This window comes from Streptomyces graminilatus (assembly GCF_001418565.1).
Classification (GTDB): domain Bacteria; phylum Actinomycetota; class Actinomycetes; order Streptomycetales; family Streptomycetaceae; genus Streptomyces; species Streptomyces graminilatus.
Genome location: NZ_LIQQ01000310.1, coordinates 1 through 51,699, shown reverse-complemented (window position 1 = coordinate 51,699; position 51,699 = coordinate 1). Strand labels below are relative to the sequence as shown.

Below are 51,699 nucleotides of genomic sequence, written 5' to 3'. Positions count from 1 at the left end.
GGCACATCGCGTACAGGCCGCGTACCAGGCCCGTGTCGCCGTCACGGCACAGTTGGAGGCCGGTGGCGAGGGTGAGGTTCCCGCCGCCGCTCTCCCCGGCCACGATCACCCGCCCGGGATCGATGCCCAGGGCGGACGCGTTGTCGATCACCCAGCGCAGGCCCGACACACAGTCGTTCAGCCCCGCCGGAAACGGCTCCACCTCCGGCGCCGACGACGCCACCAGACAATTACGGAAGTCGATACTGGCGACCGCCACACCCTGATGGGCGATCAAGCGGCACCACGACTGCGCCACCGGGCCGAAGGCCGACCCGGTCTGCATACCGCCACCGTGGATGTGGACCACGCAGGGCAGCGTCTCGTCCGTGTCGGGGCGGATGAAGTTGATCCGCACCGTGTTCCCGTCGGGGGACGACGTGAACGACAACGTCTCACCGCGCAGACCCGCCGTCGGTACGGCCTCCTCGCCGAACAGGGTCCCGGCGAGGGCCTCCATCGACGCACGCGCCGCCTTCGCCTCCTCGGAATTGGCCTCCGCCAGCAACTCCTCACGGGTGGCGACGTCCGGCAACGGCGGCTGCGCGGGAATCGCCGCGACCGCGCTCGCCTTGATACGCGGGTCGATACGCGGGTCGTCGATGAGCTTGCTCATGGTCGTCGTCCTCCGGCTCCGGTGCGTCTCACGCCACCGGTGGTGCCACGTCCCAGTGGCCGCCGGTGGTGTCCGCATCGTGGCCCGGTCGGTGGCCGGGATCCATGGACAGCCCGACAGCTTCCGCCCGTGACGTTTGTTTCCCGGAACAGTGAAGGGGTCGTACGCTGGGCAAATGGACCTGACCAGCGTCGGAGCGGCGTTGCACGCGAGGCTTCCGGAGCTGGGCGAGCGCATGGCGAAACGGATCCGCGCGGAGGCGCAGTCCTACCAGGACGAGTCGCTCATCCCCTTCGACTCGTTGCGCGAGTACTGCCGGCGAAACGTCGACCTGCTGTTGCGGCACTTCGCCTTCGGAACGCCGCTGGACGTCCAGCCCGCCCGGGAGACCGGCCGTCTGCGTGCCGAGCAGGGAGTCCCGCTGTCGGAGACGCTGCACGCCTACCGCATCGGCTTCGAGTACCTCTGGGCGGAGATGGTCAAGGAGGCCCGCGGCCACCCCGAGGTCACCGACGCGCACCTGGTCGCCGGGGCCTCGGAACTCTGGGCGATGTACGGCTGCTGCACGGAGGCCCTGGCCACCGCTTACCGGGAGGCCAGCGCCGAAGTGGCGGCGCAGCGCGAGGCGCGCCGCTCGGCCCTGGTCGAGGCGCTCCTCACCGGCGCGATCGCCGACGGCACGACCCTGTGGGAGGCGGCCCGGCAGCTCGGCCTGCCCGAGCGTGGTCCGTACGTGGTCGCCGTCGCGCATGTGCCCGATCCCGGCGACGAGCCGCTCCCGGGTATCGAGGCAGCACTGCGCGAGGCACGTGTGCAGTCCGCCTGGCGGCTGCTGCCCCACCAGCAGGTCGGGCTGATCTCCCTCACCTCGGCGGAAGCCGACGCGGTCACCTTTCGGGCTCTGGGGGCCCGCAAGGCCCGCGTCGGTGTCAGCCCGTGCTTCGACTCCCTCCGCGACACCCCGCAGGCGCTGCGCTTCGCCGGACTGGCCCTGGCCGGGCTGCCCACCGCCGAGAGCGGGGTCGCGCGCTTCGACGACAGCCCCCTCGCCATGCTGGTCGCCGCTGCCCCTGCGGAGGCGGCCCGCCTGGCGAGGCTGGTGATGGGCCCCATCCTCGACCTGCCCGCGCCGGAGCGCGGCCGGCTGATGGAGACGCTGAAGCACTGGTTCGACGCGGGCGGTGACGCCACCGGGGCAGCGAGCGGGCTCTACGTCCACCCCAACACCGTGCGCTACCGGCTGCACAAGATCGAGAAACTGACGGGCCGTTCACTCTCCGACCCGGCCGCCCTCGCCGACCTCGGCACCGCCCTCCACGCCTGCCGCATCCAGCACCCGTAGCCGGAAGGCATCACACCGGGCAGGTCCGAACTCCCAGCGTATGGCCCCCTCACTGTGCCGGGGAACAAACGAGGGGCGCGGAAGCTGTCGGGCTGTCCATAGATCCCCGCCACGGGCAGGGCCACGATGCGGACACCACCGGCGGCCACTGGGACGTGGCAACCACCGGTGGCATGAACGCAAGGAGGCTTTCATGTCCAATCTGGCGGAATTTCTGGTGCGGACCGCGCTACGGCAGCCCGAGCGGCCCGCCCTGCGGCTGGGTTCCAAGACCGTCGACTACGCCGAGTTGGACGAGCTGTCCGCACGAGCCGCATCGATGCTGCTGGCCGAAGGTGTCCGCCCCGGCGACCGGGTCGCCCTGACGCTGCCGAACGTGCCCGAGTTCGTCGTGCTGTACTACGGCATCCTGCGCGCCGGCGCCGTCGTCGTACCCATGAACCCGCTGCTCAAGGCCCGGGAGACGGAGTACCACCTGCGTGACTCCGGTGCCGTGCTCCTCTTCGAGTGGCATCTGGCCCCCGGAGAGGGCGCTCAGGGCGCGGAGGCCGCCGGGGTACGGCACCTGTCCGTCGAGCCGGATGCCTTCGGCGCGCTCCTGGCCGGCCACCGGCCGCACTCCGAGGTCGCCGCCGTTGCGGAGGACGACGTGGCGGTCCTGCTGTACACCTCGGGAACCACCGGCCGCCCCAAGGGCGCCGCGCTGACCCACGCCGGCCTGCGCCACAACACCGGGACCACCGTCGTACACGTGGAACAACTGACCCCCGACGACGTCATCGTCGGCTGCCTGCCGCTCTTCCACATCTTCGGCCAGACCTGCGCCATGAACGCCGCCGTGCACGGCGGGGCCACGCTGGTGCTGGTCCCGAGGTTCGATCCGCAGACCGTCCTCGACACCATCGCCCGCGACCGGGCCACCGTCTTCGAGGGCGTGCCCACCATGTACGCGGCGCTGCTCGGGCATCCAGGTGCGGACCGGGCCGACACCTCCAGCCTGCGCATGTGCGTCTCCGGCGGCGCCGCCCTGCCGGTCGAGATCCTGCACTCGTTCGAGCACACCTTCGGCTGCGTGATCCTCGAAGGCTACGGACTGTCCGAGACCAGCCCGGTGGTCTCCTTCAACCACCCCGACCGCCCGCGCAAGGCCGGTTCCATCGGCACGCCCGTGCGTGACGTCGAGGTCCGGCTGCTCGGCGAGAGCGGCAAGGAGGTCGCCCCGGGCGAGGTCGGTGAAATCGTCGTCCGCGGACCCATCCTCATGAAGGGCTACTGGAACCGTCCCGAGGACACCGCCGCGGTCATCCCCGACGGCTGGCTGCGCACGGGCGACCTCGCCCGTCGGGACGACGACGGCTACCTCTACATCGTCGACCGCAAGAAGGACCTCATCATCCGGGGCGGCTACAACGTCTACCCCCGGGAGATCGAGGAGGTCCTCCACGAGCACCCCGCTGTCGCCCTCGCCGCCGTACTCGGCGTGCCCGACGATCATCTCGGCGAGGAGATCGCAGCGGCCATCGTGCTGCGCCCGGGGGCCCTGGCGACCGCCGAGGAGTTGCGCGAGTTCACCAAGCGGCAGGTGGCCGCCTACAAGTACCCCCGACACGTCTGGCTGATGGACGCGTTGCCGATGGGCCCCAGTGGCAAGATCCTCAAGCGCCGGATCACCGCCCCGGCCCACTGACTCCACCCGTCACGGTCACACCGACCGGCCGGGACCGAGCCGGCCCGTCGGCAACGGTCTCCGGCCGCGCTCCCTGGTTCCGCGCGGCGTACGTGGCGGTCTCCGTCGCGACGGGCCTGCGGGAGCACGCACACCGTCGCGCCGCAGGGGCAGTACGCGGCGCCGACGACCAGCTCTGACGCGCGTGAGACGAAGGCGACCCGATCGCACCTTGACGCCAGATATTCACTCATGCGCCTATTGACACTATTTGACACGGTGGGCGGCGACGGCCCACCCACCGAACCCGGAGGACGACGATCATGAGTAAGCTCACCGAGGATCCCCGCATCGACCCGCGTATCAAGGCGAGCCCGCTCGGCGCGGTACCCGATATGCCGCCGTTGCCGGACGTCGCCTCCCGTGAGGAGTTGCTCGCGGAGGCCAACTCGGAGGAGGCGAAAGCGGCCCGGGAGATGATGGCGCCGCTCTTCGGCACGCTGTTCAGCGAGGAGATCGCTGCGACGGCGGGTCTGCGCGGTGAGACGTTGTCGTTCACGTCGTCCCCCGACGGGAACACGGTGCGGATCAACTACATCCGCCCCGACACGGACGAGACGCTGCCCTGCGTCTACTACATCCACGGCGGCGGCATGCAGACCGGGTCGGCCTTCGAGCCGCTGACCCACGCGTGGGGCCGGACCATCGCCCACGAGGGTGTCGCGGTGGCCATGGTGGACTTCCGTAATTGTCTGGTGGCGTCGTCGGCGCCGGAGGTGGAGCCGTTTCCGGCGGGGCTGAACGACTGTGTGTCGGGCCTGCGCTGGGTGATCGACAACGCGTCCGCCCTGGGCATCGATCCCGGGCGGGTGATCGTGGCCGGGGAGAGCGGCGGCGGGAACCTCACCCTCGCCACCGGCCTCCAACTGTGCCGTGACGGCGACACGGGCCTGGTACGCGGCCTGTACGCGATGTGCCCCTGCATCGTCGGCACGATCCCGGACGAACGCTTCCCCTCCACCACCGAGAACGACGGGATCATCCTCACCGCGCACGGCAACCGCACCCTCATGGCCTACGGCATCAAGGAATGGGAGAACGGCAACCCGCTCGCCTGGCCGGTCTTCGCCACCGAGACCGACGTCGCCGACTTCCCCCCGACCGTGATCACGGTCAACGAGTGCGACCCCCTGCGCGACGAGGGCATCGCCTTCTACCGCCTCCTGCTCGCCGCCGGCCGCCCCGCCCGCTGCACCCAGTTGATGGGCACCGTCCACGCCACCGAGGTCTTCTCCATCGCCTGCCCCGACATCAGCCGCGACAGTGCCGCGAGCATCGCCCGCTTCGCCCACGGCCACTGACCACCAACACCACCAGCACCAACCGAACGCGGCACCGGCACAACAAGAGACATGACAGGGAAAGACCGCGGCATGAGCATCGACGAGACGATCTTCGCCGACGAGACACAGTTGGCGTCCTGGTGCGAGCGGATCGGCTCGGCGGGACTCCGCGGTACGGCGACCCCGGCGCACGAGCGCATCATCTCCTGGGTCGAGGAGGAGCTGCGGGCCGTGCCCGGGATGGTGGTGAGCACGGACTCGTACTCCACCCTGCGCTGGGCGCCCTCCCCGACAGGGGACCTGGCCAGGGCGGGCGCGCTTCACGTCGCCGACGACCGGATCGAGATCGCCGGCGCCGTGCCCTACAGCAAGCCCGGCAGCCGCAGTGGTGAACTCGTGTACGTGGAGCGGGCGCGGGACATCGGACCGGCCTGCGCCGGAAGGATCGTCCTGCGGGACTTCCCGGACCTGGCCCTGCCCTATGACCAACTGCTGCGCCCCGCCCTGGACTTCAGCCCGGACATGGAGTCGCTGAGACAACAGGTGTGGGATCGCCCGGCGCTGGCTGACGGGATCCTGCACAACGACCTGCTGGCCGCCGGGGAGGCGGGTGCCGCCGGTGTCGTGTTCGCGTTCGATGTGCCCCGAGAGCAGGTCTCCGGCTACTTCGAGCCGCACAAGGGGACGCATTACCGCATACCCGCGGCGTTCGTCGGGGTGGAGGAGCGCGACCGGCTGCTCCCCCTGACCGGCGCGACGGCCCGGCTCACGGTGACGGCGGACGTGGAACCTGCGCAGACCCGCAACGTGTTCGGCACGCTGCCGGGACGCAGCGCGGAACGGATCGTCCTGGTCACGCACACGGACGGGAACACCTGGCTCCAGGAGAACGGCATCGCGGCTCTCCTCGCGCTGGCACGATACTTCGCCGAGCGCCCACTGGAGCGCACGCTCGAACTGGCTTTCACCTCGGCTCATCTGCACATCTCGCGCGAGGGGGCGCTCCGGTACGCCAAGCGCCTGGACGCCGAGTACGACGAGGGCGACATCGCCTTCGCCTTCCCGATCGAGCATCTGGGTGCGCGCGAACTGGTCCCGGTGGCGGCCTCGGACGGCACGCGTGGACGGGAACTCGCCTTCACCGGTCACGCCGAGCCGGTCCTGTGGGCGGCCGGGCCGAGTGCGCCGATCCGCGCCGCGGTCTCGAAGGCGGTGGCCGACCGTGGGCTGGAGCGCGTCATCGTGACGCCCGGTCTGGGAGAGCCGGTGCCGGGACGGGTGCCGGCCATGCTGTCGTTCGGCGGCTTGGGCACGCACTTCAACCAGCAGTTGATTCCCACGACTTCCGTCATCAGCGGACCCTGGTCGCTGTGGGCGCCGTACTTCGGCCGAAGCGCCGTGGACATCGCGCTCCTGCGCAGGCAGAGCCTCGCTTGCGGCGATGTCGTGGCGGCTCTGGACCAGGTGCCCCGGGCAGAACTGGCCGGCGGCTACCTCGCCGACCGGGCGTCCCGGGCGGCCGGCGCGCCGGTGGGCGCCGACATGGTGCCTCCGGAAGTCGCCTGACGGGCTGCGGCACGGAATGCTTCGGTACCCTGTCTGGCTGGGTGCCCCGGCCCGGCCCGGTGGGCGGCCGGCTCGACGACTGAACGGGCCGTCCCGCCCTGCACACGGTCGGCGACATCGGGCATCACCGGGCCGCTCAAGGTCCCTCCATCCTGGACGCCCTGCGGCACGCCCGCCGACCCGGTGCCCCTCCGGGTCCCCGACAGCGGTGGGTGTGCCTGTGACCACAGCCGCTAGTAGTGCCTGGTCAGGTCTGTTTGTTGGTGGCGTGTCCGGTGGAGGGGCCGTGTCGTTGACCGGTGTGTGACACCTGGGGAGTTGGATGAGGTCCGGTGCCGTCTGGAGGACTTCGCGGCGGATGTGTTCGAGCCGTTCGCGCGCGCGGATCAGCTACCGCGTGCCGTACGAGAGCAGTGCGGGAAGCCTGACGCACCCCGCTCCGAGGTCGTACGCACAGGCCGTACGAGGGTAGACTTGATCTTGAGCCAGTCGCCGCAACTCGAGGCGACCGGTGATGCGTTGGTGGTCCAAGGAAAGACGCCCCGCTTCCGGCGGGGAAATGCAGGTGCAAGGCCTGCCCTGCGCTCGATCATGGGGCCCGTCCGCGTGCGTACAGCGGACGGGCCCCATCCGTTGCCCGGCGCAAGAATCCGGGCAACTGTGATTTCCCTGTTCCGGCGTGCTGTCGACGGTCTCGTGCGCGACCGCTCACACGCGCGATGCGCTCTGGGGTGTGGCAGCGTGGCGGGTCATCACCCCGCGCGGCGGCACGGCGGCCAACGGGCTGGAACTGATGACGACGCTGCACCCGCCAACCCGCGCCGTGCGCGATGAGGAGACCGGCAACGGGACCTCGGGCCACAACCCGGGTTCACTCGGGACGGAACCGATGGACCCGGCACCGCCGGAGGCCCGGCCAGAACACTCCGTCGCGCAGGGCTGGAAGGGCGGGTTCCTGAAGGAAGAGGCGTACGAATGGGTGCGGCCGGTGGACCTGCTGACCGGTGATGAGGCCGCGCTGCCGTACGCGGTCGGCCTGGACCTGAACACCGCGTTCCTCGCCGCCGCCGCGAGGCTCACCGTGGGCCTGTCCGCGCCCCGGACCATTTCCACGCCCCCCGAGGGTGCGTGACCGACGAGGTCCCCGGGCTGCTGGTGGAGATGTCCGACGTCTCAGCCAAGCAGCCCAGGGGTCCGTCCCGACGCGCGATGGTGGCGGTGGTAACTCAGTTCCAGGGGTTCGCGGGCTGGTCGTTGATGGTCGCCCAGAAGCGCGTGCTCCCAGGGAGGTAGCCGTGGGCCCAGAACGACCAACCGCCACTCGACTCCAGGTTGCTGCCGTAGCGGCCGTCATGGAACTCGGCCATGCGCCAGCCGGTTCCGTAGTACTGGACGCAGAGGCTGTTCGCGACGGAGAGGCTGGTCAGCGCTTTGCCCTGGACCGGGGGCGTGGCGGCGACGGTGCCGCGAGCCCAGCCCGCGTAGAAGTCCGGGGTGATCCCGCTGGGTACGCCGCTGCCGGTGACTCTCAGGCACAGCAGCGGCAGCGTGGCGGTGGCCGGGGTGTCGCCGTTGTACGGATCGGTCGCGGAGTCCGCCCCCACCCTGACGGTGCCGTTCGCGGCTCCCCCGGCGAGTACGGTCCAGGTCATCCCTGACGCGATGGCGGACGGGGCAGCATGGGCGGGGGTGACGGCTATCGGCAGCAGGGCGAGCGAGGCGGCGACGGAGAGGCCGACGATGCCCTGGCGCAGGAACTTCCTCATGGTGCTCCTTCTGGCAGGCGCGACGAATGAGTGTGCCGGTCGGTGGTGCGGGGCCCGGGCCGGAGCCCGAATCAGCATCCGACACACACACGAATCCGTCACGAATCCTTCACATTCATGGCGGCATGCAGCCGCAGATCGGCTTGAATGGCCTCCCTCGTCTCATCGATGACACGGCCCGTGGCCACCCCGCGCCGGGACAGCCGGGCTCACACAGGTTCGAGGCCATGACGAACCTACGGATCAGTGTGATGTACGACCGCGACTGCGCCCCGGAAGGGCTGCCCGCGTTCGCGCGGCAGGCCGAGGCACTCGGCGTCGACGACCTGCGGGTGGTCGAGGACCTCGGCTGGAACGGCGGCGTGTCGGCGGCCGCCGTGGCGCTGGGCGCGACGGAGCGGCTGCGGGTTGGCATCGGGACAACCCCGGCACCGTTGCGCAGCCCAACGCTGCCGGCAATGGAACTGGCCACGCTGGCCCGGGTGTTGAACAGGTAGCGGCCCAGGATCTCCCTGCGGGCGATTCGAACTGGACATGAACTCCCGTGTCGACCTCGGCTCAGCACCTACCGTGTCCGGGCAGCGCACGGCTCAGGAGGGAACCGGTGGCGGATGGCTGACCGATCGGCAACGTCATGCCGAGGGCGGCCCCGGCCGGACTGGCTGAGACCGCCTCTCGGATCGTCGGGGAGCATCGTCATCCGCGGCGATGTTCCGTGCCGGCCGCGCAGGCGATCGGATGACTCGTCCGATCACGCAGTCCCCATGGTCACTTGAACGCGCTGGCCTTGAGCCGAGGGGCTCCCGGGGCGGCCGGCCTGTCAGCCACGACGCTGACCTCTGCAAGTCCCGCTAGAGGTCGGCTGCTTCCTGGGCCGCGGCGATGCTCTCTTCCAACCGGCCCATCTTCTCCAGCCATTCGGAGAGGTAGTTCAAGGACCGGGCGAGGCTGGGTAGGTGATCGGGGTTCGCCTGCGCCAGCCCCCGGTAGAGGCCCACAGTTTCCTGCGCCGTGGTCAGGGCCTCTTCCCACCGGCCCTCCCAGACACTGAGGGGGAGGTTGTGCAGGGCCTCGGCGAGGTCGGGCAGATGGGCGTCGGGGTTCGCCTGCGCCAGCCCCCGACGGATGCGCACGGCCTCGTGGAGTGCCGCCAAAGCCTCCGGGGACTCGGCGGGAACGACGGACTTGGGGAGGAACGCATCCTCCGGCCACGCCACCTGCCACGCCTCCTGCCACGCCATCTCTTCAAAACGGTGGAAGAGGTTGTGCAGGGCACCGGCGAGGCCAGGCAGATGGGCGTCGGGGTTCGTCCGCGCCAGCTCCCGGTAGAGGGCGACTGCTTCCTGGGCTGCGGTCAGGGCCTCGTACCGCTCGTCATTCTGGTCCAACCGTTCGGACAGGTGGTTCACGGACAGGGCGAGCTCGGGCAGGTGGGCGTCGGGGTTCGCCTGCGCCAGCCCCCGACGGATGTGCACGGCCTCGTGGAGTGCGGCCAAAGCCTCTGCCCAGGTCGCGACCCACTCCAGCTGCGCCAACTGGTCCGAGAGGTTGTAGAGGGCGCTCGCGAGGTCGGGCAGGTGGGCGTCCGGGGTCTCCTGCGTCAGCACCCGGTAGCAGTTGGGGCTGTCCTGGTCCGCGGCCGGAGCCTCTTCCCGCTGTTCGACCGCCCCGGGCGCGACGGAGGGGTTGATCAGAGGGTCGGCGAGGCCGGGCAGGCGGTCATCCGGGGCCGGCTCCGTCGGCGCCCGGCGGAGGTCTCGCGCTTCCTGGTCCGCGGCCCGAGCCTCCTCCTCCCGGCCCACCGAACTCAACTGCTCGGCGAGGCTTTTCAAGGAGGAGGCGAGTTCAAATTTGTAGGCTGGGTTCGCCTGAGCCAGACCCCGGTACAGGCCGACCACTTCCTGGCCCGCGACCAGAGCCTCCTCCCGCCGCTTCAGCTCGTCCAACCGTCGGGAGAGGTCGCGCAGGGCATAGGCGAGGCCGGACAGGTGGGCATCCGGATCGGCCTGAGCCAGACCCCGGTACAGGCCGACCGCTTCCTGGACCGCGACCAGAGCCTCCTCCCGCCGCTTCAGCTCCTTCAACTGTGTGGAGAGGCGGCGCAGTGCACGGGCGAGGCCGGACAGGTGGGCATCCGGATCGGTCTGAGCCAGACCCCGGTACAGGCCGACCGCTTCCTGGGCCGCAACCAGAGCCTCCTCGTGCTGATCCACCCACCAGTGCTCAAGGGAGAGGTTGTTCAGGGCACGGGCGAGGCCGGACAGGTGGGCATCCGGATCGGCCTGAGCCAGACCCCGGTACAGGCCGACCGCTTCCTGGGCCGCAACCAGAGCCTCCCAGTGCCGATCCACCTCGTCCAACCGTTCGGAGAGGTGGTGCAGGGCACCGGCGAGGTCAGACAGGTGGGCATCGGGGTTCGCCCGCGCCAGCCCCCGGTACAGGCCCACTGACACCTGGGCCGCGGCCAGGGCCTCCGGCCACCGGCCTTCCTCCTCCAACCGTTCGGAGAGGTTGCGCAGGGCACCGGCGAGGTCAGACAGGTGGGCATCGGGGTTCCTCTGCGCCGGCCCCCGGCGGAGGCCTGCCGCTGCCTGGGCCGCGGCGGGACCCTCCTCGGGCATACCGATCGGTATCTCGTCCACGTACTATCCCTTTCGTATCGAATCAACGCAGGACGGGCAGAACACTCTGTCCGTCTGACTTCTCAAGCCCGACCCCCGACGGACCGCCTCCGGGCACCGAGCACCGCCCAGGTCAGCTCTGGTCGGCGTCGGCGGCTCTGGCCGCGCTCCGCCCGCGACGCAGCGCGAGCGCCGCCTCGCGGGCGGCAGTTTCGGAGACGATCGAGCCCAGTGCTCTCCTCCTCCGACCAGCGGGCACGCTGCAGCGCGGCGTCCGGGTCAGGGTGTCAGGGCCCTGCCGTGCCAGTCGCGAGTCCGGGTAACCCTTGCGGTACTGCGCGGTGACCCGCTGGACGCAGGCGTCTGCCTCGGCCTGAGCGGCCCGGAATGAAACCTCAGACGTCACGGTCGCAGCTTAGAACCTGGGTACGACACGGGTCCCAGCCGCATCTTCTGAGCGACGTGGGTCTTCAACCAGAGCAGCGACGGCGACACCGGCGCCCTCGGCCCGCCCGAGACGTTCGACTGGCCCATGATCGAGTCCGAGCGCAGCGACCAGGCCCGTACACGGCTCGTGGCTCACGGCATTCGGTGGGACCCGGACACAGGAGAGGTCACCTGCCCCGCCGGCATGCACGCCGATCAGGCAACAGCCATCTGGGACCAGGTCAGGACCGATATGGACACACTGGTGCTCGACCTCATCGACGACGTACGCCAGGGCAAGCCCGCCGCACACAACGCCGAACGCACCGACGGCCACACCTGGGTCCGTCCCCTCCAGCCCCAGGCACAGCACGGGCCCGCACTTCAGAGTGCGGGCCCTTCGATCCGAAGGTACGGGTGACCAGCAGAGCAGCGAAGGCCTGCGCCGTCTCCCAGGTCAGAAGCCCCTTGGGTTGAAGGCACCAAGCCTGTAGCCAGAAGCCCCGCCGCTACTTTGCACCGTGGGTCAGAGATAGGAGGCCGCGTGAAACACAAGGATGGTGAGCGATCCGAAGGGCCTCGGCGGTGACGTTGGCCTGGGTGTCCTCGGTCATCACGACCGCCCGCCGAACTGCCAGTTGTGCACCTCAATGTCGGCGTACCGGTCCGGGGTCAGGATGGCGCGTGCCGTGTCCGGGTCCGGCCCCCGGACCAACGCCGCCGTCCCCAGCCAGGTGGCGCCGTTGTCGGACAGCAGCGGCCCGTAGGCGATCAGTTCGTCCCGGTCGGGCGGCACCGCGAGGTCGGCGGCCTGCCCCGTGCCGAGGCCGAGCGACGCTCGATCCCTGATGTGGCTCCTTGCATGCCTGGGGTGCTGTCGTCGTCGAGTGGTTCGAGACCGTGGGCAGGATCGCCCTCCTCACCGATGCCGCAGTCGTCGTACAGCCAGACAGATGCAGGCACCTGGCGTTCCGGGAACCTGTCGGCGACGATGGTCCGATGGACCCCGAGCGGGATGCGCTGTGGACCGCCAGAGACCGCAGGCGCTATTCGCTGCGCCGGTGGCTCACCCTGTTCGGGGTCGTGCTGGTCGGGGTTTGCGGATGGCCGATGACCAAGGCGTCGGCCGACCCGGATCGTGGTCTGATCGACATGGGATGGATTCTTGTCGTCGGCGTTGCCGTGGCGGTCCCGGCTGGCATCGCACTCTGGATCTGGGACCGGCGCCGCCTCCTCGACGTCCACGCTGACGACGAACTTCACCTCGGCCTGGTCAACGGACGCGTCGTCCACCTCGACCCGGCCGCAGTCCGGCAGATCCGGATGACCTGGCGGTTGTCGTCCTGTGGCAGCTTCGGCCACGCGAAACTGCTCTTGGCCACTGACCAACTGCTTGGCTACCACGGACGCTACGACCTGATCGACACCGGAAGGCTGCAACCCCTGATCGCCCGCTGGGAACAGCGATGTCCGGGCATCGAGGTGACCTGAAAACGCTCACTCCCCACTCCGTCCGCGAATCCACCGAATGAACGGACAGGACGGGTTTTCCGAGATCTTGTCGCCGGAGGCCGCCGTCCACGATTGCGTACCTTCGTCGCCGGCGCCACCGGCGCTGTCGGCAGTCCGCTCGTCCCGATGCTGGTTGCGCCTGGGCACGAGGTCACCGGGACTTCACGGACCCTGGCCGGGATCGAACGGATCAGAAGCCTCGGAGCGACGTGATCCACCAGCTCACCGACCTCTCCGGCGCGGACGGGGCCGCCAACGGCCGAATACGCCGCGAGGGCACCCGGAACCTGGTGGAGGCCGCGAAAGCGGCTGGGATCGGCCGGATCGTCGCACAGTCGATTTCCTGGGCATACGCGCCGGGCGAAGGCCCGGCCGAGGAGGTCGTATCGCTCGACAGCACGGCCGCTCAACCCCGAGCCCGGATGGTGGCCGCCGTCAGGGCCTTGGAGGAGACGGCAACCGAGTTGGAGACAGCGGTCTGGCTGCGCTACGGCCTGCTGTACGGGCTCGGCACCTGGTACGCACCTGGTACGCACCGGGCGGCGCCTTCGCAGCGGCCCTGGCGGGCGACCCGTCGGCGCGCTTCCTGGGGAGCACCATGGTGAACGACGCGGTGAGCTTCTTCGTCCACGAGTGGCTTCCGGCCCTGGCCAAAGCCCTCGGCGTGCCCGCACCCAGCGCGGTGGCGGGCCGGCAGGAGTGGGAGCGCGGCGCTCTCAACGCGCTTGCCCGAAGCCGGGGTTGGCAGCCCGAGTGGCCGACCTGGCGGACCAGTTTCGCCGCCCAGTGCGACATCCTGTGAGTTCTCCAGAACCCTGCTGAGGTCCTTCACCACCACCAGCACCGTCAGCATGAGCCTCCTCGACTTCGACCAGCCCGCAAAATGGTCGGACGAAACGAGGACTCTTCAGGAATTCCGAAGTTACGTCACAAGCTGGCGCGGTCGGCGGCCGCGGCCTGGCTCGCCGGCCACGGCGAGCAGGCGAGCTTCGAGTACACCGGCTCGGCCGGGGCGCCGCTCGGCTCCGTCGTCGACATCCGCTGGCCGCGCGGCGCGCTGCGGGTGCACCTGGACCAGGCGGTGGCGCCGGTGTGGGACGACGGCCTGGAGCCGGTACTCGGCCTGGGCGTCCCGGTCGACCGGGACACGCTGATCCGGCGTTGGTACGTGCACCGGATCCGCCTGGACAGCGAAGGCACGAGCAGGCGGGTGCGGATCGGTACCGAGGCCTTCGCACGGCCCACCGAGTGGTTCGCCCTGGAGGAATGCGAGGTGACGGAGCGTGGGCTGTCGACGCCGGCGATCCAGCGGATCATCCAGGCCCGCAGCGCGGCGGCGCCCACGAAGTGGACGCCGGGGCAGAACACGGACACGGCACAGGACACCCAGGCGCGGGAACTGCTGCGCAAGCTGCTCTACGCCCGCCGGACCGAGTCCATCGCCCTGGCTGATTCGGTGTGCCGCGAGATGCCGGAACTCGCCGGCGTGAGCCCGCGGCTGCAGGAGCAACTGGATGCCGCCCTGCGCTCCGGCCTCCTCTGGCTCGAGAAGGAAGTCAGGGCCCGCAGGGGGCTGTTCGCCAGCCTGGAACAGGCGGTGGCTGAGAAGCGGGCCGGGAAGGTCAAGAAGCTGTTGCGGCATGCCAAGACGGCAGCCAAAGACGCCTGTTCCGAGGAGGAGAGCCGCGTGATCGACGCGGCTGACGGCTGCCTCACCGTCATCGCGGCGGCCAGGAGCAGGTACGTCACACCGCAGGCCCGCTCCAGCCCGGACGAGGGAAGCAGCTTCCGCAGCTCCATCGGCAAGTTACCCGGAAGAGGTGGCTGGAGAGGCACTGCCCGCGTTGCGGGGCGACCACCTTGTGGCGCCACCGCTGGGAGCCGGCCGACGAGCAGCACCGCCAGGCGTACGGCTACCGGCCCCGGACCGTCGAGCACCGCCAGCGGGTCAGCCTGCGACCGGAGCTCGGCGACGGCCTGCTGTTCACCCCGGCCAACTTCCACGCGGTCGAACCCTGCCCCGGGCAGCGGCGGATCGCCTTCGCCCTCTTCCTGGCACTCACCACCACCGGCCAGCTCATCGCCTGGTCCTGACCATCTCTCAGCAGGAGCAACAACGTGCACCAGCTCACGTACGGCGACATCAAGGCCGCCACCGACCGGATCGCCGGAAGCGTCCGCCCCGTCACCCTCGCCCCCGTCGACCCCGGCGCGATCCGCACCGCACACCGCGACCCCCTCGACGACCGCGAACCGCAGGACTGCGAGGTATGGCTCGCACTGGAATACATGCAGCACACCGGCAGCTTCAAGGCCCGCGGCGCCCAGAACTTCATCCAGGCCCACCGCGACACCAGCACCCTCCCCGACGCCGGAGTGACCATCGCGTCGGGCGGCAACGCCGGGCTCGCGTGCGCGTGGGCCGCCCGGCAGCAGGGCGTCACCGCCACGGTGTTCCTGCCGACCACTGCCCCGGCGGTGAAGGTCGCCAAGCTCCGCGGGCTCGGCGCCGATGTGCGGCTGGTCGGCGCGGAGTACGCCGAGGCCCTCGCCGCGTGCGAGGACTTCGCCGCGGCCACCGGCGCACTCGCCTCGCACGCCTACGACCACCCGCTGATCGCCGCCGGGGCGGGCACCCTGCTGGAGGAGATCCGCCGGCAGATCCCTGGCCTGGACACCGTGGTGGTCGCCGTCGGCGGCGGCGGCCTGTTCGCCGGCGTGGCCACCGCCGCCCGGCACCACGGCATTCGCACCGTGGCGGTCGAGCCGGAGAACTGCCGCGCGCTGAACGCGGCCGTCGAGGCCGGCCACCTGGTCGACGTCACCGTGGACTCCATCGCCGCCGACTCCCTCGGCGCCCGCCGCACCTCAGCGATGGCCCTGCACGCCGCCCAACAGGACGGCGTGCACTCCGTGCTGGTCCAGGACACCGAGATCGTCCGCGCCCGCCAGGCACTGTGGGACCACCGCCGGGTGGCTGTGGAGCACGGGGCGGCGACAGCACTGGCCGCACTGACGGCTCCGCCGCACCACGTACCCGACCGGGACCTGCCGACCCGGCCCACCGCACCGAGCCACAACTACCGGCCGGGCAACGGCGAGAAGGTCGCCGTGGTGCTCTGCGGGGCGAACACCGACCCCAGCAGCCTGGTACAGCCGACGATCTGAAGACCGCCGGTTCGGGCACGGCTCTGGTCAACTGCCCGTACGGATGCCCTTGAAGCCGGGACCCAGCCCGCGCCGTCCCGCAGGAGGTAGCCGATCGGCTGACAGAGCCCCGCTTCCCTCGCCCTGAACTGGTGCGCCGGACGGGGAACCGACTGGAGGACTGCGCCCTTGGGCGAGCTCGCCCGGTACAAGTTCGACGTCGAGCCGCGAGGAGAGTGCTCAGCAGGAGGCGGTCGCGCGCTGTCCGTGCGGCGTCGACGATTTGCCGCGACTGCTCGTCGGTCAGTGTGACCGGTGGCCCGCGCCCGCTGACCTCGCCCCCAGCATCTGCTGCGGCGGCCATCTTTTCCGTCTCCGGGGCCTTGAGTATGCGGGCCCGGATCGTCTCGTGCTCACGTCGACCGGCACGGCAATCCTCACGGCCACAGCGACGCCCTGGCCTACGAGGGCCAGACCGTCGCGTCCCCTACGGCGGCTGCTGCGAACCCAGCAACGTCAAGGCCAGCGGGCAGCACTGCCGTATCGGGCCGCAGCGGGCGAAGGAGCTGATGTTCTTCGGCGACGCCGTCCCGGCGGCGATGGGTCTGGTCAATCGGGTCGTCCCGGCGGAGGACTGGCCAAGACCATCCGCGAGTGGGCCGAGCGCCTCGCCCAGGGTCCCACCCGCGCCCTCGCTCTCACCAAGCAGCTGATCAACGCTTCCCTGGACACCGACCGCGCCACCGCTTTCGCGGCGGAGGCGGCGGCGCAGGACCTGTGTATGACGACGCGGGACGCGCGGGAGGGCGTGGCGGTGTTGCGCAGCGGCGGACGCCGACGTACGAGGGGCGTAGACGAACTCCGCTTGCGGGCGCTGCCGGGCGCGGCATCCTGGAAGAGGGGCAGGAGGCGCCCATGAGTTCCCGCTCAAGGATTCGGTACGGCCTTTCCGCAGCTCTGCTCGCTCTGGTGGGCGTGTTGGTACAACCGTCCGCCGCTGCGTCGACCGAGCCACCCCCTTCGCCCCGCCCTTACGTCCACGTCTACGGCCGCCCGTACGGCGTCGCGATATCTCCGGACGGCGGCCACGCGTATGTCACCAGCGGGTGGTTCTCCTCGCTGGCGGTGATCGATACGCACACTCGGCAGCGAACCGCCCGCATCCAGGTCGGTGAGTCGCAGGACGTCGCGATCAGCCCCGACGGGCGCCGGGCCTACGTCACCAATCTCTCGACGGTCTTTCCCTCGGTGAGTGTGATCGACACGGCCACGAACACGGAGATTGACCGCGTCCCCGTCGGCGACGGTCCCTCCGGCCTGGCGGTCACCCCCAACGGCCGCCGCGTCTACGTCGCCAACGCCTACTCCGACTCCCTGTCCGTGATTGACACGGCGAGCGACAAGGTCGTCGACGAGATCAAGGTCGGCAGCGACCCGGTCGACGTGGTGATCTCCCCCGACGGCCGCCGGGTGTACGTCGCCAACTCCGGCTACGGGACCCCCACCTCCCTGTCCGTGATCGACACGGCCACGGACAAGGTCGCCGGCTGGCCCGGCAGACTCGGCAACTTTACGTACGGCCTCGCGGTGACACCCGACGGACGCCGGCTCTACGTCACGGACCTGACAGGCACCGTGTCCGTCGTCGACACGGCGACCGGCAAGGTGACCGGCGGCCCCATCCCCGTCGGCCGGCACCCGAAGGACGTCGTGGTGAGCCCCGACGGCCACCGCGCCTACGTCACCAACCAAGGCTCGGACAGCCTGTCCGTGATCGACACGAGCACGAACAAGGTGACCGACACCATCCGCATCGGCGGGCCGACCCGTATAGCGCTGACACCGGACGGCCGCCACGCCTGGATCACACAGAACTCCTCCGGGTCGGTGTGGGTGATCGACTTCTGAGAGGGCGGTTCGTAGGACGGGGCTGCTGGTCACGGTGCTCGGCCGGCTACTGCTTCCTGGTGAAGCTGCCGGTGTCGGCTTCGGTGAGGATGTCGAGCTTGACCAGGCGTTTCAGTTTGGCGCGGGTGCCCAGGGGTCAGGTCAGCGAGCGAGGGTGACCTTGATCGGGATGTTCGGGCATTCGTCGACGACCCTGGTGAGCGTGGCCTGTTCGGCCGGGTCGACGGCCAGGTCCCAGCGGGTTTTGACCGCGATCCAGTCGGTGGCGTACGTGCAGCGGTAGGCATCGGCCGGCGGCTGCCAGGTGGTCGGATCGTGATCGGCCTTGGACGGGTTGGAAGCGCGTGAGTTCGCGGAATCCTGGAGCTGAGCCGCCAAGAACCCGCACGTTGGCTCCGTTTCTGAGGAGGCCGACGTCCGGGTTCCCTCGAACTCGCGAACGGCACCTACAAGATCCACGCCAGAGCGCCCGCTGCCGCTGGTGTACGCCCAGGGGCAACCTCGGACGCGGCGCCGGCGGAGAACTCGCGGCCCGGAAGGCGGCAACTACCCGCTCCTGAAGCGGGCCGACCTCGCGGCGGGGTCCAGGTAAACGGCAATTTTCAGTTCTCGTGGCAAGGTGCCAGCTGTCATGTCACCACTTCGCCGCCATCGCGATCCCGTTGGTTCTCGGTGCCAACCATCCTCGGTATGTGACAACTGGCGTCGGTGGTCATAGTGCCCCTACCGCCGCACCCTCGGCATCCCCAGCCCGATCCACGAGATGATCTCCCGCTGGATCTCGTTGTTGCCGCCGCCGAAGGTGAAGATCACCGCCGCGCGGTAGCCGCGTTCCAGTTCGCCGTGGAGTATCTCGCCGGCCGAGCCCTCCTTCAGCGCGCCCGGGGCGGCCACGATCTCCAACAGCCAGGCGTAGGCCTCGCGGCGGGCCTCGGAGCCGTACACCTTGACTGCGGAGGCGTCCTGGGGGGTGAGGGTGCCTTCCTGGACGGCGTTCACCATCTGCCAGTTGAGGAGTTTCATCGCGTCGAGCCTGGTGTGGATCTGGGCCAGGCGCCGGCGTACCCACGGCAGGTCGACGACGCGGCGGCCGTCGGCGAGCTTGGTCTCCATCGCCCAGCGCTGGACGTCGTGCAGGGACCGGATGGCCATCGTGCCGTGGGCGGCGAGGGTGACCCGCTCGTGGTTGAGCTGGTTGGTGATCAGCCGCCAGCCCTGGTTCTCCTCGCCGACCCGGTTGGCGACGGGGACGCGGACGTTCTCGTAGTAGCTGGCGGTGGTGTCGTGCGAGGCGAGGGTGCGGATGAGGGTGCAGGAGTAGCCGGGGTCGGTCGTCGGCATGAGGAGCATGGTGATGCCCTTGTGCGGCGGGGCGTCCGGGTCCGTGCGTACCGCCAGCCACACCCAGTCCGCCGTGTCGCCGTTCGTCGTCCAGATCTTCTGGCCGTTGACCACATACTCGTCGCCTTCGCGCACTGCCCGGGTCTTCAGTGCGGCCAGGTCCGTGCCCGCCTCCGGCTCGCTGTAGCCGATCGCGAAGTCGATCTCGCCCGCGAGGATCTTCGGCAGGAAGTACGCCTTCTGCTCGTCACTGCCGTACCGCATGATCGTCGGGCCGACCGTGTTGAGCGCCATCAGCGGCAGCGGTACGCCCGCCTGGGCCGCCTCGTCGAAGAAGATGAACTGTTCCATCGGGCTCAGCCCGCGCCCCCCGTACTCCTGCGGCCAGCCGACGCCGAGCCAGCCGTCGGCGCCGAGGCGGCGGATGGTCTGCCGGTAGTAGCGCTTCTGCGCGACATGGTCACTGAATCGCGAGTACGCGCGGTCCGGCACCAACTCGGCGAAGTAGGCGCGCAGTTCGGTACGCAGTAGCTGCTGCTCGGGCGTGTATTCGAGATGCACGGCGCCTCCTGCTGGCTCCCCAAGGCCGGACCTGTCGGCGCACACGGTAGAACGTGTTCCAGTAATTGGGAATGGCGGTGCGCGCCCGGGTAAAGGGAGTCCCCATACGCCTGAGGGGGTCCCGGAGACGTCCGGGACCCCCTCAGGTCAGTACGGCGAATCGCTCAGTGGCAGGGGAAGCCGAGCAGGTGACGGGCGTCGTGCACCCACTCGTGCACGCCCTCGCCGGAGACCACGGAGGTGGCGCCCTGTTCGGCGCCGACGAAGTAGAGCAGTACCAGCATCAGTACGCCGAAGAAGACCGCCCAGGGGGCGACGGCGCCGATCGGCAGCTTCTCGGGTACGGCTGTGGGAACGGCGGTCGGCTGGACTGCGGACTGTGCCATGACAGGGCCTCCTGGGGGAACTCGCGTCCCGTATCGGTGGTGCGGAGGACGACCGTCACGGGTCTGACTTGCCCCCGGACCACACCGGGCGGGTGCGTACGGGGCTTACAGTGGCGCGACCGTGCCGGATTCCCACCGGCTTCCGTAGAACCGTCGTCAATATCCACGCGACGGTACCGCGAAGCGGTGACCCGGCCAAGGGCGCGTGGGACGGCGTACGGCGCTCCGGTGCGCCGTACGCTGCCTCAAGTGCCGTACACGACAAGGGCATTGGGGCAGGATGAGCGCGGGAGCGACCGGATGACGAGCCGAGTGATGTTGATCTCACCGGCGATCAGCGCGGCCCTGCGGGAGGCCCGTTTCGACGACGACTGTCCCCTGGACGCCTCGGGGTTGGGGCTCGCCCTTGCGGCTGCGGGGACCCTTCCGCCGGTCTCCCGGGTCTGGGTCTCCCCCACCGCGCGGTGTCAGGAGACGGCTCGGGCGCTGGGCCTCGACGCGGATCCGGTGCCGGGTCCGGCCGGCCTGGACGCGGGGCGCTGGCGTGGCGCGACCCTGGCCGAGGTGACGGAGAGGGAACCGGAGGCGCTGGCCCAGTGGCTGACGGACCCTCAATCGGCCCCGCACGGCGGCGAGTCGGTGCGCGCGCTCTGCGACCGGGTCGCGCACTGGCTGGACGACACCGCGGCGCAGGTCACGGGCCGGTCGATCGCGGTCGTCGAGCCGGAGGTCGTGCGCGCGGTGACGGTACGGGCACTGGGGGCGCCCGAGTCAGCGTTCTGGCGGATCGACGTACGGCCGCTCACCGCGACGGAGTTGAGCGGCCGGGCGGGACGCTGGAACCTGCGGGTGGGCGCGCGGCTCGGGGCGTCGCACGACGAGTAGACAGCGGCGGGGACGTGAATCCACCCCTTCACGGCATCCGGTTCTCACCCGTCGTCGCGCGCGGAGCCCGGCGTCCGGAGCGTTCACGCGAAGTCCGCGCACGCCTGTGCGCACACCCGTGCGAACGCCCTGCATGCCTTCGTCGTGTCCTCGCCACCTGGGTGGTCGTCGAAGACCCGGGCGCTTTCCAGACAGACCCGTGGCGCACCACTCCGACCCGTGGCGCACCACTCCGACCGGAGGCGGAGAGCTGCCTTCGGGTCAGCTGTCGTAGTCGACCGTCAGCGTCTCCGAGACCGGGAACGACTGGCAGGTCAGGACGTACCCTGCGGCGACCTCCGCGGGTTCGAGGGCGTAGTTGCGGCGCATGTCCACCTCGCCCGAGGTGACCAGCGCCCGGCAGGTGCCGCAGACGCCGCCCTTGCAGGCGAACGGCAGGTCAGGGCGGGTGCGCGCGGCGCCGTCCAGGACGGTCGAGTCCCGGGCCAGCGCGGTCGTGGTGGAGCGGCCGTCGAGGGTGATCGTGACCCGGCTGACCGGGCCTTCCGCCACCGCGTCCAGGTGCTGTACCTCGCGCAACGGCTGGTCGTCGGCGTAGAAGAGTTCCTGGTGGATCCGGGCCGGCGGCACGCCCAGTCGCGCCAGCAGTGCCTGGGCGTCGCGGACCATGCCGTGCGGTCCGCACAGCCACCAGTGGTCGGTGCCCGGGACGTCGACGAGGCCCGCGAGCAGCGCGGTCAGCCGTTCGGCGTCCAGCCGTCCCGACAGCAGTTCGGCCTCGCGCGGCTCGCGCGACAGGACGTGTCCGAGCTGGAAGCGCGTACGGTACAGGTCCTTCAGGTCCGCCAGTTCGTCGGCGAACATCACGGTGTCCGTGCGCCGGTTGCCGTACAGGAGGGTGACCTGGGAGCGGTCGTCGGCGGCCAGGACCGACTCGGCGATGGACATCATCGGGGTGATTCCGGAGCCCGCGGCGATCAGGACATGGCGGCGGCCGGGCTCGGTCAGGTCGGGGGTGAAGGCGCCGGTCGGGGTCATCACGTCCAGCACGTCCCCCGGGCACACCCCGTCGACCAGCCAGGACGAGAACACTCCGCCGGGCACCACCCGTACGCCGATACGGGGCTGTTCGCCGGCCGGGGCGCAGATCGAGTAGGACCGCCGTTCCTCGCGTCCCTCGAACTCCCGGCGCAGGGTGAGCGACTGTCCCGGTGCGAAGGCGTACTCGGCGGCCAGGTCCTCCGGCACCTCGAAGGCGACGGCGACGGCGTCCGAGCACAGCCGCCGTACGTCGGTGACCTTCAGGGCGTGGAAGACCGGGCGGCGGCGCACCGGGGCGGGAGTGGCCGCCGGGGCCGTGGTCGGGGCGGTGGGCGCGGCCATCAGATCTCCTTGACGTACTCGAACGGCTCGCGGCAGGCGTGGCAGCGCCACAGGGCCTTGCAGGACGTGGCGGAGAAGCGGGAGGTCTCCTCGGTGTCCGCCGAGCCGCAGCGGGGGCAGGGCACCGTGCGCCGGGTGGGCAGCAGCGAGAGGGCGACCGGGCCGCGCGGCGCCGCGCCGGGCGGGGCGATGCCGTTCTCGGTGAGCTTGCGGCGGCCGGACTCGGTGATCCAGTCGCTGGTCCAGGGGGGATCGAGGACCGTACGGATCCGCACGCGCGCGTACCCCGCCGCCCGCAGCCGGGCGGCGACGGCGGCACGCATCTCGGCCATGGCGGGGCAGCCGGAGTAGGTCGGGGTCAGGCTCGCCACCACCGTGCCGTCGCCGGTCAACTCCACGTCGCGCAGGACGCCGAGGTCGGCCAGGGTCAGCATGGGCAGTTCGGGGTCGGGCACCCGCTCGGCGATGCTCCGGGCGCGCCGGACGTCCTCGATGCCGGACACGGTCGCTTTCGTGGTCACCATGTCGCCTCCGGGTGGGCGCGGGCCACGCTCTGCAACTCGGCGAGCAGCGGGGCGAGATGCCCGGTGTGCTGCCCGTCGCGCCCGGCGCCTCGCGCCGGCTCGAAGCGCGGCATGCTCAGTCCGGCGGCCTCGGTGACCTGCCGCAACACCGCGACGACTTCGCCCCGGACGTCGTACGCCGTGAACAACTCGTCGATGTACGGGGCGACTTGGTCCAGGGCCGTGCGCATGCGGCGGTGCGACTCGTCGGTGCCGTCGCCGAGGCGGACGGCCCATTCGGCCGCGTACTGCCGGTGGTACGTCAGCTCCTTGACGCCCTTCGCGGCGATCGCGGCGAGCACCGGATCGCGATGGGCGGCGAGCCGTTCGAAGTGGGCGAGCCGCCAACTGGACAGCACCAGCAGCCGTACGACCGAGAACGCGAAGTCCCCGTTGGGCAGTTCGGCCAGGGTCACGTTGCGAAAGTCGCCGGCGTCCCGGAGGTAGGCGTACGCGTCCTCGTCGCGCCCGGTGCCGTCGACCTGGCCGGCGCGCGCGTAGAGCAGACGGGCCTGGCCGAGCAGGTCGAGGCCGATGTTGGCGAGCGCGACCTCCTCCTCCAGCTCGGGGGCGCGGGTGCACCACTGGGCCAGTCGCTGGGCCGACACCAGGGCGTCGTCGGCGAGTTCGACGCAGGTCGCGGCCAGCTCGCCGGCGTCGACACCGGCGGGCACGGTGGTGTCGACGCCGTACAGCGGGTCCTCGAAGCCGGTGCCGAAGGCCCAGCGGGCGTCGCCGCCGTCGTCGTGTCCCTCGGCGAGGGAGAGATAGACGTGGTCGTCGTCATGGGTGCTGTCGTTGCCGCTGTCGCTCATGTCCGCTGCTCCTTCCTCGGGTTCCTCGGGCTAGATGTGGGGGACGTCTTCGGGGATGTCGTAGAAGGTCGGATGGCGGTAGACCTTGTCGGCGCTCGGTGCGAAGAACGGGTCCTTCTCGTCGCGCGAGGAGGCGGCGATGTGCTCGGAGCGCACCACCCAGATGCTCACGCCTTCGTTGCGCCGTGTGTAGAGGTCACGCGCGTGGGTGAGGGCCATCCGGTCGTCGGCCGCGTGCAGCGAGCCGACGTGTACGTGGTTCAGTCCGCGCTTGCCTCGTACGAACACCTCGTACAGCGGCCACTCGCCGGACACCTGGTCGGACATCTGGTCGGCCGTCCCGTCGCTCATGCCACTGCCTCCTTCGCGGCCCGTGCGCGCTGTTTGGCGGCGTGCGCGGTCGCTGCCTCGCGCACCCAGGCGCCCTCTTCGTGTGCGGTCCTGCGCCGGGCGACCCGTTCGGTGTTGCAGGGGCCGCCGCCCTTGATGACGCGCGTCAGCTCGTCCCAGTCCGGGGTGCCGAAGTCGTGGTGGCCGCGCTCCTCGTTCCAGCGCAGTTCCGGGTCGGGCAGGGTCACGCCGAGTTTGGCGGCCTGCGGGACGGTCATGTCGACGAAGCGCTGTCGCAGTTCGTCGTTGGTGTGCCGCTTGATCTTCCAGGCCATGGACTGCGCGGAGTTGGGTGAGGCGTCGTCGGGCGGGCCGAACATCATCAGGGAGGGCCACCACCAGCGGTCGACGGCGTCCTGGACCATGGCGCGCTGCTGCGGCGTACCGCGCATCATCGTCATCAGCAGTTCGTAGCCCTGCCGCTGGTGGAAGGACTCCTCCTTGCAGACGCGCACCATCGCGCGCGCGTACGGCCCGTACGAGCTGCGGCACAGGGGGACCTGGTTGCAGATCGCCGCGCCGTCCACGAACCAGCCGATCACGCCGACGTCCGCGAAGGTCGGCGTCGGGTAGTTGAAGATCGACGAGTACTTCTGGCGGCCCTCGATGAGCCGTTCGGTGAGGTCCGCGCGGTCGGCGCCCAGCGTCTCGGCGGCGGAGTACAGATACAGCCCGTGACCGGCCTCGTCCTGGACCTTCGCGAAGAGGATGGCCTTGCGGCGCAGTGACGGCGCGCGCGTGATCCACTCGCCCTCCGGCTGCATGCCGATGATCTCCGAGTGCGCGTGCTGGGCGATCTGCCGGACCAGCGTCTTCCGGTAGCCCTCGGGCATCCAGTCGCGCGGCTCGATCCGGTGGTCCCGCGCGATCGTCGCCTCGAAGTGGTCCCGCAGCCGCCCTTCGGCGTCCTGCCCGGCACCGCCCGTGTCCGAGGCGGCGGAGTGTGTCGTCGTCATCGATACCCGCTCCCCAACCGACCATTCGTTCGGTATCAGTGTGACGACTTTTCCCCGCCCGCACAAGCCGTTGCCGGGACACTCCCCGGAGGGGCGGTACGGTCGTCCGCCCCTCCGGGGTTTGTGTCAGTGCGACTCGCGGCTCACCTCGGATCCGCTGGAGCCGATGAGGAAGTCCAGGTCGGCGCCCGTGTCGGCCTGGAGGACGTGGTCGACGTACAGACGTTCCCAGCCGCGCCGGGGGTTGGCGTAGCCGTTGACGGTGGCCTCGCTGGGGGTGCGGCGGGCGAGTTCCTCGTCGGGTACGTCGACGTCGAGGCGCCGGGCCGCCACGTCCAGGACGATCACGTCACCGGTGCGGACGAGGGCGAGCGGGCCGCCGGCCGCCGCCTCCGGGGCCACATGGAGGACGACGGTGCCGTAGGCGGTGCCGCTCATCCGGCCGTCGCAGACCCGGACCATGTCACGGACGCCCTGCTCCAGCAGCTTCTTCGGCAGGGGCATGTTGGACACCTCGGGCATGCCCGGGTAGCCCCTGGGGCCGCAGCCGCGCAGGACGAGGACGGAGTCGGCGTCCACGTCGAGGTCCGGGTCGTCGATGCGGGCGTGGAAGTCCTCGATCGAGTCGAAGACGACCGCGCGGCCCCGGTGGCTCAGCAGGTGCGGGGAGGCCGCCGCCGGCTTGACGAGCGCTCCGTCGGGGGCGAGGTTGCCGCGCAGTACGGCGATTCCGCCCTCGGCGACCAGCGGCTTCGCGCGCGTGCGGATGACTTCCGCGTCCCAGATCGGCGCGTCGTCGAGATGGTTCACCAGCGGCTCTCCGGTGACCGTGAGCGCGTCGGGGTCGAGCAGGTCGCGCACCTCGCGCAGGACGGCGGACAGGCCTCCGGCTCGGTGGAAGTCCTCCATGAGGAAGCGGCCGGCGGGCTGGAGGTCCACCAGGACCGGGACGCGGGAGCCGATCCGGTCGAAGTCGTCGAGCGTCAGGGGGATGCCCAGGCGTCCGGCGATGGCCAGCAGGTGCACGACGGCGTTGGTCGACCCGCCGATGGCGGCCAGGGCGACGATCGCGTTGTGGAAGGAGGCCCTGGTCAGGAAGGTGCCCGGCCGGCGGTCGGCGGCGACCATGGCGACCGCCAGCCTCCCGGTGCCGTGGGCGGCCTCCAGCAGCCGGCTGTCGGGCGCGGGGATACCGGCCACCCCCGGCACGATCGTGCCCAGGGCCTCGGCCACCAGGGCCATCGTCGAGGCGGTGCCCATGGTGTTGCAGTGCCCTCGGCTGCGGATCATCGCCGACTCGGAGCGGGTGAACTGCTCCTCGGAGAGCGTGCCGGCCCGCACCTCCTCCGACAGCCGCCACACATCGGTGCCACAGCCCAGCGGCGTACCCCGGAACGTCCCGGTCAGCATCGGCCCGCCGGGCACCACGACCGCGGGGAGGTCCACCGAGGCGGCGGCCATGAGCAGCGAGGGGATCGTCTTGTCGCAGCCGCCCAGCAGCACGACACCGTCGATCGGATTGGCCCGCAGCATCTCCTCCGTGGCCATTGCCGCCATGTTCCGCCAGAGCATGGCGGTGGGCCGTACCTGTGTCTCGCCCAGCGAGACCACCGGCAGGTCCAGGGGAATACCGCCGGCCTCGTACACCCCGTTGCGGACCGAGGCCGCCACCTCGTTCAGATGGGTGTTGCAGGGGCTCAGGTCCGAGGCGGTGTTGGCGATGGCGATCTGCGGCCGGCCGGTGAAGGCGTCGTCCGGCGCGCCTCTGCGCATCCAGGCCCGGTGGATATAGGCGTTGCGCCCCTGTCCCTCGTACCACTGCGCGCTGCGAAGTCTCACCATCAGCCTTTCAACTTTCCGATAATCGACATAGTGGTCTACTGTTCGGAACCTCATGGAGCATAGACAAATGGACGTGGGCGCGTTAGCCCCCACCAGCGTGGATGTCGCCGGAGGCGACGGCGGGGCCACCCGTCTCGTGGGGTCCGACCGGGTGCTCGCGGTCCTCAAGGAACTGGCCCGGTATCCCGACGGCGTGAGCCTCGAGGAGCTGACCCGGGCCATCGGCAGCCCCAAGCCGACCGTGCACCGGGCCCTGGGTGCCCTGCGCCGGGCCGGACTGGCCGACCAGGGCGCCCGTGGGCGCTATGTCCTCGGTGACGAGTTCCTACGGATGGCCTTCGCCCACCACGAGGACCGCCCCGAGCACGTCCGGGTGCGTCCCGTACTGGAGGCGCTGGCCGACCGGTTCGGCGAGACGGCGCACTACGCGGTCCTCGACGGCCGCGAGGTCGTCTACCGCGCCAAGGTCGACCCGGCCACCGGGGCCGTACGGCTCACATCGACGGTGGGCGGCCGGAACCCCGCCCACGCCACCGGCGTCGGAAAGGTGCTGCTCGCCCACCGACTGGACACCGTGGCGGCGGTCGAGGCGTGGTTCGGCGAGGTTCCCCTGGAACGCCGCACACCCCGGACCCTGTGCACGGCCGCCGACCTGTACGGCGATCTGCGGGACACTCTCGAACGGGGCTACGCCGTGGACGACCAGGAGAACGAGTCCGGTGTCAACTGCCTCTCCCTGCCCGTGTACGCGACCTCACCGACGGCCCCCTCCGGCGCCCTGAGCGTCAGCGCGCTCACCTACCGCACCCCGCTGCACACCCTGATCGACGCGGTCGACGAGATCCGGGAGCTGCTCGGGCCCCTGGGCCGCAATCGACAATGACCTGGCGACGAGCCCCGCAGAACCTCTGACCACTCCACACTCGCCCCTGCTCCCCTCCCCCGCCCCCGCTCGAACTGGAGAATGACCCCGTGTTCCTCATGCGCATCGGTGCCGTCGGCGCCGAAAAGCCCGTCGCCCGCGTCGACGACGAGACCTATGTCGACCTGTCCGACGTCGTCACGGACTTCGACGAGGCCTTCTTCGGGTCGGGCGGCCTCGACCGTGTCCGCCCTGTCGTGGCCGAGCGGACGGCGGCCGGCCAGGTGTCCCGCTTCGCCGGGGAGCGGATCGGCGCACCGGTCGCCCGCCCGCACCAGATCCTGTGCATCGGCCTCAACTACCGTGACCACGCGGCCGAGAGCGGCATGGCCGTGCCCGACGAGCCGATCCTGTTCACCAAGTCGCCCAACACCCTCGTCGGCCCGAACGACGACGTACGCATCCCGCGCGGTTCCGCGAAGACCGACTGGGAGGTGGAGCTCGGCATCGTGATCGGCCGCCGCACCAGCTACCTCGACTCGGTCGAGGAGGCCCGCGACGCCATCGCCGGCTATGTGGTCGTCAACGATGTGAGCGAGCGTTCCTTCCAGTTGGAGCGCGGCGGGCAGTGGTCGAAGGGCAAGTCCGCCGAGACCTTCAACCCGGCGGGCCCCTGGCTGGCCACCACCGACGAGATCGACGACGTCCTCGCGCTCGGCATGTGGCTCGACGTCAACGGGGTGCGCCGCCAGAACGGCAACACCAAGACGATGATCTTCGACCCGTACTTCATCGTGCACTACCTGAGCCAGTTCCTCGTCCTGGAACCCGGGGACCTGATCAACACCGGTACCCCGCCCGGCGTCGGCATGGGCTTCACCCCGCCCGTGTGGCTCCAGCCCGGCGATGTGGTGGAGCTGGGCATCAGCCGCCTCGGCAGCCAGCGCCAGCACGTGCTCGGCCCACGGTGACCGCCCGCCACCTCATGCGCGCGTTCGTCCTGACGGCTCCCGGGGAGTACGAGGTCCAGGAGGTCCCCGCCCCGGTGGCCGCCCCCGGCGAGGTCGTCGTCGACGTCGAGCGGGTCGGCGTGTGCGGCACCGACATGGAGTTCCACTCCGGCGCGATGGCCTATCTCCACCAGGGCCACTCCGCTTATCCGATGCGGCTGGGCCACGAGTGGTCGGGGCGCGTGGCGGCCGTCGGTTCCGGTGTCGACCCCGGCTGGACCGGCCGCCGGGTCATGGGCGACACCATGCTCGGCTGCGGTTCCTGCCGTCGCTGCCTACGCGGTCAGCAGCACGTGTGCGAGAAACGGCAGGAGGTCGGTATCCGCGGCGGGCGGGCCGGTGCGCTGGCCGAGCAACTCGCGGTACCGGTCTCCTCGTTGCACGTCCTGCCCGACTCCGTCGACGCGGTGCTGGGCGCGCTCGTCGAGCCCGGCGGCAACGCCCTGCGCGCGGCTCAGGCGGCCGAACTGCGTTCCGGGGACCGCGTACTGGTCCTCGGGCCGGGGACGATCGGCCTTCTGGTCGCGATGTTCGCGCGGGCCGCCGGTGCGGAGGTCCATCTGATGGGCGCCACCGACGGCTCGCTCGCCTTCGCCCGCGAGCTGGGCTTCGAGCACGCCTGGCGGGAGGACACGGTCCCGGAACTGCCGTACGACGCCGTCGTGGACGCCTCCAATGCCGCCCATCTCCCCGATCTGGCCCTGCGGTTGGTCGAACCGGCGGGCCATGTCGTCTACATCGGCCTGGCCGGCGTACCGAGCAGCATCGACACCCGCACCCTCGTCCTCAAGGACGTCACCGCGGTCGGAGTCCTGTCCGCCTCCCCCGGTCTCGACGCCACCATCCGGGCGTACGCCGAGGGTTCGGTCGATCCGCGACCGCTCGTCGCCGCGACGGTGGGCCTGGACCAGGTCGGAGCCGTGCTCGCGGGTGAGCGCCCGGCGGGCGCTGGTCCCGGGCCGAAGTTCCATGTCGACCCGCGCCTGGGCCGAGGCGGTGGCTGACGGGTGACGCCGTCCGGCACCGCCCTCCGGTGGTGCCGTCGGATGATGGGGATCAAGCCGGTTCCATACCAGTTTGAGACGTCACGATTCGTATGAGTTTCGGACACGATGGGTAGTCCGTCGCTACCGTGCTTGCGTTGCCGTGCGTGCGCTCAGGGGGGCTCATGGAACTGGTTGTGCGATTTTTGATCGCGATCATCGGGGGGCTCCTCTGCCTCTTCATGACGTGCCTGCTCGCCGCGAGCGGCTTTCTGTTCGCGGTGGTCTGCATCGTGTTCGCGTGCACGTTCGGGGTCCTCGCCGGCGTGCTCGGCGGCAAGGGAGGACGGGAGTTCGCCATGGACACCGCCGGGACCCCGATAAAGGCGCTGCGAGCGACCGGCCGAGGCGTCTCGGAGATCTGGGAATTCTGGTCGAGCATGGTCTCCAGCGAGGAATGAGTTTTATTCGGTTGCCGAGCCCGGTGCCCGCCCTTCAGCATGGGCGGCACACCGGGAACCGCCCGGTGCTCCACGAGAGGAGGCGCGACGTGATCACGACTGTCATTCGCCTGCCCGCAGACCGCTTCCCTCTCGCCTCATGGAGCACCTCCAGCGATGTCTCACGACAATCTCCCGCAGCACCCACAGCACGTTCAGAACCTTCAACACCCGGCGTTTCCTGACGGCTTCGGCACCGGCGCCCACGGCCACGTCCCGCAGCCGTACGGCCCGGACGATCCGAGTGATCTGAGCGATCTGGCCGACATCGACGACCGGTTCGTCTTCGACTTCCGTGCGTACGACGACCTTGAGGACGGCCAGCGCTGGTCGACCTGGCTCAGCGTCGAGCCTCTCAGCCGTGGCCCCGAGCCGCTTCCCGACTGGGTGGTGACCTCGCAGGGCGCGGTCGACACCGAACTCGGCGTCCTCAAGACCGGCAAGGAGGCCGACGTCCACCTCGTCGAGCGCGCCGATCCGCTCGACCCCGGCGCCGGCGTGGTCATGGCGGCCAAGCGGTACCGCTCCCCCGAGCACCGGAGCTTCCACCGCGCCGCGTCCTACACCGAGGGCCGCTCGATGAAACGCTCACGTGACGAGCGGGCGGTGAAAAAGAAGAGCACCTTCGGCCGGCAGGTCGCGGCCGGTGAGTGGGCGGTGTCCGAGTGGGGTGCCCTGGTGCGGTTCTGGAACCTGGGGCTGCCGGTTCCCTACCCGGTGCAGATCGACGGCACCGAGATCCTGATGGAGTGGATCACCGTCGTCGACGAGGACGGGACCGTCCGGACCGCGCCCCGGCTCGCCCAGACCCGGCCCTCGCCCGAGCTGCTGGCGGCGTACTTCGAGCAGCTCACCGGGGCCCTCGCGACGATGGTGCAGAACGGTGTCGTGCACGGCGACCTCTCGGCGTACAACATCCTGGCGGCGGGAGAACGGCTGGTCATCATCGACCTGCCGCAGATCGTCGACCTGGTCGGCAACCTCAACGCGATGAGCTTCCTCCAGCGTGACTGCGCCAACGTCTGTGCCTGGTTCCGCTCACGCGGCCTCGACGTCGACGAGCACGCGCTGTTCGCGGAGCTGATGGCACACGCCTTCTGAACCGGGCGGCCGAAGCTGCCCGGTCGCGGCTCCGCGGCTCCGTGGCGCCGACGGGACGGCCGGCGCCACGGACGGAAAAACTTTTCGAATGACGGCAACCTTCGTGCGGGTGGCGACAACTGAGGGGCACCCGGGGCCGAGGCCAGGGCCCACTGCGCCAGAAGGACAAACCGTTGTCAGATCAGAACCGCTCTCATCGCCGCCGTCCGGCGACCCGCCGCGTGCTCGCCGCCGCCGTGGTGCTCGCCGCCGTCGGCGCCGCCGTGCCGCTGGTCGCCATGGCCGCGCGTACGCCGCAGGCCGCCCCACCGACCGTGGTCGTCAAGGCGGCGGCGGACCGTGGCCGTTACTTCGGCACGGCGGTGGCCACGGGCAGGCTCGGCGACTCGACGTACTCCGCCATTCTCGACCGGGAATTCAACATGATCACCCCGGAGAACGAGATGAAGTGGGACTACATCGAGCCGTCCCGCGGGTCGTTCAACTTCGCTCCCGCCGACACGATCGTCAGCCACGCCTCCGCGCATCACCAGAGGATGCGCGGGCACACCCTGGTCTGGCACTCCCAACTGCCCGGCTGGGTCAAGTCCATCACCGACGCCAACACCCTGCGCAGTGTGATGGACAACCACATCACCAAGGAGATGACCCACTACAAGGGCAAGATCTACGCCTGGGACGTGGTCAACGAGGCGTTCGAGGACGGCGGCAGCGGCCAGCAGCGCAGCTCGGTGTTCCATGACGTGCTGGGCAACGGCTTCATCGAGGAGGCGTTCCGCACCGCTCGGGCCGCCGACAGCTCGGCCAAGCTCTGCTACAACGACTACAACATCGAGAACTGGACGGACGCCAAGACCCAGGGCGTCTACCGGATGGTCAAGGACTTCAAGTCCCGCGGTGTGCCCATCGACTGCGTCGGCTTCCAGAGCCACTTCGGCGCCGGGGGCCCGCCGGCGTCCTTCGGGACCACCCTGTCCAAGTTCGCCGCGCTCGGCGTGGACGTCCAGCTCACCGAACTCGACATCGCCCAGGCGGCCCCCGGCGCGTACGCCGACGCCGTCAACGCCTGCCTCGGCGTCGCCCGCTGCACGGGCATCACGTTGTGGGGCATCCGCGACAGCGACTCGTGGCGCGGCGGTGAGAATCCGCTGTTGTTCGACAACAACGGCAACAGGAAGCCCGCCTACAGCGCGGTGCTCACCGCCCTGAACAGTGGCAGCGGTACGCCCGTCGGGGGCACGCCGGGCGGCAGCAAGCCGGGCGGGGGCATCGCTTCCGGCACTGTCTACACGCTCTCCGACATGGCCGCCGGCCGCGTTCTCGACAAGCCCGCCGGATACAACGCCAACGGCACCCCGCTCCAGGTGTGGGACGCCAGCGGTGCCACCAACCAGCGGTGGCGAGCGGGCCGCAACAGCGACGGCTCATACACCCTGACCAACGTCGCCAGTGGCCGGGTGCTGGAGGAGCCGGGCGACCGTACGGCCAACGGCACGAGGACGCAGGTCTGGGACTCCACCGGCGCCGCCAACCAGCACTGGAAGGCACGCCGGAACAGCGACGGCTCGTACACCCTGACCAACGTCGCCAGTGGCCGGGTGCTGGGCATCCCCGGTGGCCGGACCGCCAACGGCACCGCCGTTCAGATCCAGGACTCCAAGGGCGGCGCCAACCAGCACTGGAACTTCAAGGCGTCCGCGCCGACGGGCGCCAAGTGCGCGCTTCCGTCCTCCTACCGGTGGAAGTCGACGGGCCCGCTGGCGCAGCCCGCGAACGGCTGGACGTCGCTGAAGGACTTCACCAATGTCGTCTACAAGGGCAAGCACCTGGTGTACGCGTCGAACGTGGGGGGTTCGTCGTACGGCTCGATGAGCTTCAAGCCGTTCACCAACTGGTCGGACATGGCATCGGCCGGCCAGACCGGCATGAACCAGGCCGCGGTGGCGCCCACGCTGTTCTACTTCGCGCCCAAGAACGTCTGGGTGCTGGCCTACCAGTGGGGCCAGTGGCCCTTCATCTACCGGACGTCGAGCGACCCGACCAACCCCAACGGCTGGTCCGCGCCGCAGCCGCTGTTCACCGGCAGCATCTCCGGCTCCGGGACCGGCCCGATCGACCAGACCCTGATCGCGGACGGCCAGAACATGTACCTGTTCTTCGCCGGTGACAACGGCAAGATCTACCGCGCGAGCATGCCGATCGGGAACTTCCCCGGCAGCTTCGGCTCCTCCTACACCACGATCATGAGCGACACCCAGGCCAACCTGTTCGAGGCCCCGCAGGTCTACAAGGTCAAGGACAAGAAGCAGTACCTCATGCTCGTCGAGGCCATGGGGGCGAACGGGCGCTACTTCCGCTCGTTCACGGCCTCAAGCCTGAGCGGTACGTGGACCCCGCAGGCCGGCACCGAGAGCAAGCCCTTCGCGGGCAAGGCCAACAGTGGCGCCACCTGGACCAACGACATCAGCCACGGCGACCTGGTCCGTAACAACCCCGACCAGAGCATGACCATCGACCCCTGCAACCTGCAGTTGCTCTACCAGGGCAAGTCCCCCTCCGCGGGCGGCCCCTACGACCAACTGCCGTACCGGCCGGGCGTCCTCACCCTCCAGCGCTGACCGGCGGTCCGGTCCACCATCACCACCACCACGACAAGGGAACCCCAGCCGTACGACGGCTGGGGTTCCCCCATTCATGGAGGTCTCGGCCGGTCAGTCCGCTGTGGGGGTCCGCGGGTCTTCCGCTCGCGTGAACCCGGTGCTCCGTTCCACTTTCGCCACGTGCAGCGTGTAGCGCTCGTACCACTGGGCTCGCCCGCGCTTTCGCGCCACGCCGTGCTCGGCGTCGGTCCGCCACTGTGCGAGGGCGTCGGCGTCGCGGAAGTAGCCGACGGTGATGCCCAGCCCGCCAGGAGTCTGCGCGTGGTCCATCCCCAGGTATCCGGGGACGTCCTTCACCAGGTCTTCCAAGTGGGCACTGGTCTCGCTGTAGCCGTCCTGGTCCTGGGTCCGCACCGTGGTGAACACGGCCGCGTAGTAGGGGGGTTCGTGGGCCGCGACGGGCAGGACCGGGGCTTTTGAGCGAGTGCTCGTGCCGCCACCGCGATGCGGGGGGACGCGCCGCCGCGCGGACACCTCTGTCTCAATCTTCATCCGTGGGTCGGAGAGACCGCACATGAGCATCGTGGCGGCGGGCTGAACGTCGCCGAAGCAGCGCCGAAGGACCGGCCAGCAGGGTTCGAAGTCCTCGCGGTCGGGCAGCAGGTAGCGCACGCGTACTACGTCGGCGAAGGTGCAGTCCGCCTCGGCCAGTGCCGCCTCGATGTTGCGCAGGCACTGCTCGGCCTGCTGCACCACGTCGTCGGAGATCGTCATGGTGGCGTAGTCGAACCCGGTCGTGCCGGACACATGCACCCAGTCCCCGTCGACCACCGCACGGGCGTAACCGATCTGCTCCTCGAAGGCCGAGCCGCTGAGGATCGCGCGTCGCTCTGTCATGCGCCGAACGCTAGAAGACCGGCACCGATACGTCTAATACGCCCACATGCATGGTCTGATATCTCTGGGCGTATGGATCGCCCCGAACTCCCCCTACCGCAACTGCACGCCTTCGTCGTGCTCGCGGAGGAACTCCACTTCGGCCACGCGGCCACCCGCCTGGGCATCGCCCAGCCGCCACTGAGCCAGCAGATCCGCCGTCTGGAGGACAAGGTCGGCCACGAGTTGTTCACCCGCGCCCCAGGGCATGTCGCCCTGACCCCGGCCGGCCGCGAACTGCTGCCCGCCGCCCGGCGGGCACTCACGGACCTCGCGGACGGTCTGGCCGCAGCGCGGGCCGTCGGCAGTGGCCGGGCCGGCCGCCTGCGGATCGGCTTCGCCGCGTCCCTCGCCCTGACGGTCCTGCCCGGCCTGCTGCGCACCTTCCGTGACCAGTCTCCTGGCGTCCATCTGGACATCCACGAGATGACCACCGCTCCGCAGATCGCCGCCCTGCACGACAAGTCCATCGACATCGGTCTGCTGCGTGAACCCCCCACCGACGAGACAGAGCTCGGCTTCAGGACGGTACTCAGCGAGCCTTTCGTGGCCGTGCTGCCGTCCGCCCATCCTCTGGCCGCCCAACGGACCGTACGGCTCGCACAGTTGGCGGACTCGCCCTTCGTGCTGCTGCCCCGCACCGCCGGCCCGACCCTGCACGACCAGATCGTCGGCCTGTGCACCGCAGCGGGGTTCACGCCACGGATGGTCCAGCACGCGGTGGAGTGGCAGACCGTGTGCGCCCTCGTGGAAACCGGTCTGGGCGTCTCCGTGGCCCCGGCAAGCATCCGCCGGATCCGCCTCAAAGGCGTCGCCTTCCGCAGGATCGAACCCGGCACCGCCCGCACACGGGTTGCCGTCGCGTGGCGCGCGAACGACAGCAATCCCCTGGTCAACCGCCTGCTGGCGGCTATCAGCCAGGATCCGCCGAACAGGCCCCGGTGAACACCCGGCAAAGGACCGCTAGGTCATTTGACGGAGCACCAGCCGCAGCGGATCACCTATGGACAGGCGTCGCGACGGACCGTCAGGTGACTGATCCGCACGGGTGGGTTCACCCGCCATGCTCGTCACGGGCCGCCGGTCACCGCCGGCCGGCCAGTCCGATGATCATGGAGATAGGTGAAGATGAAGAACTTCTTAGGGCGAGGTCGTACCGGCGAAACCGCGGGCTCCGCGCGCACCCGGCACCGGAGCGCCACACTCGTCGGCGGGAGCGCCCTGCTGCTCGCCCTCCCCGGCACGGCCGCCCAGGCGGACTCGCTGCAGAACCTGCCCCAGAAGGCGGGCGGTTACGAGGCGTCGTTCTCGCCCGCCTACGACTACGACACCGACGGCTGCTACGCGGTCTCCGCCATCGCCCCGGACGGCACCCTCAACCCGGGTCTGAAGCTGGGCGGTGACGTCAACGGGAACTGCCGCGACAAGTCGGACCTGGACCGCTCGCAGACCTACGCCCGTTCCAAGTGCAACAACGGCTGGTGCGCCATCGTGTACGCCAGCTACTTCGAGAAGGACCAGACGCAGAACGGCGGCGCGGGCGGCCACCGGCACGACTTCGAGCACGTCATCTCCTGGGTCAAGCAGTCGTCCAACCAGGTGGAGTTCCTGACCGTCACCCAGCACAACGGGCAGCACACCTACCCCCGTTCGTCCGTGCGGTTCGACGGCAGCCACCCCAAGGTCGTCTACCACAAGGAAGGCGGCACCGGCGGCCCTGGCAGCCACCTCTTCCGGCTGGCCAACGGCAATGACGAGCCGCCGGAGAACCACTACCACAACTGGCGCCAGCCCCCCATCGTCGACTGGAACGGCTGGCCCAGCACCTGGCTGCGCGACCGGCTCAACAACGCCGACTTCGGCTCGGCGACCATCAAGACCACCGACAAGGACGACCGCTTCCGCAACCTCCTCAACGCCTCGAAGCCCGACATCCCCTTCAACCCCTGGGCCTGACACCACGAACACCGCCCGGGCCCCGGTGCCCGTCGCCTTCCGTCCGGCTCCGGAGATCGGGACTCCCGTTCTCCGGACCGGGCAAAAGCTCCCGCAGGCATCCGGCCTGCGGGAGCTCTCCGCTTCACCGCCTGTCGTCCCGCACCGCCGGGCACGTGCGGGCTCCGGTCGACACGGTGGCGTCGGCCCCTCGGTGACCTGAAGGCCGTGCGCGCGAGACGGCGTCGAGCATCTCGTCGTGGGCGCCAGGGAGACCCGTATCGCTGGTACCCGAGCCGGAGCGTGAGCCGGTGGCGCGCTGTCGCCGTGCGGGCCGGGTTCCAGCCGGTCGACGTCGGCCTGCCGGAGAACCCGTGGCCGGGCAGCGTCGGCCGGACGAGGTGGAAGGTGTCCGGCGCGACCGCCGTGCGCCGTCAGCGGACGGCGTCCGCGACCGCCTCGGCCAGCCGGTCGGGCATCGAGAGGAAGGGCGCGTGCGCGGACTCCAGCGTGATCACGTGGGGCCTGTTCTGCGGGAAGGCGTCGTCGGCCTGGGCGATGAACAGGCGCTGAAGGGGCTCGGGGACGGGTTCTGTCCTCGGCGCACACCAGATAGGTACGGGGGGATCGATCCCCAGCCTCCGCGCCGTCAGCGTGGTGGGCCGGGTGGGCCATGGCGGTCGGCGCCTCGGGGCCGAGCAGGGCGATCGCTGCCGCGGTGTTCTCGTCGGCTCCGCCGTGGTCCGCGAACACCGCATAGGTGACCTTGATAATCCTGGGCGGGTCGAGCATCCGCAGTGTGGGGACGTCACCGATCAGCGGGCCGTAGCAGACCAGGGTCCCGACCCGGCGCAGGACCTCGGTCGAGGGCCAGAACGCCTGGCGCCGCCGCCGTCGAAGACCGCGTGCACTCCCTCTCCGCCGGTCAGGGACCGGGACGACATGGTCGGCGGGGACGGCGCACACCCTCGTTCGTCGAGTCGTCTGTCAGTACGTACGTCTGCCGGAGGTCCGACGGACGCCAAATGAGCGGCGTCCCGTCCTGCCCCTCGCCGCCCTGTCAGGCCGAGCGGGACAGGCCGTTCCCCTCGCCCGGCACGGTGTCTACAGGCCCAGATCGAGGGCGAGACACGAGTAGAACTGCCACTGGCCTTCGGGGTTGTACGACGCCTTCACCGCACCGGCGGGTGAGGCCTCGACCTGTTCGGCCATGTCCTCGAAGCGGATGCGCTCGGGAAGCCTGCCGAATCGCGCGCGCCGGACCGCCGCCTCGGCGGCTTCCCTGGTGAGCCCCTGGTTCATGACCGTGCTCCACTTCTTCGATCGTGGATGGTGTCCTGCCTGTCGCCTCGGACAACCATCAGACTGCCCCTCCCTGCGTCACCTGTCAAGTCGGTGACGCACGGAGAGGGATGGGCCCCACCGTGCTTGATTTCCCTGATTCTCTGGCCGACCAGCCACCGACACCTCAGTCGAATGACTGACACATGCGCCGCGTCGCACGACCGATGTCTTCTCCGTGACCGACCGTCACATGACTGATGTGTCCGGTTTCCTCGCCGACGAGAGTAGGTACCGCCGGCTCGGGCCGGTCACCCAAGACGCACGACGGAGGGCTTCACGTGATCAACAGGCGTTCCTTCAGCAAGGCCGTCGGCCTGGGCACCGGCGCCACCGCGGTCTCTCTGTCCGGCCTGCCGACCAACGCGGCCGACGCATCGGCCGCCGTACGGCAGGCAAGCGGCGCCCCCGTTCCCGCGGTGCCGGTCGTCACCCCCGGCACCCACACCGCGTTCAGCACGCTCAAGCACGTCAAGGCCGGTGTCCTGGACATCGGTTACGCCGAGGCCGGTCCCGCCCACGGCCCGGTCGTCGTGCTCCTGCACGGCTGGCCGTACGACATCCACAGCTTCGTCGATGTCGCCCCGCTCCTCGCGGACCTGGGCTATCGGGTCCTCGTCCCCTATCTGCGCGGCCACGGCAGCACCCGCTTCCTGTCCCGCCGCACCCCTCGCACCGCCGAGCAGTCGGCCGTCGCGCTGGACGTCATCGCGTTCATGGACGCCCTGAAGATCGAGAGGGCCGTCCTCGCCGGCTTCGACTGGGGCTCGCGCACCGCCGACATCATCGCCGCGCTGTGGCCCGAGCGCGCCAAGGCCCTTGTCTCCACCAGCGGTTACGTCATCACCAACCGCAAGTCGCAGCTCGAGCCCGCGCTCCCGGCCGTCGAGCACAACTGGTGGTACCAGTGGTACTTCGCCACCGAGCGCGGCAAGAAGGCCATGGAGAACGTCGACGAGCGCATCGCGCTGTGCCGGTACGTGTGGACTCTCGTCTCCCCCAACTGGAGCTTCGACGAAGCCACTTACCAGCGCACGGCCCAGGCCTTCCGCAACCCCGACTACGCGGCCGTCGTCCTCTACAACTACCGGTGGCGCATCGGCCTCGTCGAGGGTGAACACCGCTTCGACCGCTACGAGAAGCTGCTCGCGCTCCAGCCGTCCATCGGCGTTCCCACGGTCACCCTCGACCCGGCCCTCGACCCCTTCACCGCACCGGGCGACGGCGCCGGCTACCGCAACCACTTCACCGGACCGTACGAGCACCGCACGATCGCGAACGTCGGGCACAACCTGCCGCAGGAAGCGCCCACGGTCTTCGCGCAGGCCGTGATCGACGCCGATCACCTCTGACCACCGCAGATACACCGTACATACCGAGAGAAATTTCCTGAGAGGGGTTTGTCATGATGAGCGTCATTGGTGGACGCAGGCGGCTGATGACCGGGTCGTTGGCGACGGCCGCGGCGGGGCTCGCGCTCGGCGCCGTCGCACTGAGCGGCACGGCCAGCGGCGCGACCGAGACCGCGAAGGCAGCCGCCGGCACCGGTGGACACACCAGGCCGACCGTCATCCTGGAACACGGCGCCTTCGCCGACGGATCCAGCTGGAACGGCGTCGTCTCACGGCTGCGCGCCGACGGCTACCCGGTGATCGCCGCCGCCAACCCGCTGCGCGGACCGGCCTCCGACGCCGCCGCCCTGCGTACGGTCCTGGACCACGTCAAGGGCCCGAAGGTCGTCGTCGGCCACTCCTACGGCGGCAACGTCATCAGCCGGGCCGCGACCGACGACCCCGACGTCAAGGCCCTGGTCTACGTCGCCGCCTTCCTGCCCGCCCCCGGCGAGAGCGCCCTGGAACTGACCGGCAAGTACCCCGGTTCCACCCTCCCCGGCGCCCTCGACCCGGTCACCTACAAGTTGGCGGACGGCTCCACCGCCACGGATCTGTACATCCGACAGGACAAATTCCACCACCAGTTCGCCGCCGACGTGCCGGCGGGTCAGGCCGCGCTGATGGCCGCCGAGCAGCGTCCGATCGCCCAGGCCGCGCTGGAGGAGAAGGCCACCACGGCGGCCTGGAAGACCAAGCCGAGCTGGGACATCGTCACCACCAGGGACCTCAACATCCCCGCCGCCGTCCAGCGCTTCATGGCCAAGCGCGCCCACGCGCACACCGTCGAGGTCGCCGCGTCCCACTCGGTGGCCGTCTCCCACCCCCGCCTGGTGGCCGACGTGATCGAGCGTGCCGCCCGCGCCACCGTCCGCTGACACCCGTCGAGGGGCGGCGGGACTCCAGGTCCCGCCGCCCCTCGACGCGTTCCCCAGCACCTCATACGTGTGCTGACAGCGGGAAGACCCACGTCAATTGACTCAGGCCATCGCCCGTGCGACCCACCGGGCTGATCCCGGAGCCGCCGTTCGGCTGCCTCCGGCTCAGCCCGGTCCCGCACGGGCGACTTGGTTTGACCGTCAAGTGACCGATGTACGGGACCTGTTCCCGGCGAAGAGTGGCGGCAGCAGACTTCGTCCCACGGAGGGAATCCCCGTCATGCACGGTGATCCGTCACCCCTGAAGGCGCGTTCGGCGTCCGAGTCGGTGCCTTAGCTGTTCCTTGACCTCGACCGGTTAAGGAAGGGCCGGGCCTCGCCCGGCGCATCGGCCGCGAGCTGCCGCACCGCGGGCTGACGACGATGAGCGGTCGCGAGGACGTACGGATGTGGCCCGCGCTGCCCCGGAGCGGCCCTCGTCCTGGCTGCTGCTCGAATCGCCGGGGGCCGAGGCCCTGTTCGAGGTCCCCGCGGCGCCGCCGGCGGAGTGGCTGGACTCGACCTACCGGGTCATCTCGGCCGAGGCGGAGATGGACGGTCTCAACTGGGACGGCTTTCTCAGGCACCTGCTCGACGGCCCGGCGGCACCCCCGGAGTGACCGCCATCGCGGGCACACATGGGTGACCTGCCCCGGACCCTCTGTCCGACGACCGTGACGACCCTGACGACCCCGACGGCGAACGTCCCGGCCCGCGCCGTCATGGCGCGGGCCGGGAGGAATCGCGGGAGTACGGCCGCCGTCAGCCGGTCCGGGTGCGCGCCTGGCGGGACTTCCAGCCCAGCAGCAGGGCCTGCAGGATGAACCACACCCCGCCGCCCGTGGCGTACACCGACAGCACGTCGAGCGAGGGATCGCCGCCCGTGGCCTGGATGTTGTACGTGATGCCGACGAGGACGGACAGACCGCCCGAGATCAGGGTCGGCCACTGCTTGCCGAACTCGGGGCCGCGCCGCCGTATGCCCACGGCCACCTGCGCGGCACCGGAGACGAAGGCCCAGACGCCGAACACGTGCAGCGTCGCCGCCTCGCCGCCGGCTCCGGCCAGGCAGAGCGCGAGGGCGGCCAGCGTGCTGAGCACCCCGTTGAACGCGATGACCTGGCGTTCGGAGCCGTTCGGGGTGGCCCGGTGGTCGATCACCGACGACACGGCGTCGATCAGCGGGTAGACGGCCAGCAGGGTGACGGCCGCCGCGTCGAGGTTCTTGTGGACGCCGGCGAAGGCCAGGGCCCACGCCACGGCCAGCACACCGCGGCCCAGGTAGAGCCTCAGAAGGGAGGACCGTTCGTCCGTGGCCGCCGAAGGAGCCGGCGTCGAGGTCTGCGTGCTCATGTGGGTTCGGCCTTTCTCAGGTCAGGGAGTCGTCGCCGGAGCGGTCAGTGCCGGGGAGGGGAGACGCAGCGGAAGCTGGAGGCGGCGGCCGGGTCCCCGTGGCCCTTGTAGCGGGAGACCCGCGGGTAGGCGCACAGGTCACGGGTGACGGGCTGCCTGTCGGCGTTGATCAGGGTGGCGGGCAGTGTCCTGGGGGCCTTGCCGTGCTCGACCCAGGAGATCAGCGCGGCGAGGCCGTCGGCCGATCCGCCGGCGCCGTTGAGGCCGCAGTGGTCGGTGCCCGGGGCGAGGAAGAGACGGTAGAAGTCGTCGACCTTCCTGGCGCCGCCCAGCTCACGCTCGACCTGCTCGCGGTACCGCACGGTGCCCTGGGTGGGGATGTACTGGTCGGCCAGGCCGTGCCAGGTCAGCAGCTTGCCGCCGGACTCGCGGAACGCCGACAGGTCCGGGTCGTCGGTGCCGATGACCTTGTCGTACTCGGCCTGGGACTGCTTGAAGAGCTGTGTGAACCGGCTGTAGGTGATCTTCGAGATGTCGAGGGACGGGTCCTTCGCCACCCAGAGTTTGAGCCAGGCGGCGGGCACCGGGAACGGCGAGCCCGTGACGTTTCCGTCGGCGTCGGGGTCGCTGTGCCCGGCCAGCGCCCAAAGGTCGGCCCCGATCGGGGTGCCGTACCAGAGCTTCCGGCCGGAGACGGTGCGCGGGCCGTCCCAGATCCTGCGTACGACGGTCGCGTCGGCCGCCGTGACGGTCAGCTCCCTGCCCTCGCACACGACCTTGGTGCCGATCAGCCGACCGGGGTCGAAGTCGCACCGGGCCGGGTCGCCGACCAGGCCGTCCTTGACACCGTCGAGAGAGTCGCAGGCCTTGACGGCGGCGTTGGTGAAGGCCTCGAACTCGCACTTGGACGGGTAGGTCTTCTCGTTGTTCATGACGACCTGCGGCCAGAGCGTGGCGACCTCGAACTCGTCCCAGTTGACGGCAGGCGCGTCGGCGAGGATGCCGTCATAGTCGTCGGGGTGGCGCTGGGCCTCCATGTAACCCTGGCGTCCGCCGGTGGAGCAGCCGGTGAAGTAGGAGTACGCGGGACGCTTGCCGTAGATCGCGCCGACGACCTCCTTGCCGACGATCGAGGCCTCGTGCTGGGAGCGGGAGGCGAAGTTCTTCAGCGGCGCGGTGTTGACCCGGCCCTCGCTGTCCAGCGCCCAACTGGTGTCGAGTGCGTCCCCGACACCGGCGTCCGTGGAGACGGCGGCGTAGCCGTTCTTGACCGCCGTGCCCAGGCCGACCCCGTTGTCACCGGCCAGATAGGCGGCGCCGCCGAGCCCCTGGAAGCGGCCGTTCCAACCGCTGACGGGCAGCCAGGTCCGCACCCTCGCATGGTCGTTCGCGCCCGGGTGCGTGAGCGTGACGGTCACCTCGCAGAAGGCCGGTACGCCGGAGACCGTCCCCTGGAGGACGCCGGTGCCGATGATGGTGCCGCCCTTCTGGGAGGTCGCCGTCACGGACTCCACCTTGGTGCCGGCCGGGGCCTTCACGGAGGGCGCCGCGCAGGTGAACGCGGTGGCCGTGGAGCCGGTCCGCGTCTCTGCGGAGGCGGTCGGCAGGTACACCGCCGCGGCGAGCGGCACACCGGCCGCGAGAACAGTCAGAAGTCGTCTCATCGCTTTTCCGTCCAAGGGAGTAAAGGTGTGTTGAACCCGAGGGTGTGTCCGAGCCCGAGGGTGTGTCCGAGCCCGAAGATGTGTCCGCTCCGTGCTCGGCGACACATGTTCATGGACCACTCTGGCCGTGGGCGGTACAGCCGGGCGACAGTCAGTTGACTGACATTCGCGGGCGACCTGTGACCGGGATGCGTGAGTGGCGTGTTAGGTCATTCGACTGGCGGAGGCGGAGCCGGGAGCACCACCGGGAACGGCGACGCTTCTTGCGTCCGAGCAGCGTCACCTGTCAAAATGGTGATGTGAATCTCGATCATGTCTTCGTGTGCGGGCATCCGGCCCTTGACTTCGCGGCCACCCTCCGGGCCCGGCGCTCGGCCCGGTTCGAGATGTTCGTGACGCCGGACCGGCTGAACGCCTGGTACGTCGAGTCCGGCCTCGTCGACACGATCACTCCGGGCCAGGAGGACGACGTCCGCGAGGCCACGGCCGTACGCGAAGCCGTCTACCAGCTCGTGACCGACCGCCGCCTCGGCCAGGAGCTCGACCAGGAGGCGCTCGACCTGGTCAACGCCGCCGCCCGCAAGACCCCCGCGACGCCCCAGCTCACCGCGACCGGGCGACTCACCGAGGCGACGCCGGAGCAGGCTCTGGCGACGGTCGCCCGACAGGCGGTGGAGCTGCTCAGCGGTCCTGACGTGCCCCTGCTCAAGGAGTGCGGCAACCCCGAGTGCACCCGCGTCTACATCGACCGCTCCCGGGGCATGCGGCGCCAGTGGTGCGGCATGGAGTCCTGCGGCAACCGGATCAAGGCCGCCGCGTACCGCGCCCGGAAGAAGTCCACGCCCGCCGCGACCGCGCACTGACACCCTCACCCGTGGCCCTCGCGGCCCCGCCCGTCCACACGCGCTCGGAGACCGCTGCCGCCCGACACGTATTCACACCGAGTCGGAGTCCCCACTTCCCACGTGCGCAGGCACCTCAGCGCCTATCGTGAGGAGTGTGTGCCGGACAGACCCGTCCGGCGCTGACACCTGTCCGCACGGCACCCTCGGCGTGGGTATCATGCGCAGCGTCATTCATATCGAGGAAGTGAACGGTTGTGACCAGCCAATCAGCCGCCACACTCCGATCGCGGTACGTAGCCCAAGCCGCGTCGGACCTGGAGGAGAACCGCCGGAAACAGCAGGAACTGGCGCAGAGGCTCACCGTGTTGAAGCAGGAGGAGGCGCTCCTGCTGGACATCCTCGACCTTGCCGAGCGGTACGAGGGTTTCGCGGACGCGTCCCGTCTGCCCGAGCAGTCCCAGGACGAGCTCGTCGTCGCAAGGGCCCAGCCCGCGCCCGCTTCCGCCGGCGCGGAGGAGAAGTCGCGACGGCCTCTGCTCGGTGACCTCCTGGCAGAACTGCTCGGCGGGTACGAGGAGCCGCGCCTGGCGAAGGAGTTGAGGGACGAACTCCTCGCGAAGCACCCGGACCGCGAGCCCACACCTCAAGTGGTGCGCAACACCCTCGAATCCCTGGTCGCCAAGGGACGTATCCAGCGCCACAAACAGCAGCGTTCCGTCATGTACACCTTGGTGGACCGGCCGTCGAACACCAGCTGACATCGGCTGACATCGACTGACACCTCGACGCGTCCACACAAACGTGTCTACCCCCGCCATATGTTGTCGAACGCCGCGTTCTCGACGTCCCGCCGCAGCCGTACGGCCTCCAGCTCCGTCACCGCGTCGCCGACCGCGTCCAGTACGGTCGTGACCGCTTCGTCGACCGCTTCGTCGACCGCGTCGCCGACCGCGTCCAGTACGGTCGTGACCGCTTCGTCGACCGCTTCGTCGACCGCTTCGCCGACCGGGTCCTCGTGGGGCTCCGGCGGTTCCTCCCCTGTCCCCACGGCTGCCAGCAGAGCGGTGAGAACGCGCTCGCCGGAGTCCCTGCGTTCCTCCGCGTCGCGGCGGGCCGGCGAGTCGGCCAGGACGATCCGGGTGGAGCGCAGTCCGAAGTGGCGTGGGTGGGTGACAAGTCCGGCCCGCTCCAGAGCGTGGGCGTAGGCCGCGGAGAGTCCGCCACCGCGGCGCCACAGCCACGCGTCGACCGTCTCGTACGGCTCCTGTCTGGTGAGCGAGGCAGCCGCCTGGTCCAGCAGAGGATCTCCGGTCGCCATCAGAAGACCGGGCAGGATGCGGTCGCCGTCCAGGCTCAGCGCCTCCTTGGCCAGCAGATCGATCGCCTCGGCCCCCGCGAGCGCGAGGGACAGGTGGCCCCGCTCCACCGGCTGTTCGGCCGGCAGCTCCAGGGCGATGAGCATGAGGTCCTGTGCGGTGGTCATGTGTCTCTCCTCGTCTCCAGCAGGCGCAGCCACACCTCACTGATGGTAGGGAAGGCCGGTACGGCGTGCCACAGGCGTTCGACCGGCACCTCCCCGGTGATCGCGACGGTGGCCGAGTACAGCAGCTCGGCGACACCAGGTCCGGCGAAGGTGGCACCGACGACGACCTGACGGTCCCGGTCGATGAGGATCCGGGCCCGCCCCCGGTAGTCGGGGCGGTACTGGACGGCCCCCGCGAGGTGCCCGATCTCGTGGTCGACGACCTCGACGTCCCGGCCGGTGCGCTCGGCCTCGCGGGCGGTCAGGCCGACGGAGGCGATCTCGGGGTCGGTGAAGACGACGCCGGGGACGGCCTCGATGTCAGCCGTGGTGCTGTGCGGGGCCCACCGGCCGGTGTCCAGCCGCTCTCCCCGGGCGCGAGCGGCGATCACGGCCCCGGCGACGCGCGCCTGGTACTTGCCCTGGTGGGTGAAGAGTGCCCGGCGGTTGACGTCGCCGACGGCGTACAGCCAGTCCCCGGGGACGGCGGTGACGGTCAGGCTGTCGTCGGTGGCCGGCCAGTCCCCCGGCTCCAGTCCGACGGTGTCCAGGCCGATGTCCGCCGTTCGCGGGGCACGACCGGTGGCGAAGAGGATCTCGTCGGCCGTGATCTCGTGGCCGTCCGACAGACGGACCCGGACCTGGCCCGTACCGTCGCCCACCCGTTCCGCGCCGACGACGGAGGCGTTGAACCGTACGTCCGCACCGGCCTCCCGCAGCCGCTCGGTGACCAGCTCGCCCGCGAAGGGCTCCAGCCGTGGCAGCAGCCCATCACCCCGGGCGAGCAGCGTCACCCGGCTGCCCAGCGCCTGCCAGGCGGTGGCCATCTCGACGCCCACCACACCGGCACCGACGATCACGAGACGTCCCGGTGCCCGTCGGGCGCTGGTCGCCTCGCGGCTGGTCCACGGCCGCAGGTCGGCGATGCCGGGCAGCGGGGGCAGGGCCGCGCGGCTGCCGGTGCACACGGCGACGGCGTGCCGGGCGCGCAGGCGGACGGTGTCGCCCTCGGGGGTCACCACGGACACCTCCCGCTCCCCCGCAAGCCGTCCGTGACCACGCACCAGGTCGATGCCGGCCGACTTGATCCACTCGGCCTGGCCGTCGTCCTTCCAGTCGGCGGACATACGGTCACGGTGCGCCAGAACGGCCTCGACGTCCAGCGGTCCCTTGACGGCGGGGTCCAGACCGGGGACCCGCACGGCGTCGGCGCGGAGCAGGACGGGGCGCAGCAGAGCCTTGCTCGGCTCGCAGGCCCAGTAGGAGCACTCGCCGCCGGCCAGTTCGCTCTCCACGATCACGGTGCTCAGACCGGCGGCGGTCGTACGGTCCGCGACGTTCTCGCCGACCGGTCCCGCGCCGATCACGATGACGTCGTACGTGCGGATGCTCTCGGTCGTCATCAGTCCTCCGGTGACGGACGCCATTGGTTCTCGACAGCTCTCTCAGCGGCTCTCGTCGAGCTCTCGTCGGTTCTCAGCGGCCGGGGGCGCGTTCGGTGATCTCCTGGAGGAACCACTCGTTGCCGTCGGGGTCCTTGAAGGCGGCGAAGGTCCCGTAGCTGGCCCGGTCGGGGTGCGTGCCGGGCACGCGGTGGGTGTCACCGGCGTGGTGGAAGGCACCGGTCGCGTCGCGGAACGGGCCGGAGACCTCCACGCCGTACGAGCTCAGTTCCTCCTGCGCCTTGAGGATGTCGGTGACCGTCAGCTGAAGGCCGTGGAGCGTGCCCGGTTCCTGCCGGGTCAGGCCCTCGCCGAAGATGATCGAGCACTCGGAGCCAGGCGGGGTCACCTGCACGATCCGGTAGCCGTCGTCGATCGGGAAATCGGCGTCCAGGCGCCACCCGAGCCGCTCCACGTAGAACCCCTTGGCCTGGTCCACGTCGGATACGGGCAGGACGACGACTTCGAGCTTCATGTCCATGGCTGTGCTCTCGCTTTCGATGACGAGGGGACGAGGGATGAGGTCGGATACGCCGTCGGGCGGCGTGCGCTCAGTGTCGGCCGCGCCCGACCTGCGCGGCTTCAGTCAACTGACGGTGTGTTTCGGCCGGCTCCGGCGACGAGGAATGACTCAACGGTCGCGCCGGCCGGAGGAAGGCCGGCAAGGGCGGTGTGGCTGACGGCCATGGCTGATGCCCCCCTCACTTCACCGTCACCCGTTTAGGCGGTGACGCCATCATGGCAGCAGCTATCGTCACCGGTCAAGCCGGTGACGTGCGCTCTGGTGGCCCTCCCCTTCGAGACCCCACCGCCGACGCCCAAGGCCACCTGGACCAGGCGTTGTTGTCCGAACCGGGCTCTACCGGGAAGGCCATGGGTGTCCTTTAGACTCCAGTGATCGCACCGGCCGCACGGAGCCGGGTGCGGCGCAGCCAGGCCGGCGGACGGCACCGGGCCTCCGGACGCAAGCCGTTGGAGGCAGCTCGATGAATGACCTGGGCCCGAGCCCCGACCCGGCCTCGAAACGGCTGGTCGGACGCCACAGGGACCTGGAGTTCATCCGTTCGTTCCTCGGCAATGCCGAGGTCCACGGGGCAGCCCTGCTGCTCTCGGGTGAGGCGGGCGTGGGCAAGACCGCCGTACTCGACGCGGTGACGTCCGGCGCCGCGCACAACGGCGTCCGGGTGCTGCGGGCGGCCGGTGTGCAGTTCGAGGCCGACATCAGCTACGCCGGTCTCAACCAGCTCCTGGTACCGCTCTTCGACGACTTCGACATCCTGGACACCGTCCACCGCGACGCCCTGCGGGTCGCGGTCGGCATCGGCGGCGGGCCCGCGCCCGACCGTCTGCCGACCTCCACCGCGGTTCTGCTGCTGCTCCGGCTGATATCCAACCGGACACCGCTCCTGCTCGTCGTCGACGACCTGCCGTGGCTGGACCGGGCGACCAACGCAGTCCTCGGCTTCGTGGCCCGGCGGCTCGTCGGCAGCCGTGTCGGCTTCCTCGCCGCTTCCCGTACGGACTCCGACAGCTCCGACAGCTCCGACAGCTTCTTCGAGGCCGGCGGCCTGGCCGAACACCGGCTGGAGCCCCTGGACGACGTCTCCTCGGCAGAACTGCTGACCCTCGCCCACCCCGGCGTCTCCCCCACCGTCCCACCACCGGCTCGGTTGGTCGGCCGTCGGCGCCGGTGTGCAGTTGTGCCAGGCCTGGCTGCTCACCCCGGTCACGAAGGGCACGCATGCGGTGACCGAGATCGCGGTCCGCGGTGTCGCCGCCCATTCCCTCACCGTGTTGTCCCCGTTGTGGGCGAAGCGCCTGAACTCGTTGTGGGTCGACCAGCTCGGAAGGCTCTCGGAAACGGCCCCGGAGGACGGCGAGCCGTAACCCGCGTCCGCCGCCTTCGACCGGCCGACACCCGCACCGGGTGCCGGTCGGCGCCGTCGCCCCGCACCGCTACGTCGAGAGCCCGAGCTGAGCCCCGGCCAGGCCGCCGACGTGGTCGTCGACACCCTGCTGAACGGCCTCGGGACCTCCTGACACACCCGAGGGCGGACGGACACAGCGCATAAGATACGTGTGAGCAGTACTCACATACGGCGACATCCGGTGCGCCGACGAGTACACACCCAGTGGCACAGTGGAACGCCGGACACGAGACCGTTCGGATCGGGTACCAGGGGGCTGCGGTGAAGGGAGTGGGGGGCGTGGAGTCGAGCGTCAGGACCATGGTCGGCCGCGAGAGCGAGCAGGAGGTGCTGTCGGCGTTCGTGGCGGCCCCCGGAGGCCGGGCTCTCGTCCTGCGCGGCGACGCGGGAGTGGGCAAGAGCGCCCTGCTGGACCATGTCGTCGAGCTCGCCGAGGCCGGGAAACACCGGGTGATCAGAGCGGCCGGCGTCGAGGCCGAGTCGGAACTGCCGCTCGCCGGTCTGCATCAGTTCCTGTATCCGCTGCTCACCTCCATCGACCGGCTGGACGACACACACCGGGAGGTCTTCGACGGTGTCTTCGGCAGGGGCGAGGGCACTCCCCCGTCGGTCATGACGCTCGGGATCGCCGTCCTCGACCTGCTCTCCCTGGCGGCCTCGCAGCAGCCTCTCCTCTTGGTGCTCGACGACGGCCAGTGGTTCGACACGTCCAGCACCGAGGTGTGCGGTTTCGTGGGGCGCCGGCTGACCGGCAGCTCGGTGAAGCTCGTCGTCGGCCTGCGCTCCCAGGTGCCCTCGGGTTTCGACACGGCCGCGCTGCCCGAACTGGCGGTGACAGCGCTGCCGGAGAAGGTCTCCGAGGAACTCCTGGACGAGTACCACCCCGGGCTCGATCCCCAGCTCCGCCGTCTGGTGCTGGCCGAGGCCCAGGGCAACCCGCTGGCGCTGCTGGAGCTGCCGCCCTACGCGCGCGGCGGCCGGGCGGGACGCAGTCCCGAGGAACTGCTCGGGTACACCGGCATCCCGCTGCCCGTGCGGCTGCAGCAGGTGTACGGCGCGCGTATCACGTCCCTCGGCGAGCCGGTGCGCGCCGAGCTGCTGCGCGGTGCCCTGGACGGCGTAGGGGCCGGCACGGCGGCCGACCGCACCCGGAGCACGCGCTATCGCATGCGTGAAGCCGAAGAGGCCGCTGCTCGCGGTCTGTTGGACATCGATCCGCTCAGCGGTGACTTCGTGTTCCGGCATCCTCTGGTGCGTTCGACGGTGGTCCAGATGGCCACCCCCAATGAGCGGCGGACCGCGCACGCGGCTCTCGCCCGGGTGCATCGGGGCGATGTCGAGCGGCGGGCCACGCATCTGGCGGCGGCGACGGTCGACCCGGACGAGGAGGTGGCGGCGGCGCTGGAGGCGGCGGCCGGGTCCGCTTCGCGGCGCGGTGGCGCGGCGGCCGCCGTGGCCTGGCTGACCCGTGCCGCGGAACTCAGCGAGAACCGCGAGGAACGGTCCCGGCGCCTGGGCAACGCCGCCTTCGTCGCCACGGACGCCGCCAAGCTGGACCAGGCCCTGCGGCTGGTCCGCTCGGATTCCGGGTCCGGCGACGACGATTCCCCGGCCTCGGTCGCCATGTCGGGCTATCTCGCCTCCCTCGCCGCCGCGCGGGAGGACGGTGATGTCCGGTCGGCACAGCGCCAGGTCTTCGCGGCGATCGAGCGCCTGCGCGCCACCGGGGTACGGGAGCCGAGCGAGACGCTCAGCCGCCTGGTCGATCTGCTGCTGGCCGTCGACATGTACGCGGGTGACGAGGACGCGTGGCAGCGGACCCATGAGCTGCTGGACTCACTGGGCGATCTGGTGCCCTCGCGTTCGCGCGTCTACCAGGACGCCTGGGGCGACGTGGTGATTCGCGGCGCCGGGGCGGGGGAACGGGTGGAACGCGCCTTCTCCGGTCCCGGCGACCTGGGGACAGCGGATGCCTCCAAACTGGCCGTCGCCGCCTACCACATGGACACCCTCAGCCGGTTCCGGCCGCAGTTGCAGCGCATCGTCGACCGTGAGGCGGCGACCGGGGTCCTGACCAACGTGATGTCCATCATGCAGACGATCATGCTGGACCAGATCACGGTCGGTGAGTGGGACGAGGCCGAGCGGACCGGACAGCGCTGTCTGGAACTGGCGACGGCACACCGGCACACCCTGTTCGTCTTCCAGACCCAGGCACAGCTCGGCCAACTCGCCGCACTCCGGGGACAGTTCGAACGCGCCCGCGAACTACAGGCCGCCGTCGACGCCTGGGCC

At 70.3% G+C, this 51,699-nt stretch carries 50 protein-coding genes, 4 pseudogenes and 1 riboswitch; of the genes and pseudogenes, 31 read left to right on the top strand and 23 right to left on the bottom strand.

Annotated features, from left to right (window positions below; translation table 11 throughout):
- The coding region (locus AOK08_RS25710) for an alpha/beta hydrolase (RefSeq protein WP_241827090.1) at window positions 1-655 on the bottom strand (655 nt) is incomplete at its 3' end.
- A 175-nt stretch (window positions 656-830) separates the two neighbouring features.
- Here AOK08_RS25710 and AOK08_RS25705 point away from each other — a divergent pair.
- From AOK08_RS25705 to AOK08_RS25685, 5 genes are all read left to right on the top strand, one after another.
- Window positions 831-1,997 (top strand): PucR family transcriptional regulator, encoded by a 1,167-nt coding sequence (locus AOK08_RS25705; RefSeq protein WP_055530318.1) that lies wholly within the window; start codon window positions 831-833, stop codon window positions 1,995-1,997.
- Between the two features lie 193 nt (window positions 1,998-2,190).
- Window positions 2,191-3,684, top strand: a complete 1,494-nt coding sequence (locus tag AOK08_RS25700) for a long-chain-fatty-acid--CoA ligase (RefSeq protein WP_055530317.1) — start codon at window positions 2,191-2,193, stop codon at window positions 3,682-3,684.
- Window positions 3,685-3,986: 302 nt separating this feature from the next.
- Window positions 3,987-5,024: an alpha/beta hydrolase gene (locus AOK08_RS25695; protein WP_055530315.1), complete on the top strand. Its 1,038-nt coding sequence runs from the start codon at window positions 3,987-3,989 to the stop codon at window positions 5,022-5,024.
- Window positions 5,025-5,075: 51 nt separating this feature from the next.
- Complete coding sequence (locus AOK08_RS25690; protein ID WP_157876791.1) at window positions 5,076-6,572, top strand: hypothetical protein; 1,497 nt, start codon at window positions 5,076-5,078, stop codon at window positions 6,570-6,572.
- Between the two features lie 733 nt (window positions 6,573-7,305).
- Window positions 7,306-7,704, top strand: a complete 399-nt coding sequence (locus AOK08_RS25685) for a hypothetical protein (protein WP_198539399.1) — start codon at window positions 7,306-7,308, stop codon at window positions 7,702-7,704.
- Between the two features lie 94 nt (window positions 7,705-7,798).
- Here AOK08_RS25685 and AOK08_RS25680 read toward each other — a convergent pair whose 3' ends face one another.
- Entirely contained in the window at window positions 7,799-8,338 is a 540-nt protein-coding gene (locus tag AOK08_RS25680) for a hypothetical protein (RefSeq protein WP_055530306.1), read from the bottom strand.
- 227 nt (window positions 8,339-8,565) lie between these two features.
- Here AOK08_RS25680 and AOK08_RS25675 point away from each other — a divergent pair.
- A pseudogene (locus tag AOK08_RS25675) lies at window positions 8,566-8,823 on the top strand (LLM class flavin-dependent oxidoreductase); the annotation flags it as partial.
- Between the two features lie 366 nt (window positions 8,824-9,189).
- Here the strand turns inward: AOK08_RS25675 and AOK08_RS25670 are convergent.
- Both AOK08_RS25670 and AOK08_RS45950 read right to left on the bottom strand, forming a co-directional pair.
- The gene (locus AOK08_RS25670) at window positions 9,190-10,980 is read right to left on the bottom strand and encodes a tetratricopeptide repeat protein (protein ID WP_055530302.1); all 1,791 of its coding nucleotides are present in this window, start codon (window positions 10,978-10,980) and stop codon (window positions 9,190-9,192) included.
- Window positions 10,981-11,092: 112 nt separating this feature from the next.
- Window positions 11,093-11,365, bottom strand: coding sequence for a hypothetical protein (locus AOK08_RS45950; protein WP_157876790.1), 273 nt, complete (start codon window positions 11,363-11,365; stop codon window positions 11,093-11,095).
- 126 nt (window positions 11,366-11,491) lie between these two features.
- On the opposite strand from AOK08_RS45950, the gene AOK08_RS25665 reads away from it, so the two are divergent.
- Window positions 11,492-11,806: a hypothetical protein gene (locus tag AOK08_RS25665; protein WP_055530300.1), complete on the top strand. Its 315-nt coding sequence runs from the start codon at window positions 11,492-11,494 to the stop codon at window positions 11,804-11,806.
- Window positions 11,807-11,998: 192 nt separating this feature from the next.
- Here AOK08_RS25665 and AOK08_RS25660 read toward each other — a convergent pair.
- Window positions 11,999-12,217 (bottom strand): annotated as a pseudogene (locus tag AOK08_RS25660) (YciI family protein); the annotation flags it as partial.
- Window positions 12,218-12,384: 167 nt separating this feature from the next.
- Between AOK08_RS25660 and AOK08_RS25655 the strand changes: the two are divergent.
- From AOK08_RS25655 to AOK08_RS47580, 3 genes are all read left to right on the top strand, one after another.
- Window positions 12,385-12,876: a hypothetical protein gene (locus tag AOK08_RS25655; protein WP_157876789.1), complete on the top strand. Its 492-nt coding sequence runs from the start codon at window positions 12,385-12,387 to the stop codon at window positions 12,874-12,876.
- Between the two features lie 230 nt (window positions 12,877-13,106).
- Window positions 13,107-13,502, top strand: coding sequence for an NAD-dependent epimerase/dehydratase family protein (locus tag AOK08_RS47585; RefSeq protein WP_241827089.1), 396 nt, complete (start codon window positions 13,107-13,109; stop codon window positions 13,500-13,502).
- Window positions 13,496-13,699, top strand: coding sequence for a hypothetical protein (locus AOK08_RS47580; protein WP_241827088.1), 204 nt, complete (start codon window positions 13,496-13,498; stop codon window positions 13,697-13,699). The genes AOK08_RS47585 and AOK08_RS47580 overlap by 7 nt, the downstream gene beginning before the upstream one ends.
- Before the next feature lie 125 nt (window positions 13,700-13,824).
- Here the strand turns inward: AOK08_RS47580 and AOK08_RS25645 are convergent, their stop codons facing one another.
- The gene (locus AOK08_RS25645) at window positions 13,825-14,307 is read right to left on the bottom strand and encodes a hypothetical protein (RefSeq protein WP_157876788.1); all 483 of its coding nucleotides are present in this window, start codon (window positions 14,305-14,307) and stop codon (window positions 13,825-13,827) included.
- 450 nt (window positions 14,308-14,757) lie between these two features.
- Here AOK08_RS25645 and AOK08_RS25635 point away from each other — a divergent pair, with 450 nt between their 5' ends.
- The 4 genes and pseudogenes from AOK08_RS25635 to AOK08_RS45945 all read left to right on the top strand — a co-directional run bounded on the left by AOK08_RS25635 (window position 14,758) and on the right by AOK08_RS45945 (window position 17,952).
- Complete coding sequence (locus AOK08_RS25635; RefSeq protein ID WP_055530293.1) at window positions 14,758-14,991, top strand: hypothetical protein; 234 nt, start codon at window positions 14,758-14,760, stop codon at window positions 14,989-14,991.
- Between the two features lie 24 nt (window positions 14,992-15,015).
- A complete protein-coding gene (locus AOK08_RS25630; RefSeq protein WP_055530291.1) occupies window positions 15,016-16,065 on the top strand; it encodes a threonine/serine dehydratase in 1,050 nt (349 codons plus the stop codon).
- A gap of 521 nt (window positions 16,066-16,586) precedes the next feature.
- Window positions 16,587-16,896: pseudogene (locus tag AOK08_RS47575) on the top strand (enoyl-CoA hydratase-related protein); the annotation flags it as partial.
- Window positions 16,897-16,959: 63 nt separating this feature from the next.
- Complete coding sequence (locus AOK08_RS45945; protein WP_157876787.1) at window positions 16,960-17,952, top strand: YVTN family beta-propeller repeat protein; 993 nt, start codon at window positions 16,960-16,962, stop codon at window positions 17,950-17,952.
- A 141-nt stretch (window positions 17,953-18,093) separates the two neighbouring features.
- On the opposite strand, the gene AOK08_RS25620 is transcribed toward AOK08_RS45945, so the two are convergent.
- The 3 genes from AOK08_RS25620 to AOK08_RS25610 all read right to left on the bottom strand — a co-directional run bounded on the left by AOK08_RS25620 (window position 18,094) and on the right by AOK08_RS25610 (window position 20,240).
- Entirely contained in the window at window positions 18,094-18,330 is a 237-nt protein-coding gene (locus tag AOK08_RS25620) for a hypothetical protein (protein ID WP_241827087.1), read from the bottom strand.
- A gap of 345 nt (window positions 18,331-18,675) precedes the next feature.
- Window positions 18,676-19,854: an acyl-CoA dehydrogenase family protein gene (locus AOK08_RS25615; RefSeq protein ID WP_055530286.1), complete on the bottom strand. Its 1,179-nt coding sequence runs from the start codon at window positions 19,852-19,854 to the stop codon at window positions 18,676-18,678.
- A gap of 164 nt (window positions 19,855-20,018) precedes the next feature.
- Window positions 20,019-20,240 carry a CbtB domain-containing protein gene (locus tag AOK08_RS25610; protein WP_055530284.1) on the bottom strand — a complete coding sequence of 74 codons (222 nt, stop codon included), beginning with the start codon at window positions 20,238-20,240 and terminating at the stop codon, window positions 20,019-20,021.
- A 37-nt stretch (window positions 20,241-20,277) separates the two neighbouring features.
- Window positions 20,278-20,430, bottom strand: a riboswitch (cobalamin riboswitch).
- Window positions 20,431-20,540: 110 nt separating this feature from the next.
- Between AOK08_RS25610 and AOK08_RS25605 the strand changes: the two genes are divergently transcribed.
- Window positions 20,541-21,125: a histidine phosphatase family protein gene (locus tag AOK08_RS25605; RefSeq protein ID WP_055530282.1), complete on the top strand. Its 585-nt coding sequence runs from the start codon at window positions 20,541-20,543 to the stop codon at window positions 21,123-21,125.
- A 261-nt stretch (window positions 21,126-21,386) separates the two neighbouring features.
- Here AOK08_RS25605 and paaE read toward each other — a convergent pair whose 3' ends face one another.
- From paaE to AOK08_RS25575, 6 genes are all read right to left on the bottom strand, one after another.
- Window positions 21,387-22,508: a 1,2-phenylacetyl-CoA epoxidase subunit PaaE gene (gene paaE, locus AOK08_RS25600; RefSeq protein WP_055530280.1), complete on the bottom strand. Its 1,122-nt coding sequence runs from the start codon at window positions 22,506-22,508 to the stop codon at window positions 21,387-21,389.
- Entirely contained in the window at window positions 22,508-23,032 is a 525-nt protein-coding gene (gene paaD, locus AOK08_RS25595; protein ID WP_055530278.1) for a 1,2-phenylacetyl-CoA epoxidase subunit PaaD, read from the bottom strand. Before paaD ends, paaE begins: the two co-directional genes overlap by 1 nt.
- A complete protein-coding gene (gene paaC, locus AOK08_RS25590) occupies window positions 23,026-23,886 on the bottom strand; it encodes a 1,2-phenylacetyl-CoA epoxidase subunit PaaC (RefSeq protein WP_055530276.1) in 861 nt (286 codons plus the stop codon). The genes paaD and paaC overlap by 7 nt, the downstream gene beginning before the upstream one ends.
- Window positions 23,887-23,916: 30 nt before the next feature.
- Window positions 23,917-24,237 (bottom strand): 1,2-phenylacetyl-CoA epoxidase subunit PaaB, encoded by a 321-nt coding sequence (paaB, locus tag AOK08_RS25585; protein ID WP_241827086.1) that lies wholly within the window; start codon window positions 24,235-24,237, stop codon window positions 23,917-23,919.
- A complete protein-coding gene (gene paaA / locus AOK08_RS25580; RefSeq protein WP_055530274.1) occupies window positions 24,234-25,232 on the bottom strand; it encodes a 1,2-phenylacetyl-CoA epoxidase subunit PaaA in 999 nt (332 codons plus the stop codon). Before paaA ends, paaB begins: the two co-directional genes overlap by 4 nt.
- A gap of 126 nt (window positions 25,233-25,358) precedes the next feature.
- Window positions 25,359-27,074, bottom strand: coding sequence for an IlvD/Edd family dehydratase (locus AOK08_RS25575; RefSeq protein WP_198539397.1), 1,716 nt, complete (start codon window positions 27,072-27,074; stop codon window positions 25,359-25,361).
- A 52-nt stretch (window positions 27,075-27,126) separates the two neighbouring features.
- On the opposite strand from AOK08_RS25575, the gene AOK08_RS25570 reads away from it, so the two are divergent.
- The 6 genes from AOK08_RS25570 (at window position 27,127) to AOK08_RS25545 (ending at window position 34,148) form a co-directional block, all read left to right on the top strand.
- Window positions 27,127-27,957 carry an IclR family transcriptional regulator gene (locus AOK08_RS25570; RefSeq protein ID WP_055530272.1) on the top strand — a complete coding sequence of 277 codons (831 nt, stop codon included), beginning with the start codon at window positions 27,127-27,129 and terminating at the stop codon, window positions 27,955-27,957.
- Window positions 27,958-28,046: 89 nt separating this feature from the next.
- A complete protein-coding gene (locus tag AOK08_RS25565) occupies window positions 28,047-28,907 on the top strand; it encodes a fumarylacetoacetate hydrolase family protein (RefSeq protein ID WP_055530271.1) in 861 nt (286 codons plus the stop codon).
- Between the two features lie 14 nt (window positions 28,908-28,921).
- The gene (locus tag AOK08_RS25560) at window positions 28,922-29,950 is read left to right on the top strand and encodes a zinc-dependent alcohol dehydrogenase (RefSeq protein WP_055530324.1); all 1,029 of its coding nucleotides are present in this window, start codon (window positions 28,922-28,924) and stop codon (window positions 29,948-29,950) included.
- 164 nt (window positions 29,951-30,114) lie between these two features.
- A complete protein-coding gene (locus tag AOK08_RS45940) occupies window positions 30,115-30,390 on the top strand; it encodes a hypothetical protein (RefSeq protein WP_157876786.1) in 276 nt (91 codons plus the stop codon).
- Window positions 30,391-30,546: 156 nt separating this feature from the next.
- On the top strand, window positions 30,547-31,530 hold the full coding sequence (locus tag AOK08_RS25550; protein WP_055530267.1) for a serine protein kinase RIO: 984 nt from the start codon (window positions 30,547-30,549) through the stop codon (window positions 31,528-31,530).
- Window positions 31,531-31,703: 173 nt separating this feature from the next.
- Window positions 31,704-34,148 carry a non-reducing end alpha-L-arabinofuranosidase family hydrolase gene (locus AOK08_RS25545; protein ID WP_422125772.1) on the top strand — a complete coding sequence of 815 codons (2,445 nt, stop codon included), beginning with the start codon at window positions 31,704-31,706 and terminating at the stop codon, window positions 34,146-34,148.
- Between the two features lie 93 nt (window positions 34,149-34,241).
- Here AOK08_RS25545 and AOK08_RS47570 read toward each other — a convergent pair whose 3' ends face one another.
- Together AOK08_RS47570 and AOK08_RS47565 are read right to left on the bottom strand one after the other, a co-directional pair.
- Complete coding sequence (locus AOK08_RS47570) at window positions 34,242-34,544, bottom strand: antibiotic biosynthesis monooxygenase family protein (protein WP_241827091.1); 303 nt, start codon at window positions 34,542-34,544, stop codon at window positions 34,242-34,244.
- Window positions 34,545-34,649: 105 nt separating this feature from the next.
- A pseudogene (locus AOK08_RS47565) lies at window positions 34,650-35,027 on the bottom strand (RidA family protein); the annotation flags it as partial.
- 72 nt (window positions 35,028-35,099) lie between these two features.
- Between AOK08_RS47565 and AOK08_RS25535 the strand changes: the two are divergent.
- From AOK08_RS25535 to AOK08_RS45935, 3 genes are all read left to right on the top strand, one after another.
- Window positions 35,100-36,011: a LysR family transcriptional regulator gene (locus AOK08_RS25535; RefSeq protein ID WP_055530261.1), complete on the top strand. Its 912-nt coding sequence runs from the start codon at window positions 35,100-35,102 to the stop codon at window positions 36,009-36,011.
- Between the two features lie 183 nt (window positions 36,012-36,194).
- Window positions 36,195-37,022, top strand: a complete 828-nt coding sequence (locus AOK08_RS25530; protein ID WP_055530322.1) for an NPP1 family protein — start codon at window positions 36,195-36,197, stop codon at window positions 37,020-37,022.
- A 282-nt stretch (window positions 37,023-37,304) separates the two neighbouring features.
- Entirely contained in the window at window positions 37,305-37,574 is a 270-nt protein-coding gene (locus AOK08_RS45935; RefSeq protein WP_157876785.1) for a hypothetical protein, read from the top strand.
- A gap of 531 nt (window positions 37,575-38,105) precedes the next feature.
- Here the strand turns inward: AOK08_RS45935 and AOK08_RS25520 are convergent.
- Window positions 38,106-38,303, bottom strand: coding sequence for a hypothetical protein (locus AOK08_RS25520; RefSeq protein WP_055530257.1), 198 nt, complete (start codon window positions 38,301-38,303; stop codon window positions 38,106-38,108).
- Between the two features lie 320 nt (window positions 38,304-38,623).
- On the opposite strand from AOK08_RS25520, the gene AOK08_RS25515 reads away from it, so the two are divergent.
- From AOK08_RS25515 to AOK08_RS47560, 3 genes are all read left to right on the top strand, one after another.
- Entirely contained in the window at window positions 38,624-39,694 is a 1,071-nt protein-coding gene (locus tag AOK08_RS25515; protein WP_055530255.1) for an alpha/beta fold hydrolase, read from the top strand.
- A gap of 53 nt (window positions 39,695-39,747) precedes the next feature.
- Window positions 39,748-40,611, top strand: coding sequence for an alpha/beta fold hydrolase (locus AOK08_RS25510; RefSeq protein WP_055530253.1), 864 nt, complete (start codon window positions 39,748-39,750; stop codon window positions 40,609-40,611).
- 449 nt (window positions 40,612-41,060) lie between these two features.
- Entirely contained in the window at window positions 41,061-41,270 is a 210-nt protein-coding gene (locus AOK08_RS47560; RefSeq protein WP_241827085.1) for a hypothetical protein, read from the top strand.
- A 142-nt stretch (window positions 41,271-41,412) separates the two neighbouring features.
- On the opposite strand, the gene AOK08_RS25500 is transcribed toward AOK08_RS47560, so the two are convergent.
- Both AOK08_RS25500 and AOK08_RS25495 read right to left on the bottom strand, forming a co-directional pair.
- Window positions 41,413-42,003 carry a DUF308 domain-containing protein gene (locus AOK08_RS25500; protein ID WP_055530251.1) on the bottom strand — a complete coding sequence of 197 codons (591 nt, stop codon included), beginning with the start codon at window positions 42,001-42,003 and terminating at the stop codon, window positions 41,413-41,415.
- A 44-nt stretch (window positions 42,004-42,047) separates the two neighbouring features.
- Window positions 42,048-43,667: a tannase/feruloyl esterase family alpha/beta hydrolase gene (locus AOK08_RS25495; protein ID WP_055530249.1), complete on the bottom strand. Its 1,620-nt coding sequence runs from the start codon at window positions 43,665-43,667 to the stop codon at window positions 42,048-42,050.
- A 299-nt stretch (window positions 43,668-43,966) separates the two neighbouring features.
- Between AOK08_RS25495 and AOK08_RS25490 the strand changes: the two genes are divergently transcribed.
- Window positions 43,967-44,530 carry a CGNR zinc finger domain-containing protein gene (locus AOK08_RS25490; protein WP_055530247.1) on the top strand — a complete coding sequence of 188 codons (564 nt, stop codon included), beginning with the start codon at window positions 43,967-43,969 and terminating at the stop codon, window positions 44,528-44,530.
- Between the two features lie 236 nt (window positions 44,531-44,766).
- Complete coding sequence (locus AOK08_RS25485) at window positions 44,767-45,270, top strand: hypothetical protein (RefSeq protein WP_055530245.1); 504 nt, start codon at window positions 44,767-44,769, stop codon at window positions 45,268-45,270.
- A gap of 47 nt (window positions 45,271-45,317) precedes the next feature.
- Here the strand turns inward: AOK08_RS25485 and AOK08_RS25480 are convergent, their stop codons facing one another.
- The 3 genes from AOK08_RS25480 to AOK08_RS25470 form a co-directional block, all read right to left on the bottom strand.
- Window positions 45,318-45,995, bottom strand: coding sequence for a GOLPH3/VPS74 family protein (locus tag AOK08_RS25480; protein WP_055530244.1), 678 nt, complete (start codon window positions 45,993-45,995; stop codon window positions 45,318-45,320).
- The gene (locus AOK08_RS25475; RefSeq protein ID WP_055530321.1) at window positions 45,992-47,437 is read right to left on the bottom strand and encodes a dihydrolipoyl dehydrogenase family protein; all 1,446 of its coding nucleotides are present in this window, start codon (window positions 47,435-47,437) and stop codon (window positions 45,992-45,994) included. The genes AOK08_RS25480 and AOK08_RS25475 overlap by 4 nt, the downstream gene beginning before the upstream one ends.
- Window positions 47,438-47,510: 73 nt before the next feature.
- A complete protein-coding gene (locus tag AOK08_RS25470; RefSeq protein WP_055530242.1) occupies window positions 47,511-47,957 on the bottom strand; it encodes a VOC family protein in 447 nt (148 codons plus the stop codon).
- A gap of 505 nt (window positions 47,958-48,462) precedes the next feature.
- Here AOK08_RS25470 and AOK08_RS47555 point away from each other — a divergent pair.
- Window positions 48,463-49,548 carry an AAA family ATPase gene (locus AOK08_RS47555; protein ID WP_241827084.1) on the top strand — a complete coding sequence of 362 codons (1,086 nt, stop codon included), beginning with the start codon at window positions 48,463-48,465 and terminating at the stop codon, window positions 49,546-49,548.
- A gap of 156 nt (window positions 49,549-49,704) precedes the next feature.
- On the top strand, window positions 49,705-51,699 hold a 1,995-nt coding region (locus tag AOK08_RS25455; protein ID WP_107101041.1), incomplete at its 3' end, for an AAA family ATPase.

Coding starts and splice junctions, on each gene's coding strand:
- AOK08_RS25705 (WP_055530318.1), top strand. CDS start 831: ATGGACCTGACCAGCGTCGGAGCGGCGTTGCACGCGAGGCTTCCGGAG.
- AOK08_RS25700 (WP_055530317.1), top strand. CDS start 2,191: ATGTCCAATCTGGCGGAATTTCTGGTGCGGACCGCGCTACGGCAGCCC.
- AOK08_RS25695 (WP_055530315.1), top strand. CDS start 3,987: ATGAGTAAGCTCACCGAGGATCCCCGCATCGACCCGCGTATCAAGGCG.
- AOK08_RS25690 (WP_157876791.1), top strand. CDS start 5,076: ATGACAGGGAAAGACCGCGGCATGAGCATCGACGAGACGATCTTCGCC.
- AOK08_RS25680 (WP_055530306.1), bottom strand. CDS start 8,338: ATGAGGAAGTTCCTGCGCCAGGGCATCGTCGGCCTCTCCGTCGCCGCC.
- AOK08_RS25665 (WP_055530300.1), top strand. CDS start 11,492: ATGATCGAGTCCGAGCGCAGCGACCAGGCCCGTACACGGCTCGTGGCT.
- AOK08_RS25655 (WP_157876789.1), top strand. CDS start 12,385: ATGGACCCCGAGCGGGATGCGCTGTGGACCGCCAGAGACCGCAGGCGC.
- AOK08_RS47580 (WP_241827088.1), top strand. CDS start 13,496: ATGGTGAACGACGCGGTGAGCTTCTTCGTCCACGAGTGGCTTCCGGCC.
- AOK08_RS45945 (WP_157876787.1), top strand. CDS start 16,960: ATGAGTTCCCGCTCAAGGATTCGGTACGGCCTTTCCGCAGCTCTGCTC.
- AOK08_RS25610 (WP_055530284.1), bottom strand. CDS start 20,240: ATGGCACAGTCCGCAGTCCAGCCGACCGCCGTTCCCACAGCCGTACCC.
- AOK08_RS25605 (WP_055530282.1), top strand. CDS start 20,541: ATGACGAGCCGAGTGATGTTGATCTCACCGGCGATCAGCGCGGCCCTG.
- paaE (WP_055530280.1), bottom strand. CDS start 22,508: ATGGCCGCGCCCACCGCCCCGACCACGGCCCCGGCGGCCACTCCCGCC.
- paaD (WP_055530278.1), bottom strand. CDS start 23,032: ATGGTGACCACGAAAGCGACCGTGTCCGGCATCGAGGACGTCCGGCGC.
- paaC (WP_055530276.1), bottom strand. CDS start 23,886: ATGAGCGACAGCGGCAACGACAGCACCCATGACGACGACCACGTCTAT.
- paaB (WP_241827086.1), bottom strand. CDS start 24,237: ATGAGCGACGGGACGGCCGACCAGATGTCCGACCAGGTGTCCGGCGAG.
- paaA (WP_055530274.1), bottom strand. CDS start 25,232: ATGACGACGACACACTCCGCCGCCTCGGACACGGGCGGTGCCGGGCAG.
- AOK08_RS25575 (WP_198539397.1), bottom strand. CDS start 27,074: ATGGTGAGACTTCGCAGCGCGCAGTGGTACGAGGGACAGGGGCGCAAC.
- AOK08_RS25570 (WP_055530272.1), top strand. CDS start 27,127: ATGGAGCATAGACAAATGGACGTGGGCGCGTTAGCCCCCACCAGCGTG.
- AOK08_RS25560 (WP_055530324.1), top strand. CDS start 28,922: ATGCGCGCGTTCGTCCTGACGGCTCCCGGGGAGTACGAGGTCCAGGAG.
- AOK08_RS45940 (WP_157876786.1), top strand. CDS start 30,115: ATGGAACTGGTTGTGCGATTTTTGATCGCGATCATCGGGGGGCTCCTC.
- AOK08_RS25550 (WP_055530267.1), top strand. CDS start 30,547: ATGTCTCACGACAATCTCCCGCAGCACCCACAGCACGTTCAGAACCTT.
- AOK08_RS25535 (WP_055530261.1), top strand. CDS start 35,100: ATGGATCGCCCCGAACTCCCCCTACCGCAACTGCACGCCTTCGTCGTG.
- AOK08_RS25530 (WP_055530322.1), top strand. CDS start 36,195: ATGAAGAACTTCTTAGGGCGAGGTCGTACCGGCGAAACCGCGGGCTCC.
- AOK08_RS25520 (WP_055530257.1), bottom strand. CDS start 38,303: ATGAACCAGGGGCTCACCAGGGAAGCCGCCGAGGCGGCGGTCCGGCGC.
- AOK08_RS25510 (WP_055530253.1), top strand. CDS start 39,748: ATGATGAGCGTCATTGGTGGACGCAGGCGGCTGATGACCGGGTCGTTG.
- AOK08_RS25500 (WP_055530251.1), bottom strand. CDS start 42,003: ATGAGCACGCAGACCTCGACGCCGGCTCCTTCGGCGGCCACGGACGAA.
- AOK08_RS25495 (WP_055530249.1), bottom strand. CDS start 43,667: ATGAGACGACTTCTGACTGTTCTCGCGGCCGGTGTGCCGCTCGCCGCG.
- AOK08_RS25480 (WP_055530244.1), bottom strand. CDS start 45,995: ATGACCACCGCACAGGACCTCATGCTCATCGCCCTGGAGCTGCCGGCC.
- AOK08_RS25475 (WP_055530321.1), bottom strand. CDS start 47,437: ATGACGACCGAGAGCATCCGCACGTACGACGTCATCGTGATCGGCGCG.
- AOK08_RS25470 (WP_055530242.1), bottom strand. CDS start 47,957: ATGGACATGAAGCTCGAAGTCGTCGTCCTGCCCGTATCCGACGTGGAC.
- AOK08_RS47555 (WP_241827084.1), top strand. CDS start 48,463: ATGAATGACCTGGGCCCGAGCCCCGACCCGGCCTCGAAACGGCTGGTC.